42 protein-coding genes, 1 tRNA gene and 2 pseudogenes (2 of these 45 only partly in view) are annotated in these 57,671 nt (G+C 72.3%); 22 read left to right on the forward strand and 23 right to left on the reverse strand.

Features of this window, described 5'->3' with window-relative positions; all coding sequences use genetic code 11:
- Positions 1 to 41: the 3' end of a hypothetical protein gene (locus IE182_RS20310; RefSeq protein ID WP_190111308.1), read on the forward strand. Its footprint begins 739 nt before the window's first position; 41 of the gene's 780 nt are visible here — the last part of the coding sequence; the start codon falls outside the window, past its left edge; it ends in the stop codon at positions 39 to 41.
- A gap of 53 nt (positions 42 to 94) precedes the next feature.
- On the opposite strand, the gene IE182_RS20315 is transcribed toward IE182_RS20310, so the two are convergent.
- From IE182_RS20315 to IE182_RS20325, 3 genes are all read right to left on the reverse strand, one after another.
- A complete protein-coding gene (locus IE182_RS20315; RefSeq protein WP_190111309.1) occupies positions 95 to 1,693 on the reverse strand; it encodes an FAD-dependent monooxygenase in 1,599 nt (532 codons plus the stop codon).
- Between the two features lie 227 nt (positions 1,694 to 1,920).
- A complete protein-coding gene (locus IE182_RS20320) occupies positions 1,921 to 3,501 on the reverse strand; it encodes a TROVE domain-containing protein (protein WP_190111310.1) in 1,581 nt (526 codons plus the stop codon).
- 601 nt (positions 3,502 to 4,102) lie between these two features.
- Complete coding sequence (locus IE182_RS20325; protein ID WP_190111311.1) at positions 4,103 to 4,336, reverse strand: chaplin; 234 nt, start codon at positions 4,334 to 4,336, stop codon at positions 4,103 to 4,105.
- Between the two features lie 391 nt (positions 4,337 to 4,727).
- Here IE182_RS20325 and IE182_RS32825 point away from each other — a divergent pair.
- The 3 genes and pseudogenes from IE182_RS32825 to IE182_RS20330 all read left to right on the forward strand — a co-directional run.
- Positions 4,728 to 4,814: pseudogene (locus IE182_RS32825) on the forward strand (DUF6185 family protein); the annotation flags it as partial.
- A gap of 73 nt (positions 4,815 to 4,887) precedes the next feature.
- Positions 4,888 to 5,064: pseudogene (locus IE182_RS32830) on the forward strand (DUF6185 family protein); the annotation flags it as partial.
- A 110-nt stretch (positions 5,065 to 5,174) separates the two neighbouring features.
- Complete coding sequence (locus IE182_RS20330) at positions 5,175 to 5,555, forward strand: DUF6185 family protein (RefSeq protein ID WP_190111312.1); 381 nt, start codon at positions 5,175 to 5,177, stop codon at positions 5,553 to 5,555.
- Here IE182_RS20330 and IE182_RS20335 read toward each other — a convergent pair.
- The 5 genes from IE182_RS20335 to IE182_RS20355 all read right to left on the reverse strand — a co-directional run bounded on the left by IE182_RS20335 (position 5,498) and on the right by IE182_RS20355 (position 10,497).
- A complete protein-coding gene (locus tag IE182_RS20335; RefSeq protein WP_190111313.1) occupies positions 5,498 to 6,442 on the reverse strand; it encodes a TIGR01777 family oxidoreductase in 945 nt (314 codons plus the stop codon). The genes IE182_RS20330 and IE182_RS20335 overlap by 58 nt on opposite strands.
- A gap of 142 nt (positions 6,443 to 6,584) precedes the next feature.
- Positions 6,585 to 7,064 (reverse strand): hypothetical protein, encoded by a 480-nt coding sequence (locus IE182_RS20340; RefSeq protein ID WP_190111314.1) that lies wholly within the window; start codon positions 7,062 to 7,064, stop codon positions 6,585 to 6,587.
- 157 nt (positions 7,065 to 7,221) lie between these two features.
- Positions 7,222 to 9,807: an ATP-binding protein gene (locus IE182_RS20345; RefSeq protein WP_229844969.1), complete on the reverse strand. Its 2,586-nt coding sequence runs from the start codon at positions 9,805 to 9,807 to the stop codon at positions 7,222 to 7,224.
- A 64-nt stretch (positions 9,808 to 9,871) separates the two neighbouring features.
- Positions 9,872 to 9,946 (reverse strand) — tRNA-Ala (locus IE182_RS20350).
- Between the two features lie 98 nt (positions 9,947 to 10,044).
- On the reverse strand, positions 10,045 to 10,497 hold the full coding sequence (locus tag IE182_RS20355; protein WP_190111315.1) for a VOC family protein: 453 nt from the start codon (positions 10,495 to 10,497) through the stop codon (positions 10,045 to 10,047).
- Between the two features lie 59 nt (positions 10,498 to 10,556).
- On the opposite strand from IE182_RS20355, the gene IE182_RS32505 reads away from it, so the two are divergent.
- Positions 10,557 to 10,712 (forward strand): hypothetical protein, encoded by a 156-nt coding sequence (locus tag IE182_RS32505; protein ID WP_373303590.1) that lies wholly within the window; start codon positions 10,557 to 10,559, stop codon positions 10,710 to 10,712.
- Between the two features lie 52 nt (positions 10,713 to 10,764).
- Positions 10,765 to 11,613, forward strand: coding sequence for a DMT family transporter (locus IE182_RS20360; RefSeq protein WP_190111316.1), 849 nt, complete (start codon positions 10,765 to 10,767; stop codon positions 11,611 to 11,613).
- Between the two features lie 95 nt (positions 11,614 to 11,708).
- On the opposite strand, the gene IE182_RS20365 is transcribed toward IE182_RS20360, so the two are convergent.
- The 6 genes from IE182_RS20365 to IE182_RS20390 form a co-directional block, all read right to left on the reverse strand.
- Positions 11,709 to 12,059, reverse strand: a complete 351-nt coding sequence (locus tag IE182_RS20365) for a hypothetical protein (protein ID WP_190111317.1) — start codon at positions 12,057 to 12,059, stop codon at positions 11,709 to 11,711.
- 71 nt (positions 12,060 to 12,130) lie between these two features.
- On the reverse strand, positions 12,131 to 13,060 hold the full coding sequence (locus IE182_RS20370) for a GNAT family N-acetyltransferase (RefSeq protein WP_190111318.1): 930 nt from the start codon (positions 13,058 to 13,060) through the stop codon (positions 12,131 to 12,133).
- A gap of 60 nt (positions 13,061 to 13,120) precedes the next feature.
- A complete protein-coding gene (locus IE182_RS20375) occupies positions 13,121 to 13,882 on the reverse strand; it encodes a VOC family protein (RefSeq protein ID WP_229844970.1) in 762 nt (253 codons plus the stop codon).
- 114 nt (positions 13,883 to 13,996) lie between these two features.
- Positions 13,997 to 14,494: an SMI1/KNR4 family protein gene (locus IE182_RS20380; protein WP_190111319.1), complete on the reverse strand. Its 498-nt coding sequence runs from the start codon at positions 14,492 to 14,494 to the stop codon at positions 13,997 to 13,999.
- A gap of 90 nt (positions 14,495 to 14,584) precedes the next feature.
- The gene (locus IE182_RS20385; protein ID WP_229844971.1) at positions 14,585 to 16,507 is read right to left on the reverse strand and encodes an FG-GAP-like repeat-containing protein; all 1,923 of its coding nucleotides are present in this window, start codon (positions 16,505 to 16,507) and stop codon (positions 14,585 to 14,587) included.
- 120 nt (positions 16,508 to 16,627) lie between these two features.
- Complete coding sequence (locus IE182_RS20390; RefSeq protein WP_190111320.1) at positions 16,628 to 17,500, reverse strand: hypothetical protein; 873 nt, start codon at positions 17,498 to 17,500, stop codon at positions 16,628 to 16,630.
- 345 nt (positions 17,501 to 17,845) lie between these two features.
- Here IE182_RS20390 and IE182_RS20395 point away from each other — a divergent pair, with 345 nt between their 5' ends.
- Genes IE182_RS20395 through IE182_RS20420 form a run of 6 tightly spaced genes read left to right on the forward strand, consistent with a single transcriptional unit; the run spans position 17,846 to position 30,781 of the window.
- Positions 17,846 to 21,025, forward strand: coding sequence for a DUF6603 domain-containing protein (locus IE182_RS20395; RefSeq protein ID WP_190111321.1), 3,180 nt, complete (start codon positions 17,846 to 17,848; stop codon positions 21,023 to 21,025).
- Positions 21,026 to 21,045: 20 nt separating this feature from the next.
- Positions 21,046 to 23,253 carry a hypothetical protein gene (locus IE182_RS20400; protein ID WP_190111322.1) on the forward strand — a complete coding sequence of 736 codons (2,208 nt, stop codon included), beginning with the start codon at positions 21,046 to 21,048 and terminating at the stop codon, positions 23,251 to 23,253.
- Between the two features lie 11 nt (positions 23,254 to 23,264).
- Positions 23,265 to 26,900: a hypothetical protein gene (locus tag IE182_RS20405; RefSeq protein ID WP_190111323.1), complete on the forward strand. Its 3,636-nt coding sequence runs from the start codon at positions 23,265 to 23,267 to the stop codon at positions 26,898 to 26,900.
- Positions 26,897 to 28,003 carry a hypothetical protein gene (locus tag IE182_RS20410; RefSeq protein WP_190111324.1) on the forward strand — a complete coding sequence of 369 codons (1,107 nt, stop codon included), beginning with the start codon at positions 26,897 to 26,899 and terminating at the stop codon, positions 28,001 to 28,003. Before IE182_RS20405 ends, IE182_RS20410 begins: the two co-directional genes overlap by 4 nt.
- Before the next feature lie 58 nt (positions 28,004 to 28,061).
- Positions 28,062 to 29,651, forward strand: coding sequence for a cell surface protein (locus tag IE182_RS20415; RefSeq protein ID WP_190111325.1), 1,590 nt, complete (start codon positions 28,062 to 28,064; stop codon positions 29,649 to 29,651).
- 8 nt (positions 29,652 to 29,659) lie between these two features.
- On the forward strand, positions 29,660 to 30,781 hold the full coding sequence (locus IE182_RS20420) for a hypothetical protein (protein ID WP_190111326.1): 1,122 nt from the start codon (positions 29,660 to 29,662) through the stop codon (positions 30,779 to 30,781).
- 71 nt (positions 30,782 to 30,852) lie between these two features.
- On the opposite strand, the gene IE182_RS20425 is transcribed toward IE182_RS20420, so the two are convergent.
- Entirely contained in the window at positions 30,853 to 31,572 is a 720-nt protein-coding gene (locus IE182_RS20425; RefSeq protein WP_308432140.1) for a hypothetical protein, read from the reverse strand.
- 316 nt (positions 31,573 to 31,888) lie between these two features.
- On the opposite strand from IE182_RS20425, the gene IE182_RS20430 reads away from it, so the two are divergent.
- Positions 31,889 to 39,250: a LamG-like jellyroll fold domain-containing protein gene (locus tag IE182_RS20430; protein WP_190111327.1), complete on the forward strand. Its 7,362-nt coding sequence runs from the start codon at positions 31,889 to 31,891 to the stop codon at positions 39,248 to 39,250.
- 89 nt (positions 39,251 to 39,339) lie between these two features.
- On the opposite strand, the gene IE182_RS20435 is transcribed toward IE182_RS20430, so the two are convergent.
- Complete coding sequence (locus tag IE182_RS20435; RefSeq protein WP_190111328.1) at positions 39,340 to 40,935, reverse strand: amidase family protein; 1,596 nt, start codon at positions 40,933 to 40,935, stop codon at positions 39,340 to 39,342.
- A 146-nt stretch (positions 40,936 to 41,081) separates the two neighbouring features.
- Here IE182_RS20435 and IE182_RS20440 point away from each other — a divergent pair, with 146 nt between their 5' ends.
- The 5 genes from IE182_RS20440 (at position 41,082) to IE182_RS20460 (ending at position 48,074) form a co-directional block, all read left to right on the forward strand.
- Positions 41,082 to 41,294 (forward strand): ferredoxin, encoded by a 213-nt coding sequence (locus IE182_RS20440; RefSeq protein ID WP_190111329.1) that lies wholly within the window; start codon positions 41,082 to 41,084, stop codon positions 41,292 to 41,294.
- On the forward strand, positions 41,284 to 42,651 hold the full coding sequence (locus tag IE182_RS20445) for an NAD(P)/FAD-dependent oxidoreductase (protein ID WP_190111330.1): 1,368 nt from the start codon (positions 41,284 to 41,286) through the stop codon (positions 42,649 to 42,651). Before IE182_RS20440 ends, IE182_RS20445 begins: the two co-directional genes overlap by 11 nt.
- 30 nt (positions 42,652 to 42,681) lie before the next feature.
- Positions 42,682 to 43,896, forward strand: coding sequence for a cytochrome P450 (locus IE182_RS20450; RefSeq protein ID WP_190111331.1), 1,215 nt, complete (start codon positions 42,682 to 42,684; stop codon positions 43,894 to 43,896).
- 77 nt (positions 43,897 to 43,973) lie between these two features.
- Positions 43,974 to 47,351 (forward strand): hypothetical protein, encoded by a 3,378-nt coding sequence (locus tag IE182_RS20455; RefSeq protein ID WP_190111332.1) that lies wholly within the window; start codon positions 43,974 to 43,976, stop codon positions 47,349 to 47,351.
- Between the two features lie 177 nt (positions 47,352 to 47,528).
- Positions 47,529 to 48,074, forward strand: a complete 546-nt coding sequence (locus IE182_RS20460; protein WP_190111333.1) for a DUF6817 domain-containing protein — start codon at positions 47,529 to 47,531, stop codon at positions 48,072 to 48,074.
- A gap of 29 nt (positions 48,075 to 48,103) precedes the next feature.
- On the opposite strand, the gene IE182_RS20465 is transcribed toward IE182_RS20460, so the two are convergent.
- From IE182_RS20465 to IE182_RS20480, 4 genes are all read right to left on the reverse strand, one after another.
- Positions 48,104 to 48,382, reverse strand: coding sequence for a hypothetical protein (locus IE182_RS20465; protein ID WP_190111334.1), 279 nt, complete (start codon positions 48,380 to 48,382; stop codon positions 48,104 to 48,106).
- Entirely contained in the window at positions 48,379 to 49,143 is a 765-nt protein-coding gene (locus tag IE182_RS20470; protein ID WP_229844972.1) for an HNH endonuclease family protein, read from the reverse strand. The genes IE182_RS20465 and IE182_RS20470 overlap by 4 nt, the downstream gene beginning before the upstream one ends.
- Before the next feature lie 152 nt (positions 49,144 to 49,295).
- Positions 49,296 to 49,826 (reverse strand): hypothetical protein, encoded by a 531-nt coding sequence (locus tag IE182_RS20475; RefSeq protein ID WP_190111335.1) that lies wholly within the window; start codon positions 49,824 to 49,826, stop codon positions 49,296 to 49,298.
- A 55-nt stretch (positions 49,827 to 49,881) separates the two neighbouring features.
- A complete protein-coding gene (locus tag IE182_RS20480; RefSeq protein ID WP_190111336.1) occupies positions 49,882 to 50,643 on the reverse strand; it encodes a class I SAM-dependent methyltransferase in 762 nt (253 codons plus the stop codon).
- Positions 50,644 to 50,645: 2 nt separating this feature from the next.
- Between IE182_RS20480 and IE182_RS20485 the strand changes: the two genes are divergently transcribed.
- The 4 genes from IE182_RS20485 to IE182_RS20495 all read left to right on the forward strand — a co-directional run bounded on the left by IE182_RS20485 (position 50,646) and on the right by IE182_RS20495 (position 54,682).
- Positions 50,646 to 50,951 (forward strand): hypothetical protein, encoded by a 306-nt coding sequence (locus IE182_RS20485; RefSeq protein ID WP_190111337.1) that lies wholly within the window; start codon positions 50,646 to 50,648, stop codon positions 50,949 to 50,951.
- 364 nt (positions 50,952 to 51,315) lie between these two features.
- The gene (locus tag IE182_RS32140; RefSeq protein ID WP_229844973.1) at positions 51,316 to 51,786 is read left to right on the forward strand and encodes an NUDIX domain-containing protein; all 471 of its coding nucleotides are present in this window, start codon (positions 51,316 to 51,318) and stop codon (positions 51,784 to 51,786) included.
- A 53-nt stretch (positions 51,787 to 51,839) separates the two neighbouring features.
- Positions 51,840 to 53,873, forward strand: coding sequence for an ABC transporter ATP-binding protein (locus IE182_RS20490; protein ID WP_229844974.1), 2,034 nt, complete (start codon positions 51,840 to 51,842; stop codon positions 53,871 to 53,873).
- A gap of 143 nt (positions 53,874 to 54,016) precedes the next feature.
- Positions 54,017 to 54,682, forward strand: coding sequence for a hypothetical protein (locus tag IE182_RS20495; RefSeq protein ID WP_190111339.1), 666 nt, complete (start codon positions 54,017 to 54,019; stop codon positions 54,680 to 54,682).
- Between the two features lie 130 nt (positions 54,683 to 54,812).
- Here IE182_RS20495 and IE182_RS20500 read toward each other — a convergent pair whose 3' ends face one another.
- From IE182_RS20500 to IE182_RS20510, 3 genes are all read right to left on the reverse strand, one after another.
- Positions 54,813 to 56,534, reverse strand: coding sequence for an acyl-CoA dehydrogenase family protein (locus IE182_RS20500; protein WP_190111340.1), 1,722 nt, complete (start codon positions 56,532 to 56,534; stop codon positions 54,813 to 54,815).
- A 137-nt stretch (positions 56,535 to 56,671) separates the two neighbouring features.
- Positions 56,672 to 57,274, reverse strand: a complete 603-nt coding sequence (locus tag IE182_RS20505) for a PadR family transcriptional regulator (RefSeq protein WP_190111341.1) — start codon at positions 57,272 to 57,274, stop codon at positions 56,672 to 56,674.
- A 63-nt stretch (positions 57,275 to 57,337) separates the two neighbouring features.
- Positions 57,338 to 57,671, reverse strand: partial view of a hypothetical protein gene (locus IE182_RS20510; protein ID WP_190111342.1) — the 3' portion only. The gene runs 215 nt beyond the window's last position; the window shows 334 of its 549 coding nt (coding positions 216-549); its start codon lies off the right edge, out of view — the gene reads right to left on this strand; the stop codon is at positions 57,338 to 57,340.

Here is a 57,671-nt window from a genome sequence, read left to right on the forward strand (position 1 = left end):
GCGACCTGCGCGCCGAAAAGCCGACCACGGTCGAGCCGTAACCGTCCGGCGACAACTGCCGCGGTCTGCGACACGGCGTTCCGCGCTGCTTCCATCAGGGGCGTACCGAACCGGTGATTGCGGCGAGGGCCTGGTGGAGGGTGGAACCGCTCGGTGGGCGGTCGCACCAGCGGGCGCCGATGTGGCCGTCCGGCCGGACGAGTAGTGCCCCGTGCGGGCGAAGGCCACAGCGTTCGGCGTGCTTGCCGGGAAGGGCCTCGATGCGTACCGGCCATGGTGCCGTGGTGTGCCGCTCCCAGTGAGTGGGGTCCGGGGTGAGCAGGGTGAACCATTCGCCGAAGGCGTCGAGCGTGGAGCGGTTGTGCGAGAGCCAGAGGTGGGGCATGCGGTGCCCTGGCTTTGCGGTGGGGACATAGTCCGTGCCGGTGTCGGGTGGCTCGGGTGAGGCGCTGCTGTCGGTGCCGTCGGTGCTGTCGGTGCCGTCGGTGAGGACGGCGTCGGAGTGGTAGGTGACACCGAGCACGAGGCCGAGTTGGGCGAAGTACCGGTCCGACCAGGGAAGTTCCATCGGGGGTGGGGTTGCTCCGCTGGTGGTTCGGAGCTGTTCCCGGCGCTGGTTGTGCACTCGCACCATGAGGTGGGTGTTGGCCACCGCTTGGCGGAGAGTCCGGTGGGCGACGGGGTGTCGTTCCGTCTCGTAGGTGTGGAGCAGCTTCGCGTCGGCCCACCCGTGGAGAACGCCCGCCAGTTTCCAGCACAGGTTGTGCGCATCGGCGATGCCGGCGTTCATGCCCATGCCGCCGACGATGGGGATCGCGTGCGCGGCATCGCCGGCCAGCAGGATCCGTCCGTGGCGAAGGCGTTCGGCGACGAACGCGTTCATCACCCAGTGCTGGACCCGCAACACCTCGGCCTGTACGTCGGCGCCGGGGCCGAGGGCACGCGCGACGAGGCCGGGCCAGTCGGGGCGCGCAGCGTCTTCGGGTGTGGGAACGAACCAGGCCCAGCCCCCTTCGGGGTAGAGCGGGGCGAACAGGCCGTGCGCGGTGAAGTAGACCCCGGCGGGCCGGTCGGCGCACCAGCGGTCGAGATCGGCGTTGAACACGACGGTGGTGAAGCCCCCCATCGCTCCGGGGCCAGTGGTGTCGATTCCCAGCCGTTGGCGGACGGTGGAGTTCGCGCCGTCGGTGGCGAGCACATAGCGGGCGCGGACGCGGGTCTCTTCACCGCTTTGGTGGTCGACGAGCACGGCCACGACGCTCCCGGCTTCTTCGGTCAGGTCGATGAGCTCGACCCCGAACCGCATCGGTGCGTCTGTTGCGGCGAGCAGGGTGGGCTCCAACCGGTCCTGCGAGGTGACTGCGCCGATCACGGGGGTCTCGGGTACCGGCGCGTTGATCCCGATCATCGCCGCTGTGGCGAAGTCGTGGGCGTGCAGGGTGTCGCGAAAGCGGATGCGGCCGTACTCCGGCCGGAAGGCGTTGGCCGTGATCTCGGCGGCGAGCCCGAGCTGGCGATAGATCTCCATCGAGCGCACGTTGACCAGCCGGGACCGGGGGAAGGGTGAGAGTTCGCTGTGTTTCTCGACCAGCAATGCCTGCACGCCCCAGCGTGCCAGTAGCGCTCGGGCGGTGAGTCCGACCGGTCCGCCACCCACGATCAGTACCGGAACCTCGCCGTTTGCTACGGGCATGCCGACCTCACGTTCTCCGCAGCCGGCCGGCCACGGGTCCCGCCCTGGTAACCGGTGGCCATCATCTCGTCCGTCGATGCATTGGCCGCATCGACGATGCCCTGAACCGCCATGAGATCCATCTTCCGCGCCCGGCGGCCGACCGCAATGCCCGCGCGGGGTGAGCACGGCCAGGTGGGGGCATGAGCCTGAGACACGCGACGCCGGCCTGCAGCCGTGACCGGCGCTCAGTCCTCCCAGGGCCAGTGGGCGTCCCGGCCGCTTTCCAGCAGCGGCACCATGCGGAACGCCGCGTCCGTGAGCCCGCCGAACGTGTGCCGGTCGGCGGATCCGGAGGGGCCGTGGCCGGGCCGGTATCCGGCCAGGTTCCAGGTGTAGACCGGAATGTGGGCCGGGACCTGCTCGGTCGGGTCGCCCGCGTAGTGGTAGGAGGCCTGTTCGTCGGTGACGATCAGGACCCGGTCGTGGCCGCGGTAGTGCCGGCGCACAGCCTCGGTGGTGTCGGTGCCGCCGAGGTTTCCGAAACGTTCCAGCACCGTGAGAACCGACTCGCCCTTGCGGTAGGCCACCGGTGCGCTGGTAGTACCGAACTCGACGAGGTCGGCGTCTGCGGCGCGCAGGGCGACGGCCGTGCCGAAGATGGCGGCGGCGTCGGCGCGGTTGAGCTGGGACCGGTCGGACAGCGGCGACCACATGGAACCGGAGCGGTCGACCAGGATCAGTGTCCGGCCGCGGAGTGCGGGCACGTTTGCCAGCGAGTGGCCGAGTGCCTGCTCCAGCGGGTAGGCCCAGCGCAGCGAGGGGGCGTGCTGGTACGCGGACAGGTAGCGGAAGGGGAACTGCCGGGACCGGGCGACCTCCGCCGGGTCGGCCATCCGGGCCGCCGCCTGCTGGGCGACCTCGTCGCGGACGCCGGACTCGTCGAAGTTCCGCAGGTTGCGGACCAGGGCCATGGTGCCCATGGAGGGGATGACGGCCTCCCAGGCCGCCGCGTCCATCGGACCCTGCAGCCAGCCCGCCAGGGCCTCCCAGGTCATCCCCGCCTCGGCCAGCCGCTCGGCGGCGCCGGGCCCCGTGACCAGGGCGCGGCGTTCGGCGAGGGGAACGGCCATCAGTGCGCGGTGGGCGGTGAGGGTGCGGTCGCAGACGGGCGGCTGGGCGGAGTCCGGATTGTGGCGGCGGTCCAGGGCGTACTGGAACAGGGCGCCCTGCCAGGGCTTTTCCGGGTCGGGCGTGGGGTGGACGAGGTTGAGGACGTCACCGAAGCGGTAGCCCTTGGACGCGGTGTCGTACTTCAGGAGGTTGCGGCCGGTGTAGAGACGGCGCACGGCGTCGGCGATGCCCCGCTTGACCGGCTTGGGTACGTTCCGCCCGTACGTGGAGGTCCAGTACGCCAGGATCTCGCCGGGCTCGTCGGCACGGCGCAGCACGAAGTCGATGACCTGGCGGTTGGTGGGGCCGTCCGTTGCGCCGGCGTCGAGACGGGCCTTGACGTACTCGGCGGCGCCGACGAGGGAGGCGGTGCGCATCTGCCCGTCGCCGCGCAGCCAGCGGAGAAGACCGGCGGTCCAGGCCGGGTCCACGACGGCGAGCTTGCGCACGAGCGCCGCAAAGCGGTCGTCACGGCCGGCGGCGCTCTCGTGGTAGGTCTGCTGGGAGACGAAGTTGGCGACCGCGAGCAGGAACAGCTCGGAGCGCTCGTCGCGCAGGTGCCCCTTGCCTCCGAGGTGGGTGCAGGTGCGCCCGGCGGTGGCAACGGGCGAGGCAGGACTGACCTTCTTGGATGTGCGGGCGTTGAAGCGCGCCATGTGAATTCCCCCGAATTCATGCGGGGAAGCACGGCAAAGGGGCGTCCGAGATCACGGGTCGGCGACGGTACACGACAGCTGCTCTGCCTGACTGAGCTACACCAGCCCGAAGCTGGGACGGGATTCGAACCCGCGACCCGCTGTTCCCAGAAGTAACCGTCATCTGCGCACCGGACGCCCCGATGCCACGCCTCCCGAGTTCAAAAGTGGCCACGGCATGGGATTCGATCGCAACGAAGTAGCCGTGGCCCGCGCACCGGGAGGTGCGTGAAGCTTGGGTGTCCAGAGATCGAAGCGGCGGAACCGACAAGGTGCTCTGCCTGCTGAGCTACGCCGGCCTGTGGTACCGGCGGCGGGACTCGAACCCGCGACCGCCCGATTATGAGTCGAAGTAGGTCCTGCCTTCGCACCTGGACGTCGACGACTATAGGAGTACAGGCGTACGTGCCGCCAAGGTTTTTTCGTCCCCCTGCCGTCATGGGGGCTTGCGCGAAGAAGCCGCGTGTTCCGCCCTCGTGCGGGAGGGGGGCGGAACACGCGGCCGGGTGCGGGTGCGGTGCCTCACCCGCTGCGTCCTCGGCGGCTGGAACCAGGACGCTCGTTACTTGTTGACGAGCACGTTGCCGTAGGAGGAGTTGGCGACGCCGACGACCGAGACCGTGTTCCCGCCGACGTTCGGGGAGACGTGCGGCGCGACCTGGACGACGTTGCCGGCGGCGACGCCCGGCGACTTGGCTGCGGCGCCCTGGGCACCGTCGGCGACGGCCGCGGTGGCTCCTGCGCCGAGGGCGGCGGCGGCCATCACGGTCACGGCGGCGGCGTTACGCATGCTCATGGTTCTCTCCATGCTGGTGGGGGAAAGCCAGGGCAAAGACTCTGGCAAGGGAGAGTCTTGTGTATGAAAAGCCGTCGGTGGGACTGGCGGCGATATGTTCATCAGCTCTAGTGATCACGGGTCCGGTCTTGACCACCTGTGGGTGCCCCCGGCGCGGCAGGAATGCCTCTCCTGAGGCGGTTCCTCCTGCTTTTTTCCTGCTTCGGGAGCGGTCGCGCCTCCTTCAGGTGGCGGTGCTCGACAAGCACGGCAACCTCGACCGCTTCGGTCTGTGCCTGCTGCACGACCACTTCCGTCTCGCAGCCGGCGCGACGCCATGACGGCACGGCGCACAGTGCAGCCCGCACTGCGGCGCTGGACGGCATGAGGACGAAGGGCGGCGCACGCCCCCGTGACCGACGAGCCGTACGCCGACGACCTGCTACTGAGCGAGGGCTCCGAACCGTACCGGCGCGCGATACGCTGCCTGCTGCGGGACCCGGACACCATGAAGCGCCCCGAGAAGTGGGTACGCACAGCCCGCGGGTCAGGGCCGGGGCGTCTTTGTCGAGGTTCGCTACGAAACGGACTTCCGCTTCCACTCCGGCGGGCACTTCGCCGTCGGCCCATGGGCGATGGACGTCCACAGCAAGGACTGGAACCTGCAGCTCGTCGCCCCGCCGGCGCTCACGGGCGCCCACCGGGACCAGGTCCAGGTCGACCTGGGCGGACTGGGCCCGGCTGAGGTCACCCCCCAAACCGTCGGCCGCCAAGAACGGCCACCTGGTGTGGAACGGGCTGCACCCGGCCGCGGGCTCGGGTACGGGTACGAGCTCGGGCGCTGGTACGGGCGTGAGCCATGGCCAAGCCGGAGAAGAGCAGCAGCACCTCCCTGTGGTGGTGGGGCATGGTCAAAGCCGTCCTGGGAGTCATGGTCCTGCTGCTGTACAAGGCGATCCCCAACATTGCCGACGTCGTCACGAGCCCCACGCCCGGATGGCTGGGCCAGACCATGCGCTGGCCGGTGCTCATCGGGGTCGTGGCCGGCTGGCTCCTCGTAGCGACCGCCCGGCCGCGAGGGTCGGTGCTGGTGGCCTCGTCGGCCCTCGCGACGGCCGCCGGGGTGGTGGCCGCGGCACCGCCCCTGGTCGGACTGCCGTCCCCAGCACCCGTAGGCAGCCTTCACCGGCGCCGGACCCGGCGTACGAGGTCGGGGGCGGCGTGGTGCCACTGCTCGTAGTGGAAGGTGAAGCCGGATTCCGTCAGGCGTCCCGGAACGACGCGACGGCTTTTGAGGAGCAGTTCGGTGTCGGAGCGCAGGGCGAAGGCACCGGTCTCGGCCATCCACTTCGTGGCCGGCAGACCGATCGGCATGCCCCAGGCCCTGCGCAGGGTGCGCATGAAGGCTCGTTGCGGAAGGGGGCCGGGGGCCGCAAGGTTGACCGCTCCCGTGAGGCCGCCCTGCCGGTCGATCAGGAACTCGACCGCGCGGACGAAGTCGTGGTCGTGGATCCAGGAGATGTACTGCGCGCCGCCTGCCACGGGCCCGCCCAGGCCGAGCCTGGCGAGCCGCAGAAGGACGTCGAAGACGCCGCCGCGGTCCGGGCTCATCACCATGGCGGAGCGCAGGGCGACCTTCCGGGTGTCGGGGGTCGCGGCGTCCTGTTGTGCCTGTTCCCATCGCCGGGCGATGTCGACGCTGAAGGCCCAGTAGCCCGGCACGCCGGCCTCGCTGCCGCCGATGATGCCGGTCCGCTCGTCGTTGGGCGCGTCGTAGCGGTGGGCGTAGATGGTGGCGGTGCTCATCTGGAGCCACACGTGTGGCGGGCGGCGGGCGGCCGCAACGGCCTCACCGACGGCGCGGGCGGACTCCACGCGGGAGTCCATCATCTGCCGGAGGTTGGCCTCGGTGTAGCGGCAGCTGACGCTGCGCCCGGCCAGATTGATCACGGCGTCGCTGCCGTCGATCTCCTGCGCCCAGGGGCCAGGTCTCCGGCCGTCCCAGCGGACGTCGCCGGCTTGCGTCGGGTGGCGGGTGAGGACGACGACGTCATGGCCGGCGGTGGTCAGGGCGCGGCGCAGTACCGTGCCGATCTGGCCTGTTCCGCCCGGTATCACGATCTTCATCTGGTGCCCTTCGTGACGGCTGTACCGGTGGGCGCATGCCTGTGTCCGTGCCCTCTGCCCACGGAACGGAAGGCTCCCACCGCCGGGGGCATGAAGCGGCCGGCCATGCGCGGGTTCCGGCAGCGCCAGGGGCGGCTGCTGCTCAGTGCAGCAGCGTGCCCCGGGCCCGGTCGATGGCGCGGAGGACCTCGCCACGGTTGCCCGCACGCTGGGCCCATGCAGGCAGGCGGGCGACAGCCGTCATCTTCCGCCCCGTCTCGTACCAGGGGGCGCGTTCGCGCAGTGACGCCGCCACGAACCTCCTGATGAGGTCCAGGTGCTCCAGGTTGTAGGCCCACAGGACGCCGTGCCGGGTCCGGGCCTGCAACCACAGGGGAAAGCCGAACCAGGGGTCCACTGCAGGCCCCGGCCCGTACCGGAACACGGGCCCCCGACCGGCCCGCCGGGACAGCCCGCAGCCCGGGCAGACCACACGCCGCTGCCCGCCGTGCGCGGCCTCGGGCAGCGGGCCGATCCGGGCCGGCGCGGCGCAGCGCGGGCAGCGCACGAGGACGGAGGTGAGGAACGTGTACGAGGTGAGGTGCGGGTCCTTGAATCGGGGCGGCGCGGAAGGGACGGTCATCACCTCAGTATCGGCCCTTGCTGCCGGAGCGGGTCGGACGGGTCAGCGCTGCGTTCGCGTTTCAGCGCGCTGGCCCCCGACTGCCGGGCCCATGCCTCGGCTGCCGCGTTCATCTGGTCTCCTGCACCGCGGCCTCGGGCCCCGCAGCCGCAGGCGTTCACGAAAGGGAGTCCTTCCGGGAGGAGCGTGCCGCTGCGGCGGCCTCCCCGGCCTCGGCTGCTGCCGCGGGATCGCCGGCCAGTTCGTGGGCCTTGGCCAGGGTGTCGAGGCCCACGGCAAGCCAGGTCTGGGCACCGATGCGCCGCCACAGCCTGACAGCGGCTTCGGCGCGCCGGCAGGCGTGTGCGGGGCGGCCGGCCGCCAGCTGGGCCTCGGCCAGGGCGTAGAGGGTTGCCGCCTCGCCCCACAGATTGCCGAATTCGCGATAGGCCCAAAGGCTCCGGGCCAGCGAGCGACGCCCCTCCTGATGTTCGCCCAGTCGCACCAGCACGTCTCCGAGCCAGCACGTCGCGTGTGTGGCGCCGAGCCGGTCGCCGAGGTCCTCGCTGATCGAGGCGGCCAGCCGGAAGGAGTCGGCGGCGAGCGGATAGGCGCCGAGTGCGCGGTGGCTCTGTCCCAGGCAGCGCAGGGCTTGAGCCTCGCCGGGCCGGTAGCCCCCGCGTCGGCTCGCTTCCAGGCACTCGGTGAAGCGTTCCATGGCTGCCTCGACACGGCCCTGTTCGAGGTCGATGACGCCGATGCCGTTGGTCGCGTAGACGAGACAGTTGATGTTCTCGGCCGACCGGGCCAGCTCTGCGGCCTTCTCGAAATGGCGCACGGCTGAGGAGTGCTGGCCGAGCAGGCGGTGGACGTACGCCAGTCCTGCCATGGCGCTGGCCCGGTAGGTCGGCCCCATCCCCTCGGCGAGGAGAAGTGCCTGCTCGAAGTGGACCAGCGCCTCCGGGTACCGGTCGAGGATGGTGGTGAGCTCGCCGAGGCAGCGGTGGAGCTGGGAGGCCGTGCGTCGGTCGCCGACGGCCAGCGCTGCCTTGAGCCCTCGCCCTTGGAGCCGTTCCCAGTCGTCGAAGTGGCTGCCGACCTGGAAGAGGGTCGTCAGCGCTGTCGCCAGCCCGGCCGCCGGTGCGATGTCCGACCGGTCGAGCGCTTGGTCCGCCACGTCGATGAGGAACTGACGTTCCTCGTTGAACCACGCCATCGGGTCGGCGAACAGCTGCTCGACGTCCGTCGCGGAGAGCCGCCAGGACGCCAGGTCGGTCTGTGAGATGCCTTGGAAGTCGACGCTGAGGGTCTCCGCCGCGAGGTCGGCGAGGTGCAGGCTCGCTCCGAGCAGCCGTGTGAGCGCGGCAGTGCGGTCCTGTGGCGAGTCCTCCTGTTCCGCTCGCTCCCGGCCCAGCAGCCGCACCAGATCGTGCAGCTGATAGCGGAAACCGGTGGTGCCGACCCACCTGACCCCCACCAGGTGTACCTCGACCAGGTCGTCGAGCACGTTCTCCGCCCGCGACAGGTCCACGTCCAGCAGCGCCGCCAGGGCCCAGGCCCCGAAGTCGGGTCCGGGCAGCAGCGCGAGCATCCGTAGCGCGTGCTGCGTTCCGACAGCCATCGCCCGGTAGGTGAGTTCGAGGCTGGCCCGTACGGCGATGTGGCCGACTGCCAGTTCGTCGAGTTTGCGCTGTTCGTCGGCGAGTGCACGGGCGACTTTGGCCAGTGGCCAGTGCGGCCGCGCGGCCAGGCGCGCCCCGGCGACCCAGACCGCCAGGGGAAGTCCGTCGCAGGTCTCGACGATGGAGCGGGCCGAGTCGAACTCGGCGGCGGTCCGGTCAGGCCCCAGCATCTCGCGCAGCAGTGCGAGCCCTGTCGCGGAGTCCAGAACGCCCAGGGAGAGCCGGCGACCGCCCAGGTCCGCCAGTGTGGTTCTGCTGGTGACGATGGTGGCGCAGCGCGTGCCGTTGGGCAGGAGGTCGTTCACCTGCTGGGCGTCGGCTGCGTTGTCCAGAACGACGAGTGTCTTCCGCTGGGCCAGCAAGGTGCGGTAGAGATCGATCCTGCTGGACAGCTCCGAGGGCACGGCGCCCCCGCGTACGCCGAGCGCGCGGAGGAACGCGCCCAGGACGGTGAAGGGCTCGGCCGGCTCGTCGCCGAAACCCCGCAGGTCCACGTAGAGCTGGCCGTCCGGGAAGCAGGGGGCGAGGTGATGGCCTGTGTGCACGGCAAAGGCCGTCTTTCCGACACCGGCGGGGCCGGTGACCACCAGGGTCACTGGCCCCGGTCTCTCCTGGCCGAACAGGCGTGCGGCTTCGCTCAGCTCGTCGTCCCGGCCGACGTAGAGCGAAAGGTCCGCCGGCAGCAGGCACGGGACGAACTGCCGCCCGATCGCTGCGTCCTGTTCCTGATGGCCGGATCCGGTGGTGTCGGCCAGTCGGTTCGCGGTCGGTCCGGGATCGTCCGCCGTCTGTGCGTGACCTTCCCGTAGGGCCAGTGCGTAGCGCGCCTCGGCCCATTCCTTCACGGTGGCGGGGTCGGCACCGCACGCCCGGAGCAGTGCCACCACCATGTCCTTGCTCGGCAGCGAGGCCCGGTTGAGCGCGCTCGCGAGGGTGCTCACCGGCAGGTGTTCGCCGGCCTTGCGCGCTTCCCGTTCCAAGGCGCGGTAGGAGAGGCCGGACCGGACCTTCATGGTGCGCAGCAGGGCGACGAACTCGGCAGCGGTCCCGGCCGCACCGGGCACGGGTAACGGCGTGGTCACAATGCGACATGCTATCGAAGGGGGTTCCGGTGCGGCTATCCGCCTGCACGGGGGTGTGAAAGGGGGCGGGGCGGCCGGATTCGAACCGGCGTCCTCCGAGATGCCATCGCGGCGCATTACCTCTGTGCTACGACCCCGCCTTGTCGATGATCATAACCCGAGCCCCACCAGCCCGGGAAGTCGAGGGGCATCCATGAGGCCGGGACATCACGGGAGGTCGAGAGGCCGGGGCCGGAGCTACGCCACGCAGAACTCGTTGCCCTCCGGGTCCTGCATGACCCACCAGTGGCCGGCCGGCCCCTTGTTCACCTCGTCGACGCGGGTCGCTCCCAGCTCCTCCAGCCGGGCCACCAGCGTGTCGAGGCCGCCGCGCTCGCTGTGGACGTCCAGGTGCAGGCGGTTCTTGCCGGACTTGCCCTCGGGCACCTCCTGGAAGAGCAGTCGCCGGCCCTGGCCGATGCCGCTGGTCTCGTCGTACGGGTCATCGGGATGACGGATTGCGGCGTAGCCACGGAAGATCTTGCAGCCGTGGTGCTCGGTCACCGCCTCCTCGCCGATGTGTCCGGCGGCCAGCAGGTGCTCGATGAGGGGGCTGGGGTCTTCCACCTCGTACCCCAGGGCCGCGGCCCAGAAGTCCGCGAGGGCGGGTGCGTTCGTGCTGTCGATGACCAGCTTCCAACTCAGCGTCATGTAACCAGTTATATAACTGCAGGCAGTGGGCCGACCGGTCGCGGCCGGCGCCGACGCCCGTGCCGGGGATCGCCGAGGCCGAGGTGGCTGACGCGCGACGGCTGCGCGACGCGCTGTTCCGGGCAGCCCTCGCCCGCACCCGCGGCCAGGACCCCGCGCCCGACGACCTGAGGGGGCCCGCAGGTCGCGGGGCGGCCCGCGGCGTGGGCCGCTAGCGTGGGCGGGCAGGAGCAGGTACACAGCCCGTCAGTTGTGCGAGGAGCGCCGATGACCATGGTGCTCGCCGTGGTGTTCGCGGTACTGACCGCGTTGAGCAACGCCTTGGCCACCGTCCTGCAGCGCAAGGCCGCCCGTACGACCCCGGAAGCCGATGCCCTGCACGCGCGGCTGATGCTCCGTCTGATGCGTCAGCCCGTGTGGTTCGCCGGCATCGCGGCAGTGATCTGCGCCGCCGTCTGCCAGGCCCTGGCCCTGAGGTGGGGGCCGCTGGCGCTCGTCCAGCCGGTCTTCGTCATCGAACTGCCCCTCGCGCTGCTGATCGGCAGCCTCGTCCTGGGGCGGCGCCTGTCACCACGCGGTTGGGGTGCGGTGATCGCCGTCGCCGGCGGGGCCGGGCTCGCCCTGGCCGCCGCCGCGCCGTCCGGCGGCCGTCCCCCGCAGTCCGCCGCGCACTGGGCCGCGGCCCTGGCCTGCACCGGCCTGACCGTGGCCGGCTGCGTGGCAGCCGCGGCGAAGTGCCCGGCGGGCCGGGCCCGGGCCGCCCTGTTCGGTACCGCGGCGGCCATCGCGTACGCGGTCACCGCCGCCCTGATGAAGACTGCCGTCATCCGGTTCGGCGAGCAGGGCGCGGTGGCCTTCTTCACCGCCTGGCAGACCTACGCCTTCGCCGTGACCGGGGTCTGCGCCCTGTTCCTGCTGTCGAACGCCATGGCGGCCGGGCCTCTGGTCGCCTCCCAGCCCGCGCTCACGCTGGGCGACGCCCTGGTCAGTCTGACCCTGGGCGTCGTGCTCTACGCAGAGGACGTGCGTTTCGGCTGGTGGCTGCTGCCGGAGACCGCGGGTGTGCTGCTGGTGCTCGCCGGGACGCTCGTACTGGCGGGGGTGCAGCAGGAGTAGCGGAGCAGCAGAGTGGCGGGGGCCGGACTGGACGGGCTGCTGCACGGGTCCAGCCCGGCTGCCGCGTCGCCCGGCCCGCAGCGGACCGGGCTGCCTCAGGTGCAGGCCGCTTCCAGAGCGTCGGCCCGACGGCGCAGGTCCGCGGCGATGTCGTCCCAGACGGGGCCGTGAAGGTAGAGGCTGTCGGCCGCCTCCCGCATCAGCGCCGGATCGTCGGGCCGCTGCAGGAGCAGGAGCCGGTAGGCGAGGTTGCGGACCCACAGCGGGAGTCGGCTCTCGACCATGTGCGGGCCGAGTTCCCGCAACATGGACAGGATCGCGTCCGCATCGGCGAAGGTCAGTTCCTCGACGAAGTAGTGCTCCTTGTGCTCTCGGCTGCACGCGGGAGCGGGCACGAAGTCATCGCCGTACAGACATCGGGCGTGTTCGGACAAGGTCGTGTGCATGATCTTGAGCCTACGATGCCGCGAACACCCGAGGGCGTCGAGGCCCGGCCGCCCATGGGCTTGACGATGCTTTACACGACCGCGAGGCCGGGCACCGCCGGGAGGTCGGCCTGCAGGTCGAGCTGGTACTCGTGGGCTGTGTGCGTCGGCAGGTAGCCGAGCTCGTCGTTGACGCGCCGCATGTGCGGGTTGTTGTCGGCGGTGTCGGTCAGTAGGCCGCCGAGGCGGGGGTGACGTTCGCGGGCCTGGAGGATCGAGGCGGCCTTCATCCAGCGGGCGAGGCCGCGGCCACGGTGCTCGGGCAGCACCGCCGTGCCGTAGTGCTGGGCATCGCCCGTCCCGCTGCCGGGGACCACGAGTTCGGTGAAGCCGGCGACGGATCCGTCCGACCGGTCGACGGCCGCCACGGTGTGGAGGACGTCCCCGCGTGCGGCGACGGCCGAGGCGGCCGCCCGTACCCGGTCGAGGTCCCAGGCCACCGTGCCGTAGTCGACGGCACCCATCGGCATGTCGTCCATGGCGCGGCGCGATGCCACGAAGGTGTCGGCGAGCTCGTCGGGCACCGTCCCCTCCCACGCCGCCAGGTGGTAACCGGCGTGCGGCGTCCCGGCGATGGCGGAGAGTGCGGGGTGGTCCGCCGCGGCCAGGGGCAGCCGGGCGTAGGTCAGGGCCAGTGCCGCACGGAAGTCCTTGGCGACGAGGAAGGCGGCGCCGGGGGTACCGGTCTCGGCCTGGGCGATGACGCTGCGCCGGCCGTCCTGGCGGGCGGCGGTGACGGCCGCGTCGAACAGCAGGGAGCCCGCCCGTCGGCGGCGTTCGGCCGGGTGGACCTGGATGTCCAGTTCGGCGAGGTGGCGCTGGCCCTCCTTGGTGAACAGACGCAGGAAGGCGTGCCCGACGGGGCTGCCGTCAGGGTCGGAGGCCAGCCAGGCCAGGCGGCGGCCGGCGGACGTCTCCTCGGGGTCGGTCAGGGTGGTCAGAGCGGTCAGGCGTAGGGACACGCTGTCTCTCCGTCAGGGGAAGGATCGCGGGGGGGGTGGGTCGGTCCTGCGCGGGGGATGTCACTGGGCCCAGGGAAGGATGCGGGTGCCCTCGGCCCCGGGCACGGAGGCCACGCCGTCCGCGCGCATGGCGACGTGGGCTTCGGCCGGCTGCGGGGCGTGCATCCGGCGGAGCGCGTCCGCGGGGAGGACGAGGGTCTGTCCGGCCGTGATCTTCTCGGTGCGGCCTCCGCAGGTGACCTCAAGGACGCCGGAGGTCACCGTCCACACCTGTTCGCGGCTGATGGAGTGCTCGGGGCCGGTCCGGCCGGCCTGCATCGCGACGGTCCAGGTGCTGAGTTCCGTGCTGCCTCGGCTGGGGGCGGCCAGGCCGGTCATGCGGGCGTTCGGGGACTCGGTGACGTTCTCGGCGGTGGGGGTGATCACGAGCATGGCGGGGTCCTCAGGCTGTGCGGGCTCGGCGGGAGCGGCCCATTCGACGAGCTGGACGACGATTCCGTTCGGGTCGGTCATCTGGAACAGCCGCTCGCCCCAGGGCTCTTCGCGCAACGGCATGGTGATCGGGGCGCCGGCCTCGCGCAGGCGCCTCTCCTCGGCCTCCAGAGCGGTGACGGTGAGAGCGAAGATCAGGCCCGTGGCCTGCTGGTCGCGCTGCTCGGGCGGGAGGACCGCGCTGCCGCGACGGAGCAGCACGATGTCGGCGGCGGCATCGTCGCCGCGGGTCAGGGACGCGAAGCCGTCGGCGGCCATGGCGACCTGGTAGCCGAGGTGGGTGCAGAAGAAGTCGCGGGAGGCGTCCACGTCGGCGACGGTGAGGGACACGGTGGAGGCGGTGACGTTCAGGGCATCTCCTGGCGGGTTCGGGCGCAGCAGTTCGGGGAGAACTTACGACGACCGTAACCTTAGACAGGGGTTATCAATTCCGTCAAGGTATTTTTACCACGGTAGCAAGATTGGCCCCGTGGTTGCTGAAGGGGGGCTCCGTCTGCCCGAGAAGCGGCTGGTGGGCCGCGCCTTCAGGGGCTCTCCAGCCAGTCGGTGTACCAGGCTCGAAAACCGGGGCTCACCGGAACCGGTCCGGCCGGGCAGGGGTTCGGCGAGGGGGAACGGCGTGGCGAGGCGGCCCGGCAGGCGGTCCTCCTCCCACTCGTCGTCCACGGCCCACTCCTCGCCGGCTTGCGGACGGGGAACGGTCAACGGCATCACACCGTGACAGGGGCCGGCGGGGCCGTTGCCCACCGTCGCGGCGAAGGACCGGTACTCCGCAGGGAGCTCGATGTCGTGGGTTTCCTCGAACGTCCGGATCTCCGCCTCCGGCAGCGGCGGCGTCAGCTCGTACCGGTGCGTTTCCGCGCCGAAGCGCGCCCGCTCCGGATCACCGGCCGCCATCTCCCGTACCCGTGCCCGCACGCCATCCACGTCCCAGCTCTCCACCCGGCGACCGTAACAGCACCGTGCGAGCCGGTTCTGCGGGGACGGCGGTACGGAAACGACCCGTACCGCCGTCCGCGCCCGGCTCCGTTCTTACAGCACCGGGTAGACCAGCGTGTTCTCCCTGCCCAGGCGGTTGGCGCCGGTGTCGTTGTACATCGTGGTCTCACCGTCCGACCAGCGGATCAGCAGGTCGTCCGTGCGACCGTTGGGCGTGAACTTTCCCGTGGTCATCACGGTGTTGTGCTCCCAGGTCCCGTTCGCGTCGAGGATGCGCTGCTCGCTGCCGAGGCCCCGGGTGGAGGTGCCGACGTAGGTGTCGAGCTCGCCGTCCGTCCAGCTGACCATCAGGTCCCACTTGGCGTTGCCCGAGTACTCGCCGGCAGTGAGCAGCTTGGCGTGCTCCCACGTGCTGTTCTTGTCCTTGAGCTTGTTCTCCTGGCCGAAGGTGCCGGGGCCCACGTTGGTGTAGAGCGTGAGCTCGCCGTCGGACCAGCGCACGACCAGGTCGGTGACGTACGTGGCGGCGTTGAAGCGGCCGGCGGCGATCTGCGTGGCGTGCGACCAGATGGACTTCTTGTCGGCCATCTTCACCTCGCTGCCGAGGCCGTTGCCGCCGATGTCCTGGTAGAGGGTGACCTCACCGTCCGACCAGACCACCATCAGGTCGAACTGGTTGTTGCCGCCGAAGTCGCCGGCGGTGACGGTCCGGGCGTACGTCCAGGTTCCGTTCTTGTCAGTGAGCCGGCGTTCGGAGGAGAAGTCGCCGTTGCCGTCGCTGTCGTAAAGGGTGACCTCGCCGTCCGACCAGACCACGACCAGGTCGCTGCGTCCGGTGCCGTTGAAGTCGCCGGCCGCCATGAGTGCGGCGTGCTTCCAGGTCTCGGCCCGGCCGACGGAGTAGGGCGGCGCCGGCTGCTGGTACGCGCCGTGGCCGGCGTCGCTGTTCTTCTGGGCGTCGTCGAAGAGCAGGAAGAACCGGTCCGTGTGGAAGGGGCTGTAGGTCAGCCGGTTGTAGAGGGGGTCGCTGCCCTTCACATCGGGGCCGCCGCCGTTGGAACCGCCGACGTTACCGATGATCGTTCCGGTGCCGCGGTCGAGGTCCACCGAGGAGAACCACGGTGAGCCCGAGATGCCGCCCCACAGGCCCGCGCAGTCGATGCGCATCTGGTTGTAACCCGGCAGCGCACCCGTCTCGGTGGTGCATTGCACCGCCTGGTCGTCCGGGTTGTGGTCGACGCTCGGGTAGCCGATCACCGTCGCACGGTCCTTGGCGCCCTGGGTGCGTGCCAGGCTGTTGCCGCCGACGACGTCCTGAACGTTCTTTCCGTCGTTCCGGCCGACCCGCGCGAAGGCGAAGTCCAGGTCGGAGGTGGGCGCCGTGGTGTTCGCGACGTAGTTGCCGTCATAGAACCACTTGGTGACGGGCCAGATGCCGTACGGCTGGTGCCTGACGTCCTTCGAGCCGTCGTAGTAGGGGACGAAGATCGCCTTGGAGTTCACACAGTGCCCGGCGGTCAGGACGAGGTTGCGGCCGGCGCTCTCCACCACGGACGCGGAGCAGTAGTGCGTCTTGGCGTTGTTCGGGTCCTTGGCGAAGAGCACACCGACGGACTTGATGCCACGGAAGTGACGGGAGTTCTCGTGCGTGATGCCCGGGCGGGGCTTGTTCTTCGGCGGGGGCTTCAGCGTCGGCGTCGGGATCGGGGCCGGGGTCCCCGGTCTGGTGGGGGTACCGGGCTTCGCGGCCCCGCCGCTCGGGGTGCCCGTTCCGCCCGGTGAGGGACTCGTGGCCGGGGCCGGCCGGGCGAAGGCCGCTCCCGGGTCGGTCGCCGCGGCGATACGTTCGGGCGTCCAGAAGCGCAGCGCCTCCTCCACCGTCCAGTCGCCGTCCTCGCCCGCCCGGGCGGTGCCGGACGCGGTCGGAGCCGTCGGTCCCGGCGTCGGTGTCGCCGCCGAGGCGGCACCGGCCATACCGGTGGTCAGCAGTGAGCCACAGACGGCCGCTAAGATCATCTGCCGTATTCGCAACGTACGCAAGGTACTTACTCCGTACAGTGAGATGAGGTTCCGGCGTGCCGACGGGCATGCCGGGGCCACCGCCCGCCCCCCTGGGAACGGGCGGAAGTCTGCAGGTCAGACAGCGTCGGCTTCCGCGCGGCGGCGGCGCCGGGACACGACGAACCATGCGCCGCCCGCCAGGACGACCGCTCCACCGCCCCCGGCGCACGCCCAGGGCACCCAGGTCGCAGAGTCGTCGTCACCCGTCACCGACAGCCGCTTCGTCGTCTTCTTCCGGCCGTGGTGGCTGACGACCGTGACGTCGTACGTTCCTGACGGCGTGTCCTTCGGGACGTCGATCCACGCCGCATAGACCGTGGCCCCGTCGTCGCACTTGCAGCCCGGATTGTCGGGGCTGTCCGGGCTCGCCTCCTTGACGGTGCGGGAGCCGCCGAAGGCACGGGACGTGACGGTCACCGCCTTCTCGTCCGGCGCGGCGTGGTCGTCGGCGAGGACGACCTGGACCTTCTCGCCGGCGCGGGCCTTCTCTTCCTTGGGAAGCAGCGCGAACCGCCGGATCCGGGCCGGCCCCTGCGCCACGACCTTCAACTGTGCGGCAGCGACCGAGCGGCCGTGTGACGTCGCAGTGACCTCGTAGCTGCCGGGCGGGATGCCACTGCGGACCCGTACGAGACTCTCCGGCATGTGCGGATCAGCGGAGTGCGAGGCTCCCTTGCCCTCGGGGCGCAGGCGCAGGTTGCCGGTCAGGGCGGGGGAGGAAACGTCCACCTCGTCCCACGCCCCGGTCATCCCTTCGATGGCGAACCCCGCCGTGTCCCCCACCTCGACCGATGTGTCGCCGAGAACCAGCCGGGGCCCGCTCGGGGTCTCGTCACCGGGTGCCGCCACGGCCCGTACCGGCGCGGTCGACGAGAGGAGCAGCAGTGCGGTCAGCACGGAAGCTCGCGCCACGCGGCGCGAGCGCAGCAAGGCAGTGCTCGGATCCATGAACGCCCGCCCCCCCGATCCGTACAGTCCTGGCAGATCCACCGCCACACTAGCCTTTGCATGTGCATGTCGACAGGGGGTTCTCCGGCCCTCGCCGACCCCGTCCAGCCCCTTCCGACCGTATCGCGTCGTCCACCGGCGGCCCCGGACCCCGTGGCGCGCTCGGTCGACCCGGGCCGGCACGCCCCTGACCACGGCATATGACGCGTGGGTGGATGAATCCGCACCTGGCCTGAAATGCCCATTGCCGTGGACCACTTGACCTGCGCAGCGCCGGAGTGACGATCAGTCATGCCATGATTCCGCCCGGTTTCCAAGCCGTTCCTCCGAGGCCGGGGAGAACCCATGGCGCTCTCGCTCAAAGACCTGCTCGACTTGTTTCCCGACCCCGGCGGGGACTTCGTGCTGCCGGGCGACCGGATCGCGGACATCCCCGGCATCGGGCCGCTGCTGGAGACGTGGCTGACGTCGGCCGACATCACCGTGAACGGGGCGATCCCCAACCGCGGTGAGGTGACCGTGGAGGGCACGCTGTCCTTCACGCTGGTCGACGGACCCTGCCCCGTCGTCGTCTCGTTCACCGTCGACGCGGCTCAGGTGGTCACCGGGGTGATGCTGGACTTCACGCTTCCGGCGACCGAGGAGGACTCGGGGGAGGAAGACCCGTTCTCCCCTCACCTCCAGCTGTCCACCGGCGCGCAGGGGTTCTCCGCCGCCCTCGTGCTCGCCTTCACCGGCGCCGACGGTGAGCCCAAGACCATGACGTTCACGGCCTCGTACCAGGAGGGTGCCCTCATCGGCGACTGGTCCTCCGAGGACGGGGTGTCCTGGGACGACGTCGCCCACGCCCTCGGCACCGCCCCCGCCGACCTCCCGCCCGCCCTGGTGCCGGTACTGAAGCAGGTGGCCTTCGCCTACGAGAAGAGGAAGAAGGCGTTCGTCTTCTCGGCCGCCACCGAGTACGTCCAGCTCGCGTTCGCCTCCTTACCGCAGAGGGCCGGCACCGGAACGGCGGGGCCACGACTGCGTGCCGTCCTGCTGCAGGGGAAGTACGAGGCGGGGCTGGCGGATCTGCCGTCGGTCGGCGAGTACGCGCCGATCGAGGACGATCTCGTCTTCGCCGGGCTCCAGGCGTTCCACCTCTCGGCGGCGATGACGGTCCGCAAGGTCAAGGCGCTCAACGACCTGATGAGCAACGTCGGGGTCCAGCTCGGCCTGCCCACCCGCAGCCTCACCGCCGGGGCGTCGCTGGCCGTCACCGCCGCCACCGCCCTGACGGAGAAGAACTACGGCCTCGTGTACCCCCTGCGGCGCAGGCCTCAGCCCGGCCCGGTCCCTCCCCCGCGCCTGGGGACCGGCGCGCGGTCCGACGACGAGGACGTTCCCGCCCAGGCGTCCGTCCCGCTCGATGCGGTCTTCGGCCCCCTCCGGCTCTCCGAGATCGGGCTGTCCTACGCCGAGGGCACGGCCCGCGTCACCATCGACGCCACCGTCGACGCCGGCGGCATCGAACTGAGCGCCTCCGAGCTCGGATTCGCCCTCCGGCTCGCCGACGGCGACTGGCACTTCCGGCCCACCCTCGACGGGCTCGGCCTCGCCTTCGACCGGCCCCCGGTCCGTATCGGCGGCGCGTTCCTCGTCAAGGAAGCGCAATCGCCGTACGACCTGCTGTTCGCCGGCATGGCCGCCATCGAGGCCAAGGCCGTGAGCGTCAAGGTCCTCGGCGCCTACGCCCGTGCCGAGGGCGGCTGTCCGTCGCTGTTCCTCTACGGGGTGCTGGCGGGCCGCAACGGGCTGGGCCCGCCTCCCTTCCAGGTGCGCGGCATCGCGGCCGGTTTCGGCTACAACAGCTCGGTCCGGGTGCCCGCCCCGGCGGAGACGCCCGACTTCCCGTTCGTGGCCGAACTCGGCTCCGGAGGAGAACGGCCCCCGCTCGACGTACTGGACGACCTCCTCGACGGATCGGGCGGCAGGCCGCCGTGGCTGAGCCCGGCGCAGGGGCAGATCTGGTTCGCGCTCGGCATCGACTTCACCGTCTTCCGGCTCGTCGAGGGCAAGGTGCTGGCCCTCGTGGAGTTCGGGGACGACTTCACCATCGCTGTCCTGGGCCTGGCGACCGCTTCGTTCCCCGTCCGCCGTGACTCCGGTGCCGCCATCGCCCGCGTCCAGCTGGCCATGCAGGCGCTGTACACGTCGTCCGACGGCCTGCTCGCCCTGGCGGCGGAGCTCACCCCGCAGTCGTACGTCCTGGACCCCGAGTGCCGGCTGACGGGCGGGCTCGCCTACCGGACCTGGTTCGACGGCCCCCACCAGGGCGACTTCGTGTTCTGCCTCGGCGGGTACGCGACCGGATTCGACCGGCCCGACCACTACCCCGTCGTTCCACGGCTCGGCTACACGTGGGGCATCTCCAGTGTCGTCACCGTCCGGGGCGAGGCGTACACGGCGCTGACCCCCGCGGCCATCATGGCCGGCGGCAAACTGGAGGTCTCCTTCCACTCCGGCATCGTCGACGCCTGGCTGACCGCCCGGCTCGACGCCCTGGTCCAGTGGAAGCCCTTCTACTTCCGGCTCGGCGTCGGGGTTCGCATCGGCTTCGCCGTCGACCTGTGGCTGTTCACCGTCCGGGGCGAGGTCGGCGTCGACCTCGACCTGTGGGGGCCGCCCGTCGGCGGCATCGCCACCGTGCACCTGTGGTGCATCGACTTCGACGTGTCCTTCGGGGCGGACCCCGGCACCCGGGCCAAGGACGTGGGCTGGACCGAGTTCCAGGAGCAGCTCCCCGCCCGCGACGAGATGCTGCGGATCACTCCGCTCACCGGCATCCTGCCCGAGAACGAAGCCACCCGTGCCCTGCGCCGGGCAGCCGGCGACGACCGCTGGGTCGTCTCGGCCGACGGCTTCTCCTTCTCCACCACGACACCGGTGCCGGCGTCCAAGGCCACCGTCCACTCCTGGGAATCCCCGGGCAAGCCCCTCGACATCCGGCCCATGGAGGTCACGGGACTCGCGTCCGAACACACCCTGACGGTGCACCTGGGCGACGACGAAGCCTTCGATCCGGTCCGGCGCGGCTGGACCGTCGACACCGTCACCGCCAACGTGCCGCAGGCCCTGTGGGGCACGGGCGAACCCAACGCAGGGGACGCCGGCGACTCCGCGCTCGTGCCCGGCCAGATCATCGGCCTCACCGTCACCGTGCCCGCGCCCCAGGACGGGCCGACGCCCGGCGGGATGACCGACGTGGCGCTCGGCTTCGACGACCTCGCCCCCAGCCACGCCCTGCCCGTCACCCCGGGCGACACCCCGACGGGACCGGTGCCGCGCGCCTGGGAGGAGGGCCAGGAGCCGACCAGCATCGGCGCGATCGCCACGGGCATCGCAGGAACGACCGTGCCCGCCCGGGACGCGCTGTACGCCGAGCTCACCGCGCTCGGCGTGGCACCGCCCTCCCACGACCGCCTCGACGGCTTCGCCGCCCTCGCCGCGACGGGCGCCTTCACCTCCGAACCCCTGACGATCTGAACCGCGCGAGGGAAGCCACCATGACGCAGCCCGCCGCTGCCGGGGAAACCCCCCGGTTCAGCGTCCACTTCCACGACAACCACATCCCGGCCGCGCCCGCCGGCCTCTACACCGTCACGCTCGACCACACGGTGGCCGGCACGAAGGTGGGGACGGACAACCTGCCCGCCGCCGGGCAGGACTTCGAGATCCGGTCGCCCCAGTTCACCCTCGACGACTCCTTCGTGCACGCCCTGCACCCCGCACCCGCCGCGAGCGGCGCCTTCGAGTACGTCCTGCCGCACATCACCCTCAACCGGCTGATCCTCCCCTGGGAACGCGCCCTCGACCCGGCGGTGCCCGAACTGCCCTGGCTGGCCCTGCTCCTCTTCGCGGAGGGGGAACTGCCCGACGATCCCAAGGCCCAGGGCCACACCCGGACGCGGACCGTCCGTGACCTCCTCACCACCACCAGCGGCGACGTCCTCGCCCCCGACATCACCCTCGGCGAAGAGGTCCCTCCGGAGCTCAGGGACAGCACCTGCGCCACGGTCGACGTGCCCTCCGACGTCTTCGCCGGGCTCGTGCCCCGCCGCGCCGACCTCCCCCACCTGTGCCACGTCCGCAAGGTCACCGACCGGCACTCCGCCCGCGTGCGGCGGGCCGGGGAAGAGCTGGAGGCCGGCGACTACGCCGTCGTCGTGGCCAACCGCTTCCCCCGCACCGCCGGCCGCTACGCCGCCCACCTCGTCTCGCTCGAAGGCTTCGCACGCCACCTCGACGGCACGCGCCCCGCCCAGTCCGTCGTACGGATGGTGTCCCTGCGGGCCTGGTCCTTCGAGGCGATGCCCGACGCGAAGGCCCACTTCGCCCGGCTGATCCGGCACATGGCCGACGACCCGGCCGGCCTCGGGCTGCGCCTTCGCCCCCGGGCGGCGGGCACCGGCCCGGCTGCCGCCACCGAGCGCCTGGACCTCGGCTACGTACCGGTGGCCCACGCCCTTCCCTCCGCCGAGCACACCTTCGCCTGGTACCGCGGCCCGTTCACCCCCGTGGTGGCGCAAGCCGTGCCCGTCCCCGACGGCGGCCACTTCCGGCACGCCGACGAGGCCCTCGTCTACCTCACCGACACCGGCGTCTTCGACGTCAGTTACGCGGCCGCCTTCACCCTCGGCCGGACCCTGGCGCTGTCGGACGCCACCCTGGCCGCCACCGTGTCGGCGTTCCGCGCCCGGGCCCGGCGCGTCGCGCACCGGGCACTGACACGCGCCCGAACGACCCCGCACCCGGCCCGCGACCGGTTCCACGAGCTGATCGAGGACGGTCTCGGCGCCCGCCTGCACGCCGCGGCCACCACCCCGGCCGGCACCCACGGCGCCCCCGCGCCCCGCCGCGCGGTGGGCGGCGTACCCCGGCCCCCGGCCGTCACGGACCTGCGCGACCGCCTGCGGTCGGGCGTCACCCGCGACCTGCTGCTCGCCGCCCTGAAGGAGCCGCTGGCCCCGCTCATGAGCGCGCTCGACCAGGTGACCCTGCTGGCCGCGGCCCCGTTCGGGCATCTGGTGCCCGACGCGCGCATGCTGCCGCCGGAGAGCCTGCGCTTCTTCCACGTCGACGCGCAGTGGTGCGCCGCCCTGCGCGACGGGGTGCTCAGCACCGGCATCGGCACCTCGCTGGACGCCGCGGTCGACGAGCTCGCGCGCGGTGCCCTGGAGCCGCCGCGTCCCCTGTCCGGTCTCCTCATGCGCTCCGCGCTGGTGAAGGGCTGGCCCGACGTCGTGATCGAGCCCCGGCGCGCGGCCGCGGGAGGCGGCGACCCCGTGCTCCTCGACATCGTCCACCGGGTGATCACCGGCCCGGACCTGCTGCTGTGCCTCGTGGACGGGGTGCCCGACCAGGTGGTGTTCCGGGAGCCGCACGAGGGCATCCACTTCGGCGTCGACGAGGACGACCGCATCGGTCTGCGCCGCCTCACCGCACCGGTCGGGGCCTCACTGGAGCAACCGTTCCCGCCCGAGGGCGAGACCGGAATGAGCCGGTTCCTGCGGCCGGCCGTCGAGGAAGGCACGCCCGAGGTCCTCGCCCTCGGCGCCGGCCCCGACCCGCTGGTCCCCGCCCTGGCCGCCGCTCTGCGGGCGGCGGGCGAGCTGGGCCCGGGCGAAGCCCTGTCCCCGGGGGCGCTCGCCGTGGAATTCGTCAACTCCGCGCAACGCATCACCTTCACCCCGGACCCCTCCGGCCAGCAGTGAGGACCAGCAGCATGACGTCACCGTCACCCCTGATCGTTCCCGTCCAGGTGGACGCGCTCCTGGTCAACAAGCGGGTGCGCGCCAACGAGACCTGGCGCCGCTGGTACGCCGACTTCGAGGTGCTGAAGGACCGGCAGCCGCCCGAGCCCGACCCGTTCCAGAGCGCCGCGTCCGGAAAGCCCGACCACGGCATCCACCTGCAGTGGCTGGTGCCCGACGCGCTGCGCCGCGGCCGCCAGGACGGACCGGCCGGAAAGGTGGAGTTCCCCTACGTCCCCAACCGCTGGCTCGTCGTCCGCTACAGCCGTCCCGCCGACCGTCCCGGCCAGACGCCGACGGCCGTCGGCTGGGTCGTCGACAGCGACTACCTCGACGACGCGGGCGGCACGTCCCCGTTCCTCGACCCCTGGGCCACGGAGCTGAAGCCGGCCTGGATCGGCCGCCTCCACGACCTGGCCGACGGCCCGTGGACCGAGCCGGCGGGCCGGCGGCCCTTCCTCACCGCGGCAGGCCCGGGCCTGCCGACCTTCTCGATGTTCCAGCCCCACAACGAGAACGTCTTCTCCCTCCACGACCCGCTCACCGGCATCGACGGCCCGGCCCTGCTCGGCTACCTCGTGGCCGGCTGGTACTCGGACCCGGCGTGGGACGTCCTCGCCGCGCCGCCGGACGGCGACGTCCGGGCCCTGCTGAAGTCCCTGCGGTGGTCCACCACCGACAGCGCCTCCCGTCCCTGCCGGTCCCTGTACGCGGGTTCCGCCCTCGGCCTGGCCTGGGACTTCGACGGCGACCGGCCCGAGTCCGACAAGCCCGACATCACCGACGGCGGTGTGGCCGTCGGCGTCGACGTCGCCGTCGGGCACGTCGCCACCGACGCCGAGACGGCCCTCCACCCGGCGGCGCTGGACGATCCCGAGGCGGCGCTGCTGTGGGAGGCGTTCTCCTACGACCTGCTCGACGTCCTCGACGAGGACGGGGAGACCGCCCTCGACCAGGCCCTCCGGCGCACCTGGTTCGGCGCCGAGCAGGGCGGCTACACCTGGCGCATCGTCGACCGCCGGCAGGACGACGGCACCCCGTCACGGAGTCCGGAGCACTACGCCGGGGAACGGGACTGGCTGGCCGGGCTCAACGCCGCACAGGCCGCACACGACGCCGCCGTCCGCGAACTGGCCCACCTCCAGCGCCGCCTGTACGGCCTGTGGTGGCTGCGCGGCCGGCCCGCCCGGCCGGGGCCCGCGTGGGACGCCGCCTGCGACGGCCAGTTCGACCCGGACGGCGCCGACACCCTCGCCCGTCGGGCCCGGGACCGGCTCACGGCGCTGTTCGGCGCGGACGGCCTGCGCTCCCGCATCCCCTGGGGCGACACCGCCGGGGAACTGGCGACGGCCATCGCGACGTACGCCGCCGGGCACGGCCTGGCCCCGGACCGGGAACTCCAGCGGTGCGCCGAGCCCGCCTTCCACAGCACGCCCGACCCGTCGGTCATCGTCCGCGGGGCCGGGCTGGACCGGCCGCTGACCGACGAGAAGGACCTGGCCTGCCGTACCCCGGCCGAGGTGGTGACCGAGGTCCGCATCGGCGGCGAGATGACCCCGCCGCCGGCCGCACCACCCGCCCCCGACCTGACCGGCCTGCCCGAATCCGGCGCGGTGAGCGCGCTCCTCGGCGAGTTCTTCCTCCTCGACCTGGCCGCCGTCACGCCCGGCGGCACCCCCGGTACGACGGCCCTGACGGAAGCACTGGCACGTCCCGGCACCCACGTGACCGGCGTCCTGGCCCGCTGGACCCGGCAGTGGCGCCAGCCGTGGTCACCACTGCACCTCGTCTGGAAGCTGAACTGCTACCCGACCCCCTACCGCAGCGACGGCCACGACAACTGGGCGTTCGACGGCACCCGCTACCGCTGGCAGGGAGAGAACGCCGAGGACCCGGCCACCCTCACCGGACGGGCCCTGCTCAACCCCCTGCCCGGCTTCGCCACCCGCGCCCGCCTCGCCCAGCACGCCGACACCCACCCCCGCGGCCCCGTCCGGAAGCTGCGCGAACTCCGCAGCCAGGCCGAGGACTGGGACCTGCTCTCCCAGCGCATCGACGGCGTCAACGACTGGCTGGCCCAGCACGCGACCTCCACGAACATCACCCCGACGGGCACGCTCGCGGAACTCGTCGACAACACGACCTCCCGGGTCTCCCTGAGCGAGGTCCCCGACCCCGGCCCCGCCGCCTCCCCCGGCCGGCCGTACCGGCCCGTCAGGGCGGCGCAGCTCGCCTTCGAACAGCTCCACGTCATCGACCGGTTCGGCCGCTCCCTCGCGGTCATCAGCCCGGACAACGTGCAGCAGTTCCCGATCCAGCGGGCCGGCAGCGTCACCCCCGACATCACCGTGATCCCCGAGAACCCGTACCGCTTCGTCGAGCTCCCCCCTCGGCTGCTCCAGCCCGCGCGGCTGCGCTTCGACTTCGTCTCCGCGCGGGACGACCACCACCGCGTCGACGTCGACGCCGGCCCGCGCGAGGCGGCCGGTGACACCCCGGTCTGCGGCTGGCTCGTGGCCAACCACCTCTCCCGGTCCCTGCTCGTCCACGCGCCGGACGGCACGGCGCTGGGCGAGATCAGGACGACCCTCGACACCACGCACGAGCAGATCGCCGACTGGGACGCGCTGCCCGACTCGCCCTACCCGGACCTCGCCCCGGACACCGCCTCCGGGCAGGCGTTCGCGCAGGAACTGCCCCACCTGTACGGCTTCGTGACCGAGCTCCTGGAGGCGAGTCCGGGCGCCTTCGCCGAACTGCTGGCCGCGATCGACCGCAGCATGTCGGCCACCGCGTCCGGCGAGGACGACGACAGCCTGGCCGCGCTGGTGGGCCGCCCGGTGGCGCTGCTGCGCGCCCGTCTGAAGTTCGAGCTCAACGGGCCGCCGATGACGTCGTCGACGTGGGGCGACGTCATCGAGCCGCCGGCACCGGAGTTCACCGACTACCGGTGGAACGTCCGGCTGGGAGCGGCCGACCTGCCCGGCGACGGCCTGGCCGGCTTCTACCTCGGCTCCGACTACGGCCGCCTGCACGCGGTCGCCGAAACGGAGGCGGGCGGCCCGGAGACGGGCGGCCCGGCGTACGCGGTCCCCATCGACGGACAGGAGATCACGATTCCCGCACGGCCCGTGGTCCCGCCCGGCGAGGCCGGGAACGAGGCCGCCGCCTGGGTGACGCTCCTCGCCGACCCCTGGGCCGCCGTGCACGCCGTCACCGACATCCTTCCCGTGGGACGCCTCCTGCTGCCGCCCACCTGGGTGCGCGGCCCCCTCTCCCGCATGAAGCTGGCGTTCCGGACGGGCCCCCTGCTTGCCGGCACCCGCATGGTCGCCGGGGAGGCCGGCGGCGCCCCCACCGAGCACCTGGTCATGCCCGGTCCGGCCGGGTGGCGCGGTACGTGGGAATGGGCCCAGCTCGCCGCGCCCGGCGCCCCGCGCTGGGACACCTACCCCCTCACCGCCCCGGACCCCGCGCTGGCCCTCACGGACGGCACCCCCGCCGCCCGGCACGGCTTCCTCCAGCTGACGGGCGCGCTCGGCGAGGCGGACGAGGGACGCCGACGGCCCGCCCGGCGACAGGACCGAACCGACGGGAGCCCCTCATGACCACGGCACTCCACTGCACCGTTCACACCAGCCCCGCCTTGTTGCGGGCCGCCACGGACGCGGCGGACGACCGCGCCACGCTGCGCATCACCGCGACGAACCCCGGCCCCGACGCCGTCACCTGCGACACGATCACCGTCACGGTTCCGGCGGGCGAGGGCGCCGACGCCCTGACGGCCGCCCCGGAGAGGATCACGGCACGCGTCGAGGACCGCACCGGCTGGCAGGCCGAGCACCGGGGCGGTGGCGTGTTCCGCGTACGCCCCACCGCACCGGGAACCGAACTCAAGCCGGGCGAGCAGGTCGTGATCACCCTTCAGGACATCGCGGTCAACCGGAGGGTCGGCACGGCCACCCTCGGCATCAGCTGGACGCTGACCGACGCCGAGGGCATCGCGTGCGAACACGCCACGGGCGGCAGGAAGCTCGTCAAGGCGCCCGCCGAAGCCCTGCTGGAGGACTTCCGGCCGGACCGGACCATCGTGCCCCGTGGCGAGACCGTCACCCTGACCTGGAAGTGCGTGGACGGGCCGGACTACGAGCTCTTCCACGGCGACCAGCGGGAAACGGTCAACCACTGCATCGTCGACGGCAACGGCACCTGGACGTCCGACGGCCTGAGCACCGCTACCGCGTTCATGCTGCTGGCCTCGACGGAGAAGGACGGCGTGCCCGTCACCTACGGCCTGACCACGGCCGTGACCGTCGACGTGCCCGACCTGGAGGTCGGCAGCCTCGACGCCAACGGCGTGGTCCGGCTGTTCGGCGAGCCCCAGGCCATCGCAGGCGGCACGGAGAGCGGGACGTGGCTGTACTCCGCCGACACCGACGGCGTGATCACCGGCTACATCAAGACCAACCGGAGCGACGCACCGGCCACCCTCAACGTCTTCGTCACGCCTCCGAGGACCAAGCAGCAGAAGTACGCCACCCAGTCCTGGGACGCGCGCGGCGGTACCGAGAACCAGGAGGCGAGCCTGCTCGTCCCGGTGCCCCGGGGTTCCACGGTGCGCGTCGTGCAGAGCACGGGCGGCGGTGCCTTCACCGCCGACCTGACGTGGTTCCCGTTCGGCTCGGGGCCGTTGCGGCCGGCCGAGCCGTGAGCGACACCCTTCCCATCCCGTCCGTTCCGCAAGCCCGGCGACCAGGAGAGCACCGGCCATGAGCGAGACCCGAACGACCGACCTCACCCCCGGCGGCATCGACGCGGCCTTCAGCGTCCCCGACTCGGGCGACGCCCCGGCGGCCGTCTACATGATCCGCGGCAGCTGGGCCGTCCGGCACGACGCCGCCTCGACCGCGCCGCCGCAGCGCGGCACCACGCTGCGCGAGCTGTGGCCCAAGCTGCCCGCGGCCTACCTCGGCGGCATCGACGCCACGTGTTCCACCGACACGCAGCGCGTCCACTTCTTCAAGGGCTCGACCTGCGTGCTGTACGACATCGCGCAGAACGAGCCGGTGGGCGGATCGTCGCCCGCGCAGATCGGTGACAGGCTCCCGGGCCTGCGCAACGGCGCTCCCGACTTCACCCAGGGCGTGGACGCGGGCATGGCGGCGTCCGACGGCACGGTGTACCTGTTCCGCGGCGGCCAGTTCGTCAACTACGACCTCGACACCGACGAGGTGCTGGAGCAGGGGACGCTGGAGAAGGACTGGGCGTACACCTCGTATCCCGACTCCGAGGTGTACGGCGGCGTCGCGGCCGCGTTCAACCACCCGGCCACCCGCAACGGCTACCTGGTCGCTCCGGGCGGGACGCGCTACGTGGAGTGCGACACCGACCCCGACGGCCACCGTGTGACGTCCGGTACGAAGGTGCTGCGGGACCGGTGGCCCTACCGCACGTTCCTGACCGTGCTCGACGGCTCCGACGGCCGGCTGTGGGTCTTCGACGCCGGCAGCGGCCAGCGGATCCGGCAGACCCAGACCGGCTCGGAGTCCGGCGGCGTCGTGATCTCGCCGGACGGCTTCCGGGCCCTGACGACCGTCAAGGGCCCGGGCGGGGGTGAGGGGAGCCTCTCCCTCCTCGACATCACGTCCGGCTCGCTGCGCACGGTGGGGGCGGGCGTCTGGCCGTACCGGGTGGCGGTCCTTCCCGACGGCTCCGCCGCCTACGTCACCAATCCCACGACCGCGTCGGCGCACGTGATCGACCTCGGCACCGGAGCCTCCCGGTCCATCGACGGCGTCGGCCCCTCCCCGGACGGCGTCGTGGCCTCGCCCGAGGGCGACCACGTCTACATCGCCACCGACGGCGATCCCGTGGTGGCGGTCGTGGACACCGCGACGAACACGGTCGTCCGGCGCTTCGGTGGCCCGATGGCCGCGCTGTGCACGGCGCTCACCCCCGACGGCGCGGTCCTGGCCTTCGGCATCCGAAGTGGCGTCAACGCGGTGGCCCTCGCCAGGACCGCAGGCGCCGGCGATCCTCCTCTGGTCGGGGTCGGGCAGTCGCCGGAACAGCTCGCCGCGTCGCCGGACGCCGCGTTCGTCTTCGTCGCCAACCGCGGTCACGAGGTGAAGGTGATCGACGTCCAGGCCGTCCGCGAGGCCGATCCGGTCCGCACGCCACGGGACCGCACGAACGCGGTGGCGGTGTCGCCGGACGGGGAGCACCTCTTCGTCACGTCCGAGCGGGCCGACTCGGTGCAGAAAGTGCCGGTGTCCGGCGGCGATCCGGTCGCGGAGTTCGCGCTGGGCGCGGCGCTGGGCAACGACGCGTTCCTCACCGTCGGCCCCGCGTGGGGGTGAACGCGACGATGAGGCCACGACGCCCCGGCCGCGGCGCGCTGGTGCTCACCTACGACGTGGTGAGCGATCCGGCGCCCCTTCAGGTCTCGCAGGGCTCGACGCCCAGGACGGCGACGCTGCGGATCACCGTCACCAACCATCAGCAGCACGCGGTCCGGCTGCAATCGGTCCGTTTCTCCTTCCCCGTCGGCACCGGGCCGGGGGACCTGAGCAACAATCCCGGGAGCGCGGAGCCGCAGGCGGACGACATCAAGTTCTGGCGGTTCGAACTGGACGAGGAGGTCCCGGGCTCGGCCGTGCTGACCCCCAAGCGCTCCGCGACCGTGACGCCCGGTGGCCAGCTGGAGCTGACCCTGGCCCACATCGAGGTCAACGGGGCGGTGGGCACGAGCCGGTTGACGGTCGAGGAGCGCATCGAGGGCTCCGGGGAGAGCGGCGAGGAGGAGTGGCCGCTGGCCAAGGTCCCGGCGGGCTTCACCACCGGTGACTTCCGCCCCCACCGGATCCTGGTCCGGAGCGGCACCCCGGCGGAGCTGACCTGGCGCGGCGACCCGCGGCCCGGGGCCGTCTACACGATGCTGCACGACGGCGAACCCCGCGACGTCACGAACGTCCGCTACTGGCAGTCCCCTCCCCTGCACCGGGACACGGCGTTCGCGCTCGTGGTGGAGGTGACGGAGGGCGGCAACACCGCCGAGTACGCGATGACGACCGTGGTCACGGTGGCTCGCCCGGATCTCGTGGTCAACGACCTCACCGTGCACGGGAACACGGTGCTCACCCACACCCCCAGCGAGTTCACTCTCGGTGACGCGACGGAACTGTCCTGCACGGCCGAGACCGACGGCTTCCTCGTGGGGCACGTGCGGGCCGAGCGCGAGGTGCCCGACACGGAGGATCCGGCCCCCGCCCTGACGGTCACGGTCACCGCGGGCGGCACCGGCCACGTCACCAGCGTCCAGTCCCGCCTGGCGGAACGCGCCCCGGGCGACCCCGGGAGCCGGCTGACCGCCGTGGTCCCGCGGGGCGCCACGGTCACCGTCACCCGCGCCGGCATCACGCCGAGCACGCACGGGCTGACGTGGCTGCCGTTCGGCACCGGTGAGCTGAAGCAGGTGGCCACCGGCTGAAAACCGACCGCTTCTCTCGCCCGGCCCGCCGGTCCGCGGGTGCCCTGACGAGTGGTGGGGGCTGGGGCCGGTCAGGAGTCGTGCAGCCAGACGCGGAGTGGGCCGAGCACGGAGAAGCCGGCGGCGAGTGCGTGCGCGAGGTCGTCCCCGTGTTCGTAGCCCACCAGGGGAAGGCCGGGGAAATGGGCGGTGGCTGCCGTGATCGCTGCTGACCATGCCGCTGCAGGATCACGGCCCTCGGTCGTGAAGAGATTGGAGACGCCCACCACCCCGGAGCCGCGGCTCAGGACAACGCCCCCGCAGAGGTCTTCGCCATAGTGCAGGGCGAGCACGAGCACGGACGGATCGTCGAGCAGCGCCGGCCGGAAGACGTCCGGGCTTCCGTCCCCGCCGTGCCAGGCCGTCTGCCAGGCGTGCAGCTGAGCGGCCGTGGTGACCGGCTCGGTGCGCAGGGTCGGCGTTGCCCTGGTGGGGGCTCCTGCCGGGCGGTGGATCCACTGGGCGGTGAAGAGCTCGACGAAGCCGGCCGCGGTGAGGTCGAGAGCGGCGAAGCTGTCCTTGACCGAACACCCGGGTGTCGCCGTGTCGATCCCCGGCAGGACGTCGGCCGGTGCCGCGTCGGGGTGCAGGGTGACGGCGTCGGGGTAGTACGGCGGCGTGCGGCGGGCACTGTGCCAGACCGTCTCACCGAAGGTGTCCGGTATGCCGTGGGACCGGCAGACGGAGGCGCACCATTCGGCGTTGTTCCGGGCTGCGGCGGCACGGACGGAGATCATCTGGGTTGGGGTCACCCGGGGAGACTGACACCGCTCGGGCCCGGGTGCACGTCCATTTCCGCACCGCCGGGGAGACCGCGGTGCCCGGTGACCGTTGCCCGGTCGCAGTGCTGGCGCCGGAGCCGGCCTCCCCTCCCCGCCGGCCTGTGGTCACCTGGCGCAAAGCATCCTTGACGCCCCGTCATCGCTGGTAAATCGTGTGATCGCCGAATCACCGCCCTGCCTGTCGGCGTCGCAGGTCAGCGGTGTTTCCCAGCTCGTCGTCACACCTCGTCCTGCGCCCCGGCGCCCCGGGTTCCCTCCCGGCGCCAGGGCCTCTCAAGGAGATTTCTTGTCCAGCGAGCAACACCTCCTCAAGGTCTACAGCGACCGCACCTACGCACACACCACCACGGTCCGGCACCAGGGCACCACGGTGGCGCTGGCGATGGACGACCGGCGGCGGATCGTCTACAGCGTGCTGGATCTGGCCCGGCACGACGAAGCCAAGGGTGAGCTGGACGCCGCCTACTGGTCGGAGAATCCGCTCCCCCTGCGTTTTCCCTCCGAGATCACGGACGCGGGTTTCGCGGCCGCCGGAGCCACCGCGCTGCCGGTGGTCAAGAACGGTGGCCGGGTGGAGGCGGCCGCCGGCGAGCGGCTGGACGAGGACGAGGTGGATGCGTTCCTGTCCACCACGGCCAGGCTCACCGCCCCCGCCCCCTTCCACGCCCTGTCGGACGGCACGCACATCGTCGTGCTGCGCCAGTCCATCGGCGCGGACCACCCCGATGCCGTGCACAAGCTGACGGGGGGCGGCTCCTCCGGTGATCCGGAACGCGGTGGCTACGTCACCGACGGCACGGGCGCCAAGGTGCCGCTCGTGGCGGACACCCTGCTGTGCGACCGGTTCTTACTCGTCGGCGGGCAGCTCAAGCCCGTCCTGGAGGCACGGTACCGCCGCAGCCGGCACAGGACCCGGCCGGACTCGGCCAAGGACAGCCTGGGCACGACCGACATGGAAGGCCGTGCCTTCCACGAGCCGACGCAGGAGCTGTCCTTCGTCCGCCACCTCTCCGGCGGGCGTTTCACCGCCCTCCTCGTCCCCACCGCCGTGCACGGGCAGCAGCGCTGGCAGGTCTTCGCGCACAACGACGCCACCGGCCGCATCGACTCCTTCAACGTCGAGCAGGGCCGCGACGGGCTGTTCAACCTCCAGGGCACCCAGGCGTGGACCAGCCCGGACCCGGCCCACCGCGACGCGGTGTACGAGAGCGCCCCCGGCACCTGCCCGTTCACCGGGCAACCGCTGATACCGGTGGTGAGCACCGAGGGCCATGCGGAGACCGCGCTGGCCTTCGGCGAGGGCGACGCCCATGTGCGCGTACCGGAGGGGCCGGAGCTGGCCGGCCGCGACTTCACCGTCGAGTTCTGGGCGCGGCGCACGGCGACGGGTCGTCAGGAGTTCCTCGTCGGCCACGGTGACGAAGCCGGCGCTCCCCTGAAGTCCCTGCACATCGGCTTCCGTGAGAACGACCACTTCACCTTCGCCTTCTACGCCGACGACCTCAACTCCGACAGCCCGGTCGCGGACACCTCCTGGCACCACTGGGCCTGCGTGTACGACCACAAGGCCCGCAGGCAGACCGTCTACCGCGACGGCGAGGAGGCCGGCAGCCGCACCACCGGCGCCGACTACGCCGGGACGGGCCCCCTGCTGCTGGGCCGCGCCCTCGGCCAGGGCGCCCGCGCCGAACTCGACGAGGTGCGGATCTGGGACCGCGCCCGCACCTCCGACGAGCTCAAGCGCGACAAGGGCGTCCGCCTCATCGGCAACGACCCCGGCCTCGTCACCTACTACCGCTTCGACGAGGGCTCCGGCACACGCCTCTTCGACCAGACCGACCAGGCCCGCCACGGCGAGCTCGTCGACGGCCCGACGTGGGTCACCTCCGAAGCGCCCATCGGCGACCACCCGGGCGTACGCCGCGACAGCTTCGCCGTCGCCGGCCGGAAGACCGTCTCCGGCCTGTCCGCCGTCCTCTACCACCAGCAGGAGGAGACCGCGGTCGGCTACGGGCAGGAGCCCAAGCCGGCCAAGCGCCAGGCGCGCGTCCTGCTGTCGTACGCGACCTCCGGGCCGGACCCGAAGACCGGGGCCGCCACCGACGAGGCGTACCTGGCCACGGTCGACTTCGGCGTCGGGCGCGACGGGCGCCTCGCCCAGGTGCCGGACGAGCTGGCGCTGCCGGTGCTGGCCTCGCCGGAGGCCAGTGGGGACGTCGAGGCGATCAGCCAGCTGGACGCGCAGGTGCGGGAGCTGGACCGGGCGGCCGCGGGCAAGGAGACGGAGATCGCGCGACTGGCGTCGCAGACCGCGGACGCGCGGCAGGCGCGTGAGGAGCGCGACGCGCTCAAGGCCCGGCTGGAGAACAACCCGCTGGCGTGGTTCTACCGCGTGCGGTTCACGCAGCAGCGCGACGGCAAGGACCTGTACCTCGCGGTGTCGGGCCGGCTCCAGAACGACGCCCCGCTGGTCAGGACCACGAACAAGGACGACGCGACCGCGGTATGGCACTTCGTCGAGTACGGCGACACCCACGACGGCTACCCCCTCTACTTCATGATGAACGAGGCGGGCGCGCTCGACGTGCACGTCCGCGACGAGAGCCGGGACAACGGCGCCGAGCTGGTCCTGTGGCGGCGCAACATCAGCGGCTGGAACAGCCACTTCACCGTCCGCGACCTCGGCGACGGCCGCTCGGCCATCGTCAACCGCTACAGCGGCAAGGCGATCAGCGCCATCGACCGCATCAACCGCGACCGGGTAGTCCAGTACGACTACGGCACGGTCACCTCCAGCGGTGAGGCGGCGGTCGTCATGGAGCGGCTCCGGCCCCGCGGGTACGACTCCGGGATCCAGAGCCAGCACGACCGCCTCGCACTCGCCGAGGCCCGGCTGCGCGAGGCCGACGCCGGCCAGGAGAAGATCAGCCACCTCCAGCGCGAGCTCGCCGTCATCCAGGCCGAGCTGACCGCCAAGCGCGAGGAGCTCGCCCGCCTCACCGGCGGCCTCAAGGGCGCCGACGACATCGCCCTGCCGATGCCGCAGCTCTCCGTCGACCGGACCGGCCTCAGCTGCTCCGGCGCGCTGCTGGAGTTCGCCCGCGGCGCCGACCGCCCGTACCTGCTGGACAGCGCCACGGGCAGCGTCGTGCTGTACTTCCGGGGTGCGAACGGGCAGTTCTTCGCCACCTATTACGACACCCTCGTCTCCCGCGCCACCCGGCAGTTCGCGGGCCCCGACGGCACCGCGATGACCTTCGCCGCCCGCGACGCGGGCACCGACCTCGCCGGCCTGGACATCCTCATCATGGACGTCGGCGACGCCGGGCTGTGCGAGCTGACGATCCGGCGCGGCAAGGAGAGCGAGATCTGGCGCCGGCTGCCGCGCCGGGCCGCCGACTTCGCCGCCGCCGTCAACGGTGCGGCGGGCGGAGCGTACGACTACGCGCGGCAGGCCGAGAGCAACCGCCCCGGCGTGCCGCTGTCGGCCGGTTCCCGGCTCCTGGTCGTCGACCCGGGCAAGGCGCAGGAAGTGCCGCTGGGCACCGTGCCCGACCTCGTCACCGGTCACGGGCCCCGCTGGCGCGCGGACAAGCCCGGCCGGGCCTACGCCTTCGACGGGCGGCAGAACGTCGTGGCCATGGACGCGCATCTGGAGCGCGCCGCCGCGACGGGCGACCTGACCCTGGAGGCGTGGGTCAACCCCGAGCGGGTGCCCGGCGCAGCCCGCGTCATCGACGCCAACACCGGTGACAGCCCCTTCACGCTGGGCCTGCTGGCTCCCCCCGCCCCGCCCGCGAGCCCCGCCCTCTCCTTCGACGGCAAGAGCGGCGTCGCCGTCACGGACGCGCAGCTCGACATGTCCGGGACCGACTTCACGGTCGAGTTCTGGGCGCGGCGCCCCGCGGCCCCCGACGGGCGCCCGCAGATCGTGGTCGGGCACGGCACGTCGCACGCCGCCGACAGCTCCTCCCTGCACATCGGCTTCCGCGCGGACGGCACCTTCACCTTCGCCTTCTACGGGGACGACCTCGACACGAAGGAGAAGTACACCGACACCGCCTGGCACCACTGGGCGTGCGTCTACGCCAAGACCTCCCGCGAGCAGGTGATCTACCGGGACGGCGCGGAGGTGGGCCGGCGCACGGCGACACGCGGCTACCGCGGCACCGGCCCCTTCAGCTTCGGCAGCTCCCACGCCGGCTGGATCCCGGAGTACGCCCGGATCGAGATGGACGAGGTCCGGTTGTGGGCCACCGCCCGTACCGCGACCCAGATCCGTGAGCGGATGGAGACACGGCTCAAGGGCGACGAGGACGGTCTCTGGGGCTGCTGGTCCTGCACGGGGCCGGCTTCCGGGCCCGACGGGAAGCCGGTCGTCACCGACCGCTCGCCGCAGCACTACCCCGTGGCCTTGCGCGGTACCGTCACCACCGCCACCGCCCCCGAGGTGCTCACCGCCGGCGAGACCCCCGGCTACCGCATCGTCGCCGCCGTCGGCAACCGCCTCACCGCCACCCGCGCCTCCTTCCCGCTGCGCGAGTGGACCCATCTGGCCGCCGCCTACGAGCAGTCGTGGGCGGTCGAGCTCGCCGACGGCGCGTACGCGGAGGCGCCCGACAACGACGCGCTCGACATCGCCGGCGACCTCACCGTCGAGGTCTTCTGCCGCGTCGACGCCCTCGGCACGGTCCAGGGCCTGCTCTCCAAGGGCCGTACCGCCGACGGCTCCGGCGGCAGCGTCCCGTACCGGCTGCTCGTCCTGCCCGACGGCAGGCTGGAGTTCGGCTTCGAGGAGCCGGACGGGAAGCTCGTGCGGTTCGCCTCCACCGGGGCCCTCGGCGCGGGAACGTTCCACCGGATCGGCGTCGTCCGCAAGGGCGGCCGCTCGATGCAGGAGCGCAAGGGCAGCAAGGAGATCACCGCGGCCGGCGCCGACGGCAAGCCCGTCAAGCAGACCGTGGAACTGGTGGAGTCCGTCGACGTCCAGGAGTGGCAGGAGATCCGCTTCTTCGTCGACGGCCGCGAGGCGGGCACCACCCGCTACGAGGGGTCCGGCGCCAAGGGCAACACCGGCACGCTCGACATCGGCCGCGCCCGGGACGGCCTGGAGACGCACTCCTTCACCGGCGTCGTCTCCGAGGTCCGGCTGTGGGGCGTGGCCCGCGACGCGGCCCAGCTCGGCACGCCCGTCTCCGCGCGCGACCGCGGCCTGACCGCGCACTGGCGCTTCGAGGAGAACGCCGGCAACACCGCCGCCGACGCCACCGGCTCGCACGCCGCCCGGCTGCGCGGCGCCCGCTGGACCCGTAACCCCGACCCGCGGGGCAGCCTCTTCCGTATCCACCGCAACGGCGTCTCCGTGGCCTGCGACCCGCTGGAGAGCGACGACTTCGCGGACTACGGCGACGCCCAGCTCTCCCTCGGTGCCCGTCTCAAGGGCGGCCAGGCCACCCAGCCCTTCCACGGCGTCCTGGAGGAGGTGCGGATCTGGCGCACCGCCCGCACCCAGGAGCAGGTCCTCGACAACCTCTTCACCCGCCTCCAGGGCGGGAAGGAGGACCTGATCGCCTACTGGTCCTTCGACCGGGCCTCCACCGACGAGGGCGCCGGCCTCGTCCGGGACGAGGGCCTGCGCGGCAACGACCTGACCCTCCCCGCCGGGCCGGGCCGCCCCACCGCCGTGCTGTCCACGGCCCCCGTCTCCAGTGACACCGCCCAGGTCCGCTCGGCACTCGCCGCCATGCGCACGCCCTTCCACGAGCAGATCACCGGGTCCCCCGCCGTCGCCGAGTACGCCGACATGCAGTACTCGGCCAAGGGCGAGGCGTTCGGCGTGCTGAAGCGGGCCTACGGCTACCTGCGCGACGGCCGCTGGCACCTGGTCACCGGCTACAAGGTCGGGGACCTGGTCAGCGAATGGGTCAGCCAGGTGCAGTTCGACCCGCAGCTGGTCGGCTACGTCGAGGGGGCACCGCCCGTGCCGTCGGAGAACCTCACGCCCAACACCGTCGACCCCGACCGGGCGACGTACGACGGCGTCGCCTCGGTGGAGTTCACCGAGGCCGAGGAGGTCGTCCACTCGCTGTCGTCGGCCAAGGAGCGCAGCGTCGACGCGGCGTTCACCTTCGCCCTCTCCAACGAGGTCGACGTCGACATGTGGATGATCGCCGCGCCGCTGGGCTTCGGCGTCGCCAAGTCCATGGCGAAGGCCAAGGTGTCGGTGGGGGTGCGCGGCAGCCTGGAGTTCTCCAACAGCTGGGCCGACGAGACCGCGGTCTCCCAGGGCGAGAACTCCGCCCGCGCGATGAAGGTGGACCTCTCCGGCAGCTGGGAGGACCCGTTGAAGCCGCTCAACGCCGCGCTCGGCCGTCGCTACGTGCCCGTCAACACCGGCTTCGCCGTGGTGCAGTCGCAGACCGCCGACGTGTTCGCGCTGCGCCTCGCACACAGCGGAGCCCTGGTCGCCTACCGCATCCAGCCCAACCCCGACGTTCCCAAGGACTGGAACGTCGTGCCCTTCCCGCTGAACCCCCGCTACACCAAGCAGGGAACCCTCGACGGCACCGTGGGGTACGACGAGCGCGGCAGGGTCCTCGATCCCGACTACGCGTCGGGCCGCGAGCAGGGCGAGTACAGCTACTACAAGCCGCGCGAGGCGTACGCCATCAAGCGGCGCATCCAGCGCGAACAGCAGCGGCTGCGCAGCTACTACGAGACGGTCTCCACCGAGACCGGCGTGCCCGACCCCACCGCCGAGCGGGCGGGCCGCGTCCTGGGCACCGCGATCGGGGGCGACACCTCCCCCGGCAAGGGACGCGACACGGCCGGCAGCACCACCGGCGACGGCTTCTCCCGCCGGGACCTGGTCAACACCTACGTCTGGACGGCGGACGGCGGTTTCTTCGCCGAGACCACCGAGACCACGGACGCGGTGAGCGAGACGACCGCCGGCTCCTACTCGCTCTCCGGCTCCGTGGGCGCCTCCGTCGGCGCGTCCTTCGACGTCATGGGCGTCGGCGTCAACGCACAGCTCGACGCCTCCGTCGGCGGTGGCATGTCCGTCACCCGTGCCCGCGGCAAGCAGGCGTCCCGTTCCTTCGGGCTGAACGTGACCTGCGCGCCGTCCGGCAACCTCCAGAAGTACGACGCGGGGCGCAAGCCCGTCTTCGATGCCGGCGGCAATCCGGTCAACGCCCCCGGCAAGGTCGACGCGTACCGGTTCCTCAGCTTCTACCTCGGCGAGGACACCGAGCACTTCGACACGTTCTTCCACAAGGTCGTGGACCCGAGGTGGCTGGAGAACGGCACCGACCCGAACGCGGCCGCGCTGCGCCAGGCGCGCCAGTCGGACCGCAAGCCGCCGTGCTGGCGGGTGATGCACCGCGTCACCTTCGTCAGCCGTCTCCTGCCGCCCGTGCCGCCCGCCGACGCCCCGCCGGTCGAGCGCGCGATGCGGGAGCTGGACCTGGAGAGCAACTACGAGCTCGTCCGCCGTCTCGACCCCTACGTCAAGGCGTCGGCCACCGGCCGTGACGCACTCGCCGAGGCCGTGCGCACCGCCCTGGCCACGCGCCTGCCGGAGCTGGTCCCGCACACGGTGGAGGTGATCGACTTCCTCGCGCAGTACTACGGCGTGGAGGGCTGACGCCCGGGGCCCGCGCAGGGCGCCGTGCCCGGGGCGGGGTTTCTCCCCGTCCCGGGCACGGCGGCCAGGGCCGTGCGGGAGGACTGTGGTCAGCTGCCCGGCCCCACCGACGGCAGGTAGCGCGGCGCCCGCCAGGCGCCCAGCCTGTGCTCCACGGCGGCCCCCAGCGCCAGCAGCCTGGCGTCCTGGTGGTCACCGGCCATGAGGAGCACGCCGACGGGCAGTTCGTTCACGAAACCGGCGGGTACGGACAGCGACGGGTAGCCGGCCGCGGCCGCGGGCGTGGAGGACGGGATCACGTCGTTGTCGCCTCGCGCGCAGTCGGTCGTCCAGGCGGGCGGGTTCGTCGGGGAGGCGATGGCGTCCAGGTGGTGGGCGGCCATGGTCTCGTCCAGGGAGCGCCGGGACAGGTTGTTCAGTTCGGCGCGCATCGCCCGGTGTTCCGGGCTGGTGGCGGGAGGCGCGGCCAGGGCCTGCTCGAAGAGTTCCTGGCCGGCGAAGCAGGTGCGTTCCGCCGGGTGGGTGCGGTTGAACCCGATCAGTTCGGTGAGGGTGCGGGGCCCGGCACGGGTGGCGAGGTAGGCGTTGATGTCCCGGTGGAATTCGCTGAGCAGCGTCGGGTATTCGAGTTCGGCGAGCCGGGCCTGGTAGGGCGGGGTCACCTCGACGACCTCGGCTCCCGCGCTGCGCAGCTTCTCGGCCGTGCGGGTCATGAGGGCGTCGACCTGCGGTCCGAGTGAGGGCAGCCGCCACAGGCCGATGCGTCGGCCGCGCAGGCCGTGCGCCTGCTGGTCCACGGGGCCGGGGGTGCCCTTGGGGCGCAGGGTTTCGCCGCCGCTCAGCACCGACAGGGTGATCGCCGCATCGGTCACGTTGCGTGCCATCGGTCCTGCGGTGTCCTGCTCGGCGGAGATGGGCACCACCCCCGCCCCGCTGACGAGTCCGCGACTGGGTTTGTGGCCGACCACCCCATTCATCCCGGCCGGGCACACGATGGAGCCGTCCGTCTCGGTGCCGATCGCCACCTGTGCCAAGGACGCGGCCATCGCGGCGGCCGATCCGGAGGACGAGCCGCAGGGGTTCCGGTCCAGGACGTACGGGTTGTTGGTCTGCCCGCCCACCGCCGACCACCCCGACGTCGGTTTGGCGGCACGGAAGTTCGCCCATTCCGACAGGTTCGTCTTGCCCAGGATCACGGCCCCCGCCTCCCGCAGGCGGGTCACCAGGGTGGCATCGGCGTCCGGCGGGCGTCCGGCCAGGGCCAGCGAACCGGCGGTGGTCGGCATGTCGCGGGTGTTCACGTTGTCCTTCAGCAGCACCGGTATGCCGTCGAGCGGGCCACGGGTCGTGCCGTGCCGGTGCCTGGCGTCGCTGGCGGCCGCCTGGCGCAGGGCCGTCGGGTCGGTGCGCAGGACCGCGTGGATCGTGGGATCGACGGCCTCGATCCGCCGCAGGTAGGCGCTGGTCAGCGCCGACGAGGTCAGCGAACCGCCGGCCATGCGGGCCTGCAGCTGCGGGATCGTCGTCGTGTCGAGGTCCACTCCCCGTACCGGGGACGCCCCGGCCGGTGGCAGCCCGCTGTCGGTGCCGGGTTCCGTGGCCTGGGCACGCGGCCCCGGCACGCCCGTCACGAGGGACCCCGCCGCCAGAGCGGCCATCAGTGCAGCAGTTCTCCTCTTCCTCATGAGCCTCAGCGCACTACATGGCCGGTGTCCGGCACAAGGGTGCCTCCCTGCCGCCCGTCCCCCGGATGGAGCAGCGTTTGCGGAGCTCGTGGCCGATCGGGGGTAGGAAGAGGGTGAGTGCCCCCGCGAGCGAAGGAGCGCCCGGGATGAGGGTGGTGGTCGACCTCAACCGTTGTCAGGGCTACGCGCAGTGTGCCTTTCTCGCTCCCCGGGTGTTCGAGCTGCACGGCGACGAGGCCCTGCTGTACACCCCGGCCGTGCCCGCCGAGCAGCACGAGCGGGTGCTGCGGGCCGCGGCCGCCTGCCCGGTGCAGGCGATCGTCGTCGGGGAGCAGGCGGGTGCGGCCGGTGTCCGGTGACCTGCGCAGCGGACGGATCGTCATCGTCGGTGCCTCCCTGGCCGGCCTGCGGGCCGCCGAAGCGCTGCGCGACGAGGGCTTCACCGGCTCCCTGACGCTCGTCGGGGACGAGCCCCACCTGCCGTACGACCGTCCGCCGCTGTCGAAGCAGGTGCTGCTCGGGCGGGCGCGGGCCGAGGAGTGCGGGCTGCCGGCACGCCGCGCGCTGCAGGCGCGGTGGCGGCTCGGGGTGGGTGCCGTCGGTGTGGACACGGCCGGCAAGCGGGTGCTGCTCGCGGACGGCGAGCAGGTGCCGTACGACCGGCTGCTGATCGCCACGGGGACCCGGGCCCGGCCCTGGCCGGATCCCGGAGAGGCCGCTCTGGACGGGGTGTTCACGGTCCGCACGGTCGGGGACGCGAGCCGCCTCGCCGAGCGGCTCGACGCCGGTCCCCGCCGGGTGCTGGTGATCGGCGCGGGGTTCACCGGCTCCGAGATCGCCTCCGCCTGCCGGGAGCGCGGGCTGGCCGTGACGGTCGCGGAGCGCGGCCGGGCGCCGCTGATCGGCGCACTGGGCGGCACCGTGGGTGCCTGGGCCACGAAGCTGCAGCTCGCGCACGGCGTCGACCTGCGGTGCGGGGTGACGGTGAGCGCTCTCAAGGGCGAGAACGGCCGTCTGACCGGCGCCGAGTTCTCCGACGGCAGCCGCATCGACGCCGACGTGGCCGTGGTCGCCCTGGGCGCGGTCCGCAACACCGAATGGCTGGCCGACTCCGGGCTCGCCGCCGGGCCCCGGGGCGTGGCCTGCGACGCCGGGTGCCGGGTGTTCGACATGTACGGCATCGTCTCCGACGACGTCTTCGTCGCCGGGGACGTGGCCCGCTTCCCGCATCCGCTCTTCGAGTACCAGCTGATCGCCCTTGAGCACTGGGGCAACGCCGTCGCCCAGGCCGAGGTCGCCGCGCACAACATGGTCAGCTCCGGCCCGCACAGGCGCCCCCACCTGTCGGTGCCGGCCTTCTGGTCCAGCCAGTTCGGCCTCAACATCAAGTCCGTCGGCGTGCCGACCTTCTCCGACCAGGTCGTCATCGCCCAAGGTGCCCCGGAGGAACGCCGCCTGGTCGCGGTCTACGGCTACCGCGGCCGCGTCACCGCCGCGGTAGCCGTCAACCGGGCCAAATGGCTTGAGCACTATCAGCGGCTGATCGAAACCGCCGCCCCGTTCCCGCCCGGGCCCGGCGCGGCCGACTTCGTCGACGGCAGCGAACCCGTCCCCTCCGATGTGCCGGACCCCAGGGTGCTCTCGCACGGCCCGACCGTCGCCCTCACCGGCCACCTGCCCGACCGGCGCCTGACCCTGCTGCGTCCCGGAGGCTGACCGCCCGCCGCCCCGCTAGGAGCCCCGCTCATGTCCTCGGAAACCCTCTTCCGGCGCATCACCGACTCCCGTCACCGCCCCGATCCCTATCCGCTGTACGCAGAGCTGCGGGAAGCCGGCGGCGTGGCGCGCCAGGAGAGCGGGGCGTACCTGGTGGGCACCTACCACGAGATCAACGCCCTGCTCCACGATCCGCGCGTCAGCTCGGACCTGCGCAACCGCACCGAACCCGACCCGGGTCTCCTGGTGCCGGAGGGGCTTCCGCCGGCCTTCATCGGCATCGACGACCCCGAACACGACAGGCTCCGGCGGCTGACCATGCGGCAGTTCGGTCCGCCCTGTTCACCCGGCCGCGTGGACGCCCTGCACGAGGAGATGGAAGGCATCGCCGAGGAACTGGCCGACGGCCTGGCGGGCAGGGACCGCGTCGACCTCGTCGACGACTTCGCCTTCCCGCTGCCCGTCACCGTCATCTGCCGGCTGCTCGGCGTGCCGCACGAGGACGTGCAGAAGCTGCACACCTGGGCGGACACCGTCGTCGCGAGCCTGGACTTCGCTCCCGGGGAGGATCCCGAGCCGCGACGGCGCGCCGCCCAGGAGGCACGCATGACCATGGGCACGTACCTGGGCGAGCTCGCCGGGGAACGGCGGGGCAGCCCCGCCGGCGACATGCTCTCCGGCCTCGTCAACGACGAGGGCCCGGAGGGACGTCTCACCGACCTGGAACTCATGGTCACCACCGTCCTGCTGCTGATCGCCGGGCACGAGACCACCGTCAACCTCATCACCAACGGCATGCTCACCCTCCTCCGCCACCCCGGGGAACTCGAACGGCTGCGGGCCCATCCGGAACTGATGCCCGGCGCGGTCGAGGAGCTCCTGCGCTACGAGCCCCCCGTGCAGATGCTGCCCCAGCGCACCGCGCTGGCCGACATCGAGATCGCCGGAGTGACCATCCCCCGGGGTGTGCCGCTGATCCTGGTCCTGGCCTCGGGCAACCGCGACCCGCTGCGCTTCCCCGAGCCCGACCGCTTCGACCCCACCCGGAGCGACAACCAGCACTTCGGCTTCGGCAGCGGCATCCACAACTGCTTCGGCGCGCCGCTCGCCCGCCTGGAGACGCAGATCGCGCTCACCACGTTGCTGCGCCGGCTCGACACCCCACGGCTGCTGGAGGACCCGCCCGAGTACCGCAACAGCCCCGTCCTGCGCGGCCCCCGCCACCTGCCCGTCGCCCTGACGTAGCGGGGCCGTGGGCGATGCCCCTCCCCGGGGGAGAAACGGCCTGGACCGAGGCGGACGTCCTCCCCGAGAATCACCACATGATCGAAAGCACCGCCCCCGCGCTCACCGACGCGCTCCTCGCCGCCCTCGACCCGCTGTCCTTCCCGGAGCGCGTGCGCCACACCGCCCGGTGGGCCCGGGAGCGCCGGGCTGGTGGGGAGCTGGGGGCGGTGCTGGCCGAGCTGTCGGGGCGGGGGAGGTACGAACGGGGCGTCGCGGCCTTGGTCGCGGGCGTCGGCCGTGACGTCGCCTGGTTGCAGAGCCGGCTGACCGACCCCGATCCGGCCGTCAGGGTCCACGCCGTCGCCGCCGTCCGCGAGGGGCTCATATCCGACGCAGCCGTCACGGCGGCGCTGGAGGACGCCCCCATGGCGATCCGCCGTCAGATCGTCCGGGCTGTCGTCGCAGGCCGGCGCACAGCCGTCGCGGATGCCCTCGTCCGGCCGGTCCGCGAGCGCTGGGGCGACGCCGAGGCGGCGAAGCTGCTGCCGGCCTGTTCGCCCGCCACCGTCGAGGAACTGCTGCCCGCGCTCTTCCACACCACCCTCCCCTGGGGCAAGGTCGCCGAACACCACTCCCCCGCCGTCCTCGACGAGGCGGAACGCCGGCTCGCGGCGTTGCCCGAGGACCACCGGCAAAGGTGGTGGAACACGCACGGATCCGCCGTGGCGGCCACCGTCCGGATGCAGCCCCTGCGGGTGCTCGACCTGCTGGAGCGGCTGTGTCCGGGCGCGCTGCCCGCACGCTTCCACCGGCAGCTCGGCCGGCTGGCCGCCGCCGACCCGGGCGGCACCCTCCGGCTCCTCCTGGCGCCGGACCGCGACGACGCGGACCTCCACCACCTGCCGAGGTCCGTCCTCCGCATTCTCGTGCAGCACCAGCCGCCCGGCTTCGACGCGTTCGCCCGGGCGATGGCCCGTGACGAGCGTGCTCTCGTACGGCTGCTGAAGGCGATGGCGCCGTCACGGCGCACCGAGTGCTACGACATCGCGATGAACGGGCGGAGCACGGGCTATGCCGCCCTGTCGCACGGCGTCCTCGACGTGCTGCCCCGGGCCCGGCGCGAGGCCGAGGCCCGGCGCATGGCCGGGCAGGCCCGCGAGTACGGCGGCGGCTGGCAGACCATCCTGGCGGCCATGACCTACCTGCCGGTGGCGGAGGCGCGCGCGGAACTGCTGGCCGCGACCCGTCGCTCCGCGCCCATGGAGCGGGCCTACGCCTACAAGCTGCTGGTGCGCAACGCGGTCCTCGCCCGCGACCCCGCCGCCGTCACGGAACTGCTCGCGGGCCTGGACCGGCTGCGCAACGAGCAGCAGCCGGTACGCGCCGCCTTCCTGGCGGCCCTCGCCGACGTCCGGCCCACCCTGTTCGCCCCCGAAGCGGCTCCCCACCTGGAACGCATCACGACCGACGCCGTCGAGGCACGGGACTTCTCGTGGCCCGAGAGTTCCGCCCTGCGCTCCCTGGCCCACGGGCTGCTGCGCGAGCCCGCGGACGCCGGGCGTGAGCAGGCCGGGGAGCCGGCCGGCTGGGCGCTGCGTACCCTGGCGCGGCTGACCGGTTCCGCCGCCACCCGCCGCCAGGACCTGCGGCCGGGCCAGGAGCACGAGGTCTTCGCAGCGCTGCGTCCGTCCCTCGAAGCCGCCGCCGGCAAGGCCGACTTCACGGACGCCCTCACCCTGGCGGCATCGCTCGGGGAACGCGCCCGTGCCGTGCCCGGGCTGCAGGCCCTGCTGCGGCGGGCGATCGAGCACGGCGGGCCCGACGCCGCACGCCGGGCCGCCGCGCACTGGCTGGACGACCCGCGGACCAGGGACACCCGCCTGGCCGAGCTGATCGCGCTGGAGCCGTCCGCCGTCACGATCTCCTGCGTGCAGTGGGCGCTGGTGTGCCGCCGCACCGATCTGCTGGACGCCGTGCTGGGCGGCACTCCTCCGTACGGCCGGTTCCTGACCAAGGACAGCCACTGGCTGCCGCCCGTCTGCCGGGACACGAAGCACTGGCTGCCGCGCCAGCAGGCCACCGCCGCACGGCTGCTGGAGCGTGCGGTGGCGGACAACAGCCTCACCGTCCACCAGCGCGTGCACGCGCTCCGGCTGGCCGCCTGGATCCCCGGATACGGCACCGAACTGCTGCTGCGCTACGCCGACGACAGCAGTGTGCCGCTGGCCGAGGCCGCGCTCGCGGCTCTCGCCCGGACGGAGACCCCGGGCCGGCACCTGCGGCTGCTCCTCTCCCACGCCGGCGGGGACCGGGCCCGCGTCGCCGTCCCCGCGGCATCCCGCGCGAGCCGGTTCGTCGCGCCGTCCGCGCTGGCCGGGGAGCTGAGGGGGCTGCTGACCGCGGACAGCGGGGTGAAGGTGACCAGCCGCAAGGAGGCCGCGCGGCTCGCCGCCACCGCACTGCCCGCGCCGGAGGCGGTGGCACTCCTCGCCGAGGCGTGCACGCGCCCCGGTCAGCACCACGACGTACAGGCCGCGTGTGTGGCGTTCACCAAGGGCCTGCTCGCGCACGAAGAGGCGTGGGGGCTGCTGGAAAGCGCCGCGGCCGGCCGGCGCGAGCTGCGGACGGCCGTCCTGGCGAGCCGGCCCGGCGATCTGCCCGAGCGCCACCGACGGCGCTACGCGGCGCTCGTACGGGCCGTGTGCGACACCGACGACCCCGAGGTGGCGCTCCATGGATACACGGCGCTCGGGACGTGGTCGCCCTGGGCGCCGGATGCCGCGGGAGTCCTGGCGGCCGCCGTCGCCGATCTGGACAACCGGGCGAGCTGGCACCACGCCGCCGACGCGCTGTGCGACGTCGTCACGCTGGCTCCTTCCGGCTCGCCGGACCCCACCCCGCTCGTCCGTACGCTCACCGCCCTGATCGATGCCGATGCCCTGCCCGGCACCCCCGACGCGGAACCCGACCGCGACCGGCCCGCACACCAGCGCATCCGGCGTCTGACCCTCGGCCTGGCGCGGAGGAGTACGCAGCATCCCCGGGCCGTGCGGGAAGCGGCGCTCGCCGTCGCCGGACTCCTCGGTGAAGCAGGGGACTACGGCCCCGAGGCGGCCGAACTGCTGGTCCGCACACTCGATCCGCAGGCGGCTCCGGACAGGCTGACGTCGCAGCTTGAGCACCTCGCCCGGTTCCACCACGGCAGGCCGGCCCTCGCGGCCCGTACGGCCGCATCACTCGTCCAGCGTCTGGGAACACACCACGGCAGCAACGAGGCACTCGCCCACGCGGCCCGTTCCCTGACCACCGACGGGGGTCAGGCAACCGGACTGTTCGCGGTCGCCCTCACCACGGTGGGAGGCCACCGCACGGACTGGTCGGCCACCTGGCGCGAACAGCTGCGGGTCCTGCGCCGGCACGGCTGCGCGGACGTACGCGACGAGGCCCGCGCCACGACCACCGCCGGGGAGTGAGGGAACACCCACCCGAGGCGGCGCCCGGGCGGCCGGGGCGCGACGAAGCCCCGGCCCGCCCCGCGGGTACGACGGCGGACGGGGGTGTGCGGGCGGCGGGCCGGGGCATCACCACCAAGCCGGTCTGCACGACTCCGTCCCGTCGCGGTCGTGCCGAGAGTGGAGGGAGGGCCCGCCGTGCCCCCTGCCGATGCCGTGGCCGAGGAGGCCACGGTGCTCCTGCGCCGACTCGGCGCCGACGTCATCGCCCACCCCGGCGGTACCCTCCTCGCCCACCTGCAACGGGTCCGTGCCCGGCTCGGCCTCTGGCGGGCGCGTCCGGTGCTGCAACTGGCGGGGCTCTGCCACGCGTCCTACGGCACCGACGGCTTTCCCACCGCGTTGCTCCCGCTCGACCGCCGTGCCGAGCTCGCAGCGGTCATCGGTGACGAGGCGGAGGCCATCGTGTACCTCTACGCCTCCTGCGACCGCAGGGTCACCTATGCGGCATTCCCCCACAGCGCTGCCGGCTTCCGCGACCGTTTCACCGGCCGGGAGCGCGCCCCGGGCACCCAGCCGATCCGGGACTTCGCCGAGCTGACCGCCGCCAACGAACTGGACCTGGCCCGCATCGACCCCGCCTTCCGCGCCCAGCACGGCCCGGGCCTCCTGGCCTTGTTCACCCGCTTCCGGAACGTGCTCAGTGCCGACGCCTGGCAGGAGTGCCGCACCGTGCTCGGCTGAGCATCCGTCCGCGGTGTCGCCGGGACGCCTCAGCCGGGTGCCTGGGCGCCCCCGCCGGTCCGGATGGCGCCGAGCACTGCCTGGTGCAGGGCCTTCAACCCGTCGGGCGGCACGGGGCAGGGGCTGCCGGTGAGTGTGTACCACTCGGCGGCGCGGGTGTACTGCACCTGCACCTCGGCCGTCCCGTCCGGGCGTCGGGCGGTGGCGACGGTGAGGTCGCCGGTGATGACGCCGACCTCGTCGGTCATCGCCCCGCCGGGGCCGGCGGTCACCTCGTCCTGGTAGTGCTCGGGCTGGTCACTGGTCATGCCGTGCAGGTACCCAGCATGGTGGTGAGCATCTTCCGCTCCTCCTCGGTGACCGTGAGGCCGTAGGTGCTCTTCACCGACGTCCAGGCCCGGCCGTAGACGCACCAGGCGGACTTCGCCGGAGGCTGCCACTGGTCCGGGGACTGGTCCCCCTTGCTCCGGTTCGTGGCCGCCGAGACCGTCAGCAGCTGCGGATGGGTCAGGTCGTTGGCGAACGCCTTGCGCTTGTCGTTCGTCCAGGTGTCCGCACCCGACCGCCATGCGTTGGCCAGGGGCACGATGTGGTCGATGTCGACCTGGGAAGCCGCCGTGAACGTCTTGTCGTCGTAGAAGCTGCGCCACGTGCCGGAGACCGCCCGGCACTCGGCGTCACGCTTGACGCCCTGGCCGTCCCGTTCGAGAACCGTCTCGCGCGTGTCGCACTTGTTGCCTTGCTGGGCCCAGTGCGGGAAGGCCCCGCGGCTGTAGCCCGACATCGGCCGCGGCGCTGCCACGGCGAGCTTGCCCAGCGCCTGCCGGGCCTCCCCTGCCGACGGCAGCCCGGGCAGCACCTCACGGCCGCCGCTCTTCCCTTCCCCGGTCGCCGCGGAACCCGGAGCCGGCGCGGACGCCGACGTCGACGCGGTCTTCGATGCGCTCCCGGACCCGGACTTGGTGCCCGGCGCGGCCCGGTCGGCGCCGCTGTCGCCACAGCCTCCGAGCGTCATCGCGACCGCGCAGGCCACCGTCACGCATGCGCCGGCACGCGCCTGATGCGTCATCACCTTCACGCCTCCCCCGGTGCCAGAACCGTCCGTCCCGCCTTCAGGCTGCCCACCTCCGCGCAACCGCCAAACAGACAGAACACGCGATAGGCGCTATATCCGGCATGATCCGGAGACGGCTCGGCCGTCCGTGGCCGCGGTGAGGGAGCTCAGACCGGGACGGCCACACCTTCCGCACGGAGCCGGGAGAGCATGCGGCCAAGGCACCTGCCGGCTGAGGGCCCGTCGGCCCGCTGCCTCTCCGTCAGCGGCTCGCCGCCGACGATGAGGGTCCAGCCTGGCGTGGTCCGGGCCCCGTCCGCCTTCAGGAAGACGCTCAGGCCCTGCTCCGCCAGCCAGTCCAGGACGAGCATGCCCGTTCCCTCCGGACCGCCGCCCCGCATGCATGCCGATTCCGGCATGCCCTCGTCCACAGGCATGCCTGCCTCCCGCAACCGGGGCAATGCGTTGCGCACGCACTGCCCGATGGTGCCTTCCTCGGCCACGACGACCGGCCCCGAGACGTGGAACGTCCACCGCTCCTCGCGGACAGGACGTACGGCACTGCCGCCCGCGGAGATCGTGACAACCGCCCCTTGTTCGGCCAGCCATTGCATGAGGAGCAGAACAGCGTCCTCGTCGAAGCCCGCATCGACTCCGGACTCCGGCGCCTGTTGTCCGGCGTCATTCACGCTGTCCACGCATCCCCCCATGTGTGACCCATGCCCTGCCATTTCTCTCCTGGACAATCAGCCGTCAGGTGCGCTTGCGCGCCTCGATGAGGAACCGTGCCGTATGGGCGACGAACGGCCCTTCGCTCTCGATCCGGTCGTGAAGTTGCCGGAGCCGGTCCGCATACTGGTCGACGGTGAATCCGGGCACCATCCAGATCACCTTCCGAAGAAAATAGATCACCGCGCCGACGTCGAAGAACTCCGTGCGCAGGAATTCCGAGCGCAGGTCCACGACCTCCAAGCCGGCCGCCTCGGCCGTCCGGCGGGCGTCGTCCGGATTCCGCCGGCGACGGACCTCCTCGGGCTGCGGGCCGAGGAAGTACTCGACCAGCTCGAAGACGCTGGCCGGTCCGACCTGCTGCGAGAAGTACGTGCCGCCCGGCCGGAGCACCCGGGCGATCTCTTCCCACCACACCGTCACCGGATGCCGGCTGACCACCAGGTCGAAGGCTCCGGCGGCGAAGGGCAGCGGCGGCTCGTCCTCGTCCTGGACGACCACGGCCCCGAGCGGGTGCAGCACGCGGGTGGCCTTGGCGACGTTCGGCGGCCAGGACTCCGTGGCCACCACCAGTGGCGGAAGCTTCGGCACCCCCGCCAGGACCTCCCCGCCGCCGGTCTGGATGTCCAGCGCGGCCGAGGCACGGGCCATCCGCTCGCCCATCATGCGCTGATAGCCCCACGACGGGCGCTGCTCGGTGGCCCGGCCCTCCAGCCAGGAGAAGTCCCAGCCCTCCACCGGGACCGTTTCCGCCTCGGCCACCAGGTCCTCAAACGTTCGTGCCATGCGTGGATCGTCTCAGGCCGGCCCGCACATCGGCGACCGGATATCCGCGCCCCGGCGCGTTCGGACGCGTCAGGGGGAGTCCCTTTGGCGACCGGGTCGTCGCGGAGCGGCTGCGGCGGGTCGACAACCGGCGCATGGACTGCCTGCGCTCGCTCTTCCGCGGGCCGGACACCGACCAGGCCGAGGCCGAGGCGCGCCGCATGCTCGCCTTCCCGCTGCTGACCGGCAACCACTTCCTGGCCGCCGACCACGGCACCCGCACCCGCGAAGAGGTGTACGCGCTCGCGGTCAGACTGCTCAGGGCCTGACGCGGGGCCGGGCCGGCGCGCCCGGAGCCGCCCGTTCACGGCAGCGAAGCAATGCCCGGATCGGGTGAGCGGCCACGGTGGAGTGAATCGCACAACCGTCGCCGGGCCGCTCGCCCAGCGATGGCGGGCCGGTTGACGCCTCCTCGAATTTCCGCACGATAAAGCGCCCTTGGGAGGCCGTGACAACCCCGATCGAGGGTCGTTTTTCCGAGCACCCGTCCGATCCGGTACGTCAACAAGGAGGCGCAGTGCTTCACCGTCACCACCGCCATCACCCCGCCGAGGAGGCGCCGTTGCCGTTCGACCCGCACCCGATGACGCCGCCCTGCCCGGTTCTCCGCACGGCCACCTCCGGGAGGCCGGCGTGAGTGCGTCCGATCCCTTCTCATGCCCGGTCGACGTGATGGTGCTGCTGCACCGCAGCGACGGCCGCGTACTGCTCCTCCGCCGGCCGAACGACCTCTACGACGCCGGCGCCCTCACCCCGCCGGCCGGGCCGCTGCAGCCGGGGGAACCGGTCACCGACCGCGCCGTCCGCGAGGTCCACCGGCAGGCCGGAGTCGCCGTCGACCCCGGCGCCCTGGAGTTCTGCCACCTCGTCCACCACCGCACCCCCGCCGGCACGGGACGGCTCGGCGTGGTGTTCACCGCCCAGCACTGGAGCGGCCGGCCGCGCCTTACGAAGGCAGGCGTCCCCGCCGGGGTGGTGTGGGCCGAACCCGCGCGGCCGCCCGCGGGCTGCTCCCCCTACGCGGCCTCGGTGCTCTCGCAGTTCAGCACCGGTGCGCTGCTGTCCACGCACGGCTGGACCACCACGACGGGAGGCACAGCGTGAAGCGCAGCGCCGGCAAGACGGTCACGGCTCCCGAAGCATCGAAAACACCGGAAATGTCGGAAACATCGCAGGCATCCGAAGCGGGAGGGGGATCGGAATCGGAGCGGCTGCTGTTCGGCGGGCCGCTGGTGTACGACGCGCGGTGGGCCGAGCACGACCGTGCGTACTTCGCAATGTCGCTGTGGGGAATGGCCCTGCAGCTGCCGCGCCTGGTGGCCTTCACCGCGCGGCTGGCCTGGCGCGCCGAGCGACGGGCCCTGTGGACCGTCGGCGCCGCTGAACTGACCCGCGGAATCAGCCAGGCCATCAGCCTGATCGCCGTCAACAGCGTACTGGCCACCGTCCTCGCCGACGGTACGATCCAGGACCGCGTCCGGGCAGCGATCCCGGCCATGATCGGCGTCGCCGTCACCGGCATCGTCGGCGCCCTGGCGACGGCGGCCTCCACCGCCGGCACGGGCCGGCTGGAGCCGAAGGTCGAGCGGGTCGCCACCGAGATGTACCTGACGCACGTGGCCAAGGTGGAGCTGTCGGCGATCGAGGACGCCGACTTCCACCGCCTGATGGACTCGGCGCAGTACGGGGCCGGTGCGGCGCGACGCATGGTCAACGCCTGCACCGGGGTCGTCGGCTCCCTGGTGAGCTTCGTCGCCGCCGCCGGCGTGCTCACCGTGCTGCATCCGGCGCTGCTCCCCCTGCTGGTCCTGATGACCTTGCCCCGCTCCTGGGCGTCGCTGAAGAACGCGCGCACGCGGTACGCCAGTTACCTCCAGTGGATGCAGCACTCGCGGGCCGGGCGGCTGCTGAGCCAGACCCTCATGCGCACCGATCCGGCTCCCGAGATCCGCGTGCACGGCATCGGCCCGTTCCTCCTCCAGCACTTCCGCGGCATGTCGGAGGCGTCCGAGGACGAGCAGTCCCGTCTGGCCGCGGACGCGGCCCGCATCCGCCTGGTCGCCTCCGCCCTCACCGGCGTCGCCGCGGCCCTGACCTACACGGCGCTCGGCGCACTCCTCGCCACGGGGCTGATGGCCCTGTCGGTCGCGGGCACCGCCGTGCTGGCCGTCCGCACCGGCGGGCAGAGCCTGTCCACCCTGGTCCTGCAGGTCAACAACCTCTATGAGGAAGCCTGCTACGTCCAGGACCTGGAACGCCTCTTCCGGGAGGCCGCCCAGCACGCGGTTCCCGTCGGCGGGGCGCCCGTGCCGGAAGACCTGTCAGTGATCCGCTTCGAGAACGTCACCTTCCACTACCCCGCCGACGGCAACCGCGACGGCGACGGCCCCACAGCCGATCGTCCGGAGCACACGCCCGAGGCGAAGCGGCCGGCACTGAAGGAGGTGACCCTGGACATCCCCGTGGGAAAGATCGTGGCGCTCGTCGGCGAGAACGGCAGCGGCAAGACCACCGTCTCCAAGCTGCTCGCCGGCCTGTACCAGCCGGACGGGGGCCGCGTCCTGTGGGGCGGCATCGACGTCCGCGAGCTGGACCGCGGGCAGTTGTGGTCGAGGATCGGCATGGTCAGCCAGGACTTCCACCGGTGGCCGTTCACCTGTCGCATGAACGTCGCCATCGGCCAGCCGCAACGTCCGGTGGACCAGCGGGCGCTGGAGGAGGCCGCCGTGTACGCGGGGGCGGAGAAGCTGGTGGGCGAGCTGCCGCGGGGCTGGGACACGCTGCTGACGAAGGGGTACAAGGGCGGGCACCAGATCTCCGGCGGCCAGTGGCAGCGCCTGGGGATCGCACGCGCCCGCTACCGCGACGCCGAGGTCCTCGTCGTGGACGAGCCCACGTCAGCCCTTGACGCGAAGGCGGAGCTGGAGGTGTTCGACCAGATCCGCAAGCTCGCCGACGGCGGGCAGACCGTCGTCCTGATCACCCATCGCCTCGCGTCCGTCCGGCACGCCGACCTCGTCCACGTCCTGGAGAACGGCGAACTGCGCGAGAGCGGCACCTTCGAGGAGCTGCTGAACATCCCCGACGGCGTGTTCCGCGGCCTGTTCGAGATGCAGCGCGCCCAGTTCCACAACGTCCCGCGACTCCCCGGCCAGCGCCCACCGGCCGACAGGACGAACGAGACACGGTGAGCAGCACCCCGGTGCGAGAGTGGGTGATTGCCGTAAAGGTGACGCACCACAATTAATCCGTCACCCTTCCCATGGTCGGCAGTTAAGTCGAGGTGAAAGTACGCCGGTCATACGTGCACCGGCGCCAACTGGAGGGGAATCCTGTGAGCTTCGTTCAGCGGATCGCTGCCGCCGCCACGCTCGTCGTCACCACGCTCGGGTTCGGCTGCGGAAGCGCCTCGGCCGCTTCGGGCCATGGCGACGGTGTCACGAACATCTACTGCAACAACCCGTACAACGCCAGCCTGGTCGACGCCTCCGGCGGAACCGCAGTGGTGAAGCAGGCCCAGGATCTCCTCGGCGTCGGCGTGGGAGGCGACGGGACGGGCGGCACCGGCGCCGGGGGCAGCGGCTCGGGAGGCAACGCCTCCAGCGGTGACGCCAGTGGCGGCGGGGCCGGGGCCGGCGGTGGCGGCAGCGTCTTCGGCGGGGGCAGCCCCAACGCCGAAGGCGGCAACGGCACCAGTGGTCCCGCTGCGGGCGGACCCGGTGCGGGCGGTGTGGGCACCGGAGGCCCGGGCAGCGGTGGCTCGGGCGCGAGCAGCGGCGCCCAGCACCAGGGGGCCACTGCCAACGGCGGCAAGGGCGGCAGTGCGGACCTCTCCAACGTCCAGCAGGCCAACCACAACCGTTGCGGACAGAGCACGGACGCCGATGTCAGCACCACGGTCGACAAGAGCACCGCGATCGACAACAGCCGGTCGGTCGACAAGTCGGTCAGGACGAGCAAGCTGCGGTACGACCTCGTCGGCCGTCCGCGGCAGCACTGAGCCCGGCTGACGGGCCGATAGCGGGGCCCCGGGCCCTGGGGCCTTCCGCCGTCGCGCCATGCGACGGCGGAAGGCCCCACAGCTGTCCACGGGGTTCAGGCCCCGCAGATCGCCTTGCTGCAGGGGCCTGTTACGGGGCCATCTCGTAGGCTCCGGACAGCGCCTCGACACGTTCCCACACGCGGGCCGAGCGGGCCTCGTCGACGACCGGGCGCCGGACCGCACCGAGTGCCCAGCTCTGCTGCTGCTCGGTGGCGGAGTCCTTGCCGTGCAGTTCGACGGCGTAGGAGGAGAAGTCGCGGACCAGGACGGCGAACAGCTCGTCGAGCACGTCCTCCTCGACTCCCGTCAGGGCGGCCTGCTCCAGGATCAGCTGGCCGTGCACGACCAGGGCGAAGAGCTGGCCGACGGCCAGGAGGAGGTCGAGGTCGCGGCTCTGCTCCTCGCCGGGGGCGGCGGTGGTGACGAACGCGCACAGTGCGTCGGCCTGCTCGCGGAAGCGGCCGATGTTGGGCACGTGGGCGTAGGCGTCGTAGGCGCCGCGCCAGTCGTGGAAGCGGATGGAGCCCAGGCCCCGGGCCGGTCCCTGCTGGAAGAGGAACGCGTCGTCGGCCGCGTCGAGGCGGGTCGGCACGGGCGCGTACTCGGCGGGGTTCAGCAGGTGGTTGCCCATGAACTTGAGGATCAGCGCGAGGTTGACGTGGACCGTGCCCTCCAGCTTCGGCAGGCCGCGGATCTCGGTGGCGGCCTGGGCGAAGTAGGTGTCCTTCTCGAAGCCCTTGGCCGCGATGACGTCCCACATGAGGTCGATGACCTTCTCGCCCTCGGTCGTCACCTTCATCTTCGTCATGGGGTTGAAGAGGAGGTAGCGGCGGTCGTCGGGGCCGGCGGTGCGGAAGTAGTCGACGGCGCGGTCGCTGAACAGCTTCATGCCGACGAGGCGGACGTACGCGTCGGTCAGCTCGCGGCGTACGTGCGGGAAGGCGGTGACGGGGCGGCCGTAGAGGATGCGGTTGTGCGCGTGGGTGACGGCCTCGTACATCGCGTGCTCGCAGATGCCGATCGAGGCGGTGCACAGGTTGAACTTGCCGACGTTGACGGTGTTCAGGGCGGCGTCGAAGGCCGCGCGTCCGGTGTGCAGGACGTCTTCGGGGGCGACCGGGTAGTCGTCGAGGCGGAATTCGCTGACGTACTTGGAGGAGTCGACCACGTTCTTCACGAGGTGGTACGCCTCGTGGCGGCTGTCGGCGGCGAAGAAGACGTAGCCGTCGGGGCCCTCGACGTCGGTGCGGCGGCCGAAGACGGAGACGAGTCCGGCGGCGTTGCCGTTGCCGATGTAGTACTTGGATCCGGTGGCGCGGAAGCCGCCGTCGCCGGTGGGCTCCAGCAGCATGTCGGTCGAGTAGATGTCGGCGCCGTGGGTCTTCTCCGACAGGCCGAAGGCGAACACCTCGCCCTGGGAGAGCAGCTCGGCCGCGCGGGTGCGGGCGGCGGCGTTGTCGCTCTGCCAGACGGGGCCGAGGCCGAGGATGGTGACCTGCCAGGCGTACCAGTAGTCGAGCCCGTAGAAGCCGAATATCTCGTTGAGGGCGGCGATGCGGGCGGTGTCCCAGCGCTTGTCCGCCTGGCCGGCGGCGGCCGCGGCGGGCGTGAGGAACGTGGCGAACAGCCCCTCCTTGGCGGAGAACTCCAGGAAGTCCGCCAGCCAGGCGCGGGAGCGGTAGTCCTCGATCAGCTTGCGCTTGCCGCGGGTCTCGAACCAGTCGACGGTGGCGCGCAGCAGCCTGCGGGTCTCGGCGTCGAAGTGCGCCGGGTCGTAGGTGCGCGGGTTGAAGAGAAGCGGGTCGGCCATGACTGTCCGCCTTTCCGGCTCGGAGTCGGGGGGTGAACGGGGTTTCGGTGGTCGAAGAAGTGCGGGGAGGGCGGGCCGCTCCCGGTGCGGAGGGCTCCGGGGTCCCCGGGGGACGGCGGAGCGGTCCGCTCCGGGGGTCAGCGCTCGGGATGCCCGGGGCGCTCGGCGGCCCGTGTCCGCCCGGTCTGTGCCTCGCGGATCCGGTGGAGGGTGGCGAGCACGTCGTCGAGCCAGGCGAGCGTCATCCGTTCGTACGCGATGCCGCCGCGCAGTACGACGTGCTGCAGCTCCTGCATGGTGTCGAGCGGCTCGGGGGCGTCGGGCCCGGTGAAGTCGCGCAGCTCGCCGGCGAGGTAGTGCGCCAGCCGTTCGGAGTGCGTCCGCTGGTACCGCTCGACCTGGCGCATCAGCTCGGACGGATCGTCGAAGGCGGCGCCCCGGATCTTGACGGCGAGGTCGTGCCGGACGCTTTCCGGTTCGATCGGCTCGTGCAGCCACCGGGAGAGGGCGGCCTGCCCCGGAGCGGCAACGGAATAGCGCTTCTTGTCCGGTCTGCCCTGCTGTGGTACCTCACGGGCCTCGACCCAGCCGTCGCTCTCCATGCGCTTGAGAACGCGGTAGATCTGCTGGTGGGTAGCGGTCCAGAAGTACCCGATGGACCGGTCGAACCGCCGGGCCAGCTCGTATCCGGAGCCCGGCTTCTCCAGCAGAGAGACGAGGATCGCGTGCTCAAGCGCCATACGCCGGATCCTGCTATGCAACTCGTTGCATAGACAAGCGGTCGCGGCCGGGTGAGACGCGGGTCACGTGGGGCGCTTCCGCGCGGTGACATAGCTGAACGGCGCGCTGACCCCGGCACTGTGGTGGCCGGCCGCCGCGAGAGCCAGTGCCAGGCGCTTGCGTGGTGCGAGGCCCAGGCCGGCGGTGGCATGCAGTGCCCCGAGTGCGAATTCGTCCCCGCACCCCACGGCTGCGTATCCGTCGGCGGGCTCGGCTATCTGGTAGTCGTCGTGGACGGTGAACAGCCGGCCCTGTATGCCCACGAGGAACGTCCCGGCCTGCTCCTGCTCGGAGTCCTTGCGCGCCCACCCGCCGTCCGTGAGGCACTTGCGCAGCCTGTCGACGAAGACCGTGGTC

Source organism: Streptomyces cinnamoneus (genome assembly GCF_014650495.1).
Lineage (GTDB): Bacteria > Actinomycetota > Actinomycetes > Streptomycetales > Streptomycetaceae > Streptomyces > Streptomyces cinnamoneus.

Bases quoted from the DNA above. Each gene is read 5' to 3' on its own strand.
- IE182_RS20400 (WP_190111322.1), top strand. From the start codon at position 21,046: ATGACGCAGCCCGCCGCTGCCGGGGAAACCCCCCGGTTCAGCGTCCAC.
- IE182_RS20340 (WP_190111314.1), bottom strand. From the start codon at position 7,064: ATGACCGTCCCTTCCGCGCCGCCCCGATTCAAGGACCCGCACCTCACC.
- IE182_RS20360 (WP_190111316.1), top strand. From the start codon at position 10,765: ATGACCATGGTGCTCGCCGTGGTGTTCGCGGTACTGACCGCGTTGAGC.
- IE182_RS20335 (WP_190111313.1), bottom strand. From the start codon at position 6,442: ATGAAGATCGTGATACCGGGCGGAACAGGCCAGATCGGCACGGTACTG.
- IE182_RS20480 (WP_190111336.1), bottom strand. From the start codon at position 50,643: ATGGCACGAACGTTTGAGGACCTGGTGGCCGAGGCGGAAACGGTCCCG.
- IE182_RS20390 (WP_190111320.1), bottom strand. From the start codon at position 17,500: ATGGATCCGAGCACTGCCTTGCTGCGCTCGCGCCGCGTGGCGCGAGCT.
- IE182_RS20355 (WP_190111315.1), bottom strand. From the start codon at position 10,497: ATGACGCTGAGTTGGAAGCTGGTCATCGACAGCACGAACGCACCCGCC.
- IE182_RS20490 (WP_229844974.1), top strand. From the start codon at position 51,840: ATGTCGGAAACATCGCAGGCATCCGAAGCGGGAGGGGGATCGGAATCG.
- IE182_RS20365 (WP_190111317.1), bottom strand. From the start codon at position 12,059: ATGCACACGACCTTGTCCGAACACGCCCGATGTCTGTACGGCGATGAC.
- IE182_RS20385 (WP_229844971.1), bottom strand. From the start codon at position 16,507: ATGATCTTAGCGGCCGTCTGTGGCTCACTGCTGACCACCGGTATGGCC.
- IE182_RS20505 (WP_190111341.1), bottom strand. From the start codon at position 57,274: ATGGCGCTTGAGCACGCGATCCTCGTCTCTCTGCTGGAGAAGCCGGGC.
- IE182_RS20470 (WP_229844972.1), bottom strand. From the start codon at position 49,143: ATGACGCATCAGGCGCGTGCCGGCGCATGCGTGACGGTGGCCTGCGCG.
- IE182_RS20395 (WP_190111321.1), top strand. From the start codon at position 17,846: ATGGCGCTCTCGCTCAAAGACCTGCTCGACTTGTTTCCCGACCCCGGC.
- IE182_RS20465 (WP_190111334.1), bottom strand. From the start codon at position 48,382: ATGACCAGTGACCAGCCCGAGCACTACCAGGACGAGGTGACCGCCGGC.
- IE182_RS20315 (WP_190111309.1), bottom strand. From the start codon at position 1,693: ATGCCCGTAGCAAACGGCGAGGTTCCGGTACTGATCGTGGGTGGCGGA.
- IE182_RS20320 (WP_190111310.1), bottom strand. From the start codon at position 3,501: ATGGCGCGCTTCAACGCCCGCACATCCAAGAAGGTCAGTCCTGCCTCG.
- IE182_RS20405 (WP_190111323.1), top strand. From the start codon at position 23,265: ATGACGTCACCGTCACCCCTGATCGTTCCCGTCCAGGTGGACGCGCTC.
- IE182_RS20415 (WP_190111325.1), top strand. From the start codon at position 28,062: ATGAGCGAGACCCGAACGACCGACCTCACCCCCGGCGGCATCGACGCG.
- IE182_RS20420 (WP_190111326.1), top strand. From the start codon at position 29,660: ATGAGGCCACGACGCCCCGGCCGCGGCGCGCTGGTGCTCACCTACGAC.
- IE182_RS20450 (WP_190111331.1), top strand. From the start codon at position 42,682: ATGTCCTCGGAAACCCTCTTCCGGCGCATCACCGACTCCCGTCACCGC.
- IE182_RS20330 (WP_190111312.1), top strand. From the start codon at position 5,175: ATGGCCAAGCCGGAGAAGAGCAGCAGCACCTCCCTGTGGTGGTGGGGC.
- IE182_RS20455 (WP_190111332.1), top strand. From the start codon at position 43,974: ATGATCGAAAGCACCGCCCCCGCGCTCACCGACGCGCTCCTCGCCGCC.
- IE182_RS20325 (WP_190111311.1), bottom strand. From the start codon at position 4,336: ATGAGCATGCGTAACGCCGCCGCCGTGACCGTGATGGCCGCCGCCGCC.
- IE182_RS20435 (WP_190111328.1), bottom strand. From the start codon at position 40,935: ATGAGGAAGAGGAGAACTGCTGCACTGATGGCCGCTCTGGCGGCGGGG.
- IE182_RS20500 (WP_190111340.1), bottom strand. From the start codon at position 56,534: ATGGCCGACCCGCTTCTCTTCAACCCGCGCACCTACGACCCGGCGCAC.
- IE182_RS20410 (WP_190111324.1), top strand. From the start codon at position 26,897: ATGACCACGGCACTCCACTGCACCGTTCACACCAGCCCCGCCTTGTTG.
- IE182_RS20440 (WP_190111329.1), top strand. From the start codon at position 41,082: ATGAGGGTGGTGGTCGACCTCAACCGTTGTCAGGGCTACGCGCAGTGT.